This window comes from Blautia caecimuris (assembly GCF_024622975.1).
Classification (GTDB): Bacteria; Bacillota; Clostridia; order Lachnospirales; family Lachnospiraceae; genus Blautia_A; species Blautia_A caecimuris.
In genome coordinates, this window is record NZ_JANJZT010000025.1 from 1 (window position 1) to 56,708 (window position 56,708).

At 45.7% G+C, this 56,708-nt stretch carries 65 protein-coding genes and 2 pseudogenes (1 of these 67 running past the window's edge); 62 read left to right on the forward strand and 5 right to left on the reverse strand.

Going from position 1 to position 56,708, the window contains the following annotated elements; genetic code table 11:
• Window positions 1-58: 58 nt before the first annotated feature.
• The 9 genes and pseudogenes from NSA57_RS14430 to NSA57_RS14470 form a co-directional block, all read left to right on the forward strand.
• A pseudogene (locus tag NSA57_RS14430) lies at window positions 59-802 on the forward strand (MSCRAMM family protein); the annotation flags it as partial.
• 162 nt (window positions 803-964) lie between these two features.
• Window positions 965-1,270, forward strand: a complete 306-nt coding sequence (locus NSA57_RS14435; protein ID WP_257465207.1) for a hypothetical protein — start codon at window positions 965-967, stop codon at window positions 1,268-1,270.
• Window positions 1,271-1,278: 8 nt separating this feature from the next.
• The gene (locus NSA57_RS14440) at window positions 1,279-1,599 is read left to right on the forward strand and encodes a hypothetical protein (RefSeq protein ID WP_135976933.1); all 321 of its coding nucleotides are present in this window, start codon (window positions 1,279-1,281) and stop codon (window positions 1,597-1,599) included.
• Entirely contained in the window at window positions 1,589-1,864 is a 276-nt protein-coding gene (locus NSA57_RS14445) for a hypothetical protein (protein WP_257465208.1), read from the forward strand. The genes NSA57_RS14440 and NSA57_RS14445 overlap by 11 nt, the downstream gene beginning before the upstream one ends.
• A 131-nt stretch (window positions 1,865-1,995) precedes the next feature.
• Entirely contained in the window at window positions 1,996-2,601 is a 606-nt protein-coding gene (locus tag NSA57_RS14450; protein ID WP_257465209.1) for a hypothetical protein, read from the forward strand.
• A pseudogene (locus NSA57_RS19810) lies at window positions 2,601-3,299 on the forward strand (hypothetical protein). The gene NSA57_RS14450 and the pseudogene NSA57_RS19810 overlap by 1 nt, the downstream one beginning before the upstream one ends.
• A gap of 12 nt (window positions 3,300-3,311) precedes the next feature.
• On the forward strand, window positions 3,312-3,518 hold the full coding sequence (locus NSA57_RS14460; protein WP_120481501.1) for a hypothetical protein: 207 nt from the start codon (window positions 3,312-3,314) through the stop codon (window positions 3,516-3,518).
• Window positions 3,515-3,739, forward strand: coding sequence for a hypothetical protein (locus NSA57_RS14465; RefSeq protein ID WP_257465210.1), 225 nt, complete (start codon window positions 3,515-3,517; stop codon window positions 3,737-3,739). Before NSA57_RS14460 ends, NSA57_RS14465 begins: the two co-directional genes overlap by 4 nt.
• Before the next feature lie 71 nt (window positions 3,740-3,810).
• Window positions 3,811-4,269: a hypothetical protein gene (locus NSA57_RS14470; RefSeq protein ID WP_257465211.1), complete on the forward strand. Its 459-nt coding sequence runs from the start codon at window positions 3,811-3,813 to the stop codon at window positions 4,267-4,269.
• 101 nt (window positions 4,270-4,370) lie between these two features.
• On the opposite strand, the gene NSA57_RS19955 is transcribed toward NSA57_RS14470, so the two are convergent.
• On the reverse strand, window positions 4,371-4,583 hold the full coding sequence (locus tag NSA57_RS19955; RefSeq protein WP_081643976.1) for a hypothetical protein: 213 nt from the start codon (window positions 4,581-4,583) through the stop codon (window positions 4,371-4,373).
• 538 nt (window positions 4,584-5,121) lie between these two features.
• Between NSA57_RS19955 and NSA57_RS19960 the strand changes: the two genes are divergently transcribed.
• The 22 genes from NSA57_RS19960 (at window position 5,122) to NSA57_RS14585 (ending at window position 29,428) form a co-directional block, all read left to right on the forward strand.
• Window positions 5,122-5,475 carry a TnpV protein gene (locus NSA57_RS19960; RefSeq protein ID WP_257465212.1) on the forward strand — a complete coding sequence of 118 codons (354 nt, stop codon included), beginning with the start codon at window positions 5,122-5,124 and terminating at the stop codon, window positions 5,473-5,475.
• A 794-nt stretch (window positions 5,476-6,269) separates the two neighbouring features.
• The gene (locus NSA57_RS14485; protein WP_257465246.1) at window positions 6,270-13,070 is read left to right on the forward strand and encodes a helicase-like domain-containing protein; all 6,801 of its coding nucleotides are present in this window, start codon (window positions 6,270-6,272) and stop codon (window positions 13,068-13,070) included.
• 79 nt (window positions 13,071-13,149) lie between these two features.
• Complete coding sequence (locus tag NSA57_RS14490; RefSeq protein WP_257465213.1) at window positions 13,150-13,479, forward strand: DUF6664 family protein; 330 nt, start codon at window positions 13,150-13,152, stop codon at window positions 13,477-13,479.
• A 121-nt stretch (window positions 13,480-13,600) separates the two neighbouring features.
• Entirely contained in the window at window positions 13,601-14,443 is an 843-nt protein-coding gene (locus NSA57_RS14495; RefSeq protein ID WP_257465214.1) for a TIR domain-containing protein, read from the forward strand.
• Window positions 14,444-14,561: 118 nt separating this feature from the next.
• Window positions 14,562-14,909, forward strand: coding sequence for a DUF3848 domain-containing protein (locus NSA57_RS14500; RefSeq protein WP_257465215.1), 348 nt, complete (start codon window positions 14,562-14,564; stop codon window positions 14,907-14,909).
• 10 nt (window positions 14,910-14,919) lie between these two features.
• The gene (locus NSA57_RS14505; RefSeq protein ID WP_257465216.1) at window positions 14,920-15,909 is read left to right on the forward strand and encodes a DUF3991 and TOPRIM domain-containing protein; all 990 of its coding nucleotides are present in this window, start codon (window positions 14,920-14,922) and stop codon (window positions 15,907-15,909) included.
• A 73-nt stretch (window positions 15,910-15,982) separates the two neighbouring features.
• Entirely contained in the window at window positions 15,983-16,273 is a 291-nt protein-coding gene (locus tag NSA57_RS14510; RefSeq protein WP_257465217.1) for a hypothetical protein, read from the forward strand.
• Window positions 16,274-16,412: 139 nt separating this feature from the next.
• A complete protein-coding gene (locus NSA57_RS14515; RefSeq protein WP_257465218.1) occupies window positions 16,413-16,577 on the forward strand; it encodes a DUF3789 domain-containing protein in 165 nt (54 codons plus the stop codon).
• Complete coding sequence (locus NSA57_RS14520; RefSeq protein WP_257465219.1) at window positions 16,525-16,857, forward strand: plasmid mobilization protein; 333 nt, start codon at window positions 16,525-16,527, stop codon at window positions 16,855-16,857. The genes NSA57_RS14515 and NSA57_RS14520 overlap by 53 nt, the downstream gene beginning before the upstream one ends.
• Entirely contained in the window at window positions 16,857-18,269 is a 1,413-nt protein-coding gene (locus tag NSA57_RS14525; RefSeq protein ID WP_257465220.1) for a relaxase/mobilization nuclease domain-containing protein, read from the forward strand. Before NSA57_RS14520 ends, NSA57_RS14525 begins: the two co-directional genes overlap by 1 nt.
• On the forward strand, window positions 18,211-19,092 hold the full coding sequence (locus NSA57_RS14530; RefSeq protein ID WP_257465221.1) for a PcfB family protein: 882 nt from the start codon (window positions 18,211-18,213) through the stop codon (window positions 19,090-19,092). The genes NSA57_RS14525 and NSA57_RS14530 overlap by 59 nt, the downstream gene beginning before the upstream one ends.
• A 2-nt stretch (window positions 19,093-19,094) precedes the next feature.
• Window positions 19,095-19,958, forward strand: coding sequence for a hypothetical protein (locus NSA57_RS14535; protein WP_257465222.1), 864 nt, complete (start codon window positions 19,095-19,097; stop codon window positions 19,956-19,958).
• 15 nt (window positions 19,959-19,973) lie between these two features.
• A complete protein-coding gene (locus tag NSA57_RS14540) occupies window positions 19,974-20,171 on the forward strand; it encodes a hypothetical protein (RefSeq protein ID WP_135976787.1) in 198 nt (65 codons plus the stop codon).
• Window positions 20,158-21,951 carry a VirD4-like conjugal transfer protein, CD1115 family gene (locus NSA57_RS14545; RefSeq protein WP_257465223.1) on the forward strand — a complete coding sequence of 598 codons (1,794 nt, stop codon included), beginning with the start codon at window positions 20,158-20,160 and terminating at the stop codon, window positions 21,949-21,951. The genes NSA57_RS14540 and NSA57_RS14545 overlap by 14 nt, the downstream gene beginning before the upstream one ends.
• Before the next feature lie 14 nt (window positions 21,952-21,965).
• Entirely contained in the window at window positions 21,966-22,313 is a 348-nt protein-coding gene (locus NSA57_RS14550) for a glutamyl-tRNA amidotransferase (protein WP_120444509.1), read from the forward strand.
• Between the two features lie 105 nt (window positions 22,314-22,418).
• Entirely contained in the window at window positions 22,419-23,255 is an 837-nt protein-coding gene (locus NSA57_RS14555) for a VirB6/TrbL-like conjugal transfer protein, CD1112 family (RefSeq protein WP_016296645.1), read from the forward strand.
• Between the two features lie 26 nt (window positions 23,256-23,281).
• Window positions 23,282-23,518 (forward strand): hypothetical protein, encoded by a 237-nt coding sequence (locus NSA57_RS14560; protein ID WP_257465224.1) that lies wholly within the window; start codon window positions 23,282-23,284, stop codon window positions 23,516-23,518.
• Between the two features lies 1 nt (window position 23,519).
• Window positions 23,520-24,005, forward strand: a complete 486-nt coding sequence (locus tag NSA57_RS14565) for a PrgI family protein (protein ID WP_257465225.1) — start codon at window positions 23,520-23,522, stop codon at window positions 24,003-24,005.
• Entirely contained in the window at window positions 23,998-26,331 is a 2,334-nt protein-coding gene (locus NSA57_RS14570) for a VirB4-like conjugal transfer ATPase, CD1110 family (protein WP_257465226.1), read from the forward strand. Before NSA57_RS14565 ends, NSA57_RS14570 begins: the two co-directional genes overlap by 8 nt.
• A 16-nt stretch (window positions 26,332-26,347) precedes the next feature.
• Window positions 26,348-26,752: a DUF6075 family protein gene (locus NSA57_RS14575; RefSeq protein ID WP_257465227.1), complete on the forward strand. Its 405-nt coding sequence runs from the start codon at window positions 26,348-26,350 to the stop codon at window positions 26,750-26,752.
• A 25-nt stretch (window positions 26,753-26,777) separates the two neighbouring features.
• Complete coding sequence (srtB, locus tag NSA57_RS14580) at window positions 26,778-27,563, forward strand: class B sortase (RefSeq protein WP_257465228.1); 786 nt, start codon at window positions 26,778-26,780, stop codon at window positions 27,561-27,563.
• 38 nt (window positions 27,564-27,601) lie between these two features.
• Window positions 27,602-29,428, forward strand: a complete 1,827-nt coding sequence (locus NSA57_RS14585; protein WP_257465229.1) for a lysozyme family protein — start codon at window positions 27,602-27,604, stop codon at window positions 29,426-29,428.
• 30 nt (window positions 29,429-29,458) lie between these two features.
• Here NSA57_RS14585 and NSA57_RS14590 read toward each other — a convergent pair whose 3' ends face one another.
• Window positions 29,459-29,815, reverse strand: a complete 357-nt coding sequence (locus NSA57_RS14590; protein WP_257465230.1) for a helix-turn-helix transcriptional regulator — start codon at window positions 29,813-29,815, stop codon at window positions 29,459-29,461.
• A 205-nt stretch (window positions 29,816-30,020) separates the two neighbouring features.
• Between NSA57_RS14590 and NSA57_RS14595 the strand changes: the two genes are divergently transcribed.
• From NSA57_RS14595 to NSA57_RS14625, 7 genes are all read left to right on the forward strand, one after another.
• Window positions 30,021-30,218, forward strand: coding sequence for a helix-turn-helix domain-containing protein (locus tag NSA57_RS14595; RefSeq protein ID WP_257465231.1), 198 nt, complete (start codon window positions 30,021-30,023; stop codon window positions 30,216-30,218).
• Window positions 30,211-30,900: a response regulator transcription factor gene (locus NSA57_RS14600; protein ID WP_257465232.1), complete on the forward strand. Its 690-nt coding sequence runs from the start codon at window positions 30,211-30,213 to the stop codon at window positions 30,898-30,900. Before NSA57_RS14595 ends, NSA57_RS14600 begins: the two co-directional genes overlap by 8 nt.
• 4 nt (window positions 30,901-30,904) lie before the next feature.
• Entirely contained in the window at window positions 30,905-31,843 is a 939-nt protein-coding gene (locus NSA57_RS14605; RefSeq protein WP_257465233.1) for a sensor histidine kinase, read from the forward strand.
• Between the two features lie 183 nt (window positions 31,844-32,026).
• Window positions 32,027-32,950 (forward strand): ABC transporter ATP-binding protein, encoded by a 924-nt coding sequence (locus tag NSA57_RS14610; protein ID WP_257465234.1) that lies wholly within the window; start codon window positions 32,027-32,029, stop codon window positions 32,948-32,950.
• Entirely contained in the window at window positions 32,944-33,648 is a 705-nt protein-coding gene (locus NSA57_RS14615; RefSeq protein ID WP_257465235.1) for an ABC transporter permease, read from the forward strand. The genes NSA57_RS14610 and NSA57_RS14615 overlap by 7 nt, the downstream gene beginning before the upstream one ends.
• Window positions 33,649-33,659: 11 nt before the next feature.
• On the forward strand, window positions 33,660-34,520 hold the full coding sequence (locus tag NSA57_RS14620) for a DUF4097 family beta strand repeat-containing protein (protein ID WP_257465236.1): 861 nt from the start codon (window positions 33,660-33,662) through the stop codon (window positions 34,518-34,520).
• Between the two features lie 24 nt (window positions 34,521-34,544).
• Window positions 34,545-34,733 (forward strand): cysteine-rich KTR domain-containing protein, encoded by a 189-nt coding sequence (locus NSA57_RS14625; protein WP_257465237.1) that lies wholly within the window; start codon window positions 34,545-34,547, stop codon window positions 34,731-34,733.
• A gap of 55 nt (window positions 34,734-34,788) precedes the next feature.
• On the opposite strand, the gene NSA57_RS14630 is transcribed toward NSA57_RS14625, so the two are convergent.
• Window positions 34,789-36,174: an MATE family efflux transporter gene (locus NSA57_RS14630; protein WP_257465238.1), complete on the reverse strand. Its 1,386-nt coding sequence runs from the start codon at window positions 36,172-36,174 to the stop codon at window positions 34,789-34,791.
• 123 nt (window positions 36,175-36,297) lie between these two features.
• Here NSA57_RS14630 and NSA57_RS14635 point away from each other — a divergent pair, with 123 nt between their 5' ends.
• From NSA57_RS14635 to NSA57_RS14685, 11 genes are all read left to right on the forward strand, one after another.
• A complete protein-coding gene (locus NSA57_RS14635; RefSeq protein WP_257465239.1) occupies window positions 36,298-36,825 on the forward strand; it encodes a PadR family transcriptional regulator in 528 nt (175 codons plus the stop codon).
• A gap of 6 nt (window positions 36,826-36,831) precedes the next feature.
• A complete protein-coding gene (locus NSA57_RS14640) occupies window positions 36,832-37,029 on the forward strand; it encodes a cysteine-rich KTR domain-containing protein (protein ID WP_257465240.1) in 198 nt (65 codons plus the stop codon).
• Between the two features lie 442 nt (window positions 37,030-37,471).
• Window positions 37,472-37,900 (forward strand): RNA polymerase sigma factor, encoded by a 429-nt coding sequence (locus NSA57_RS14645; protein WP_257465241.1) that lies wholly within the window; start codon window positions 37,472-37,474, stop codon window positions 37,898-37,900.
• Window positions 37,901-38,482: 582 nt separating this feature from the next.
• Window positions 38,483-38,866: a type II toxin-antitoxin system PemK/MazF family toxin gene (locus NSA57_RS14650; RefSeq protein ID WP_257465242.1), complete on the forward strand. Its 384-nt coding sequence runs from the start codon at window positions 38,483-38,485 to the stop codon at window positions 38,864-38,866.
• Window positions 38,853-39,011, forward strand: a complete 159-nt coding sequence (locus tag NSA57_RS14655) for a conjugal transfer protein (RefSeq protein ID WP_257465243.1) — start codon at window positions 38,853-38,855, stop codon at window positions 39,009-39,011. Before NSA57_RS14650 ends, NSA57_RS14655 begins: the two co-directional genes overlap by 14 nt.
• A gap of 33 nt (window positions 39,012-39,044) precedes the next feature.
• Window positions 39,045-40,946 (forward strand): recombinase family protein, encoded by a 1,902-nt coding sequence (locus tag NSA57_RS14660; RefSeq protein WP_257465244.1) that lies wholly within the window; start codon window positions 39,045-39,047, stop codon window positions 40,944-40,946.
• A 133-nt stretch (window positions 40,947-41,079) separates the two neighbouring features.
• On the forward strand, window positions 41,080-42,075 hold the full coding sequence (locus NSA57_RS14665) for a ParB/RepB/Spo0J family partition protein (protein ID WP_082424670.1): 996 nt from the start codon (window positions 41,080-41,082) through the stop codon (window positions 42,073-42,075).
• Between the two features lie 20 nt (window positions 42,076-42,095).
• Window positions 42,096-42,446, forward strand: a complete 351-nt coding sequence (locus NSA57_RS14670) for a TnpV protein (protein WP_055220638.1) — start codon at window positions 42,096-42,098, stop codon at window positions 42,444-42,446.
• A gap of 80 nt (window positions 42,447-42,526) precedes the next feature.
• Complete coding sequence (locus tag NSA57_RS14675) at window positions 42,527-42,841, forward strand: helix-turn-helix domain-containing protein (protein ID WP_055220640.1); 315 nt, start codon at window positions 42,527-42,529, stop codon at window positions 42,839-42,841.
• A 261-nt stretch (window positions 42,842-43,102) separates the two neighbouring features.
• Window positions 43,103-44,047, forward strand: a complete 945-nt coding sequence (locus NSA57_RS14680) for a ParM/StbA family protein (RefSeq protein WP_055220642.1) — start codon at window positions 43,103-43,105, stop codon at window positions 44,045-44,047.
• Window positions 44,044-44,481, forward strand: coding sequence for a hypothetical protein (locus NSA57_RS14685; RefSeq protein WP_242856438.1), 438 nt, complete (start codon window positions 44,044-44,046; stop codon window positions 44,479-44,481). The genes NSA57_RS14680 and NSA57_RS14685 overlap by 4 nt, the downstream gene beginning before the upstream one ends.
• A gap of 57 nt (window positions 44,482-44,538) precedes the next feature.
• Here NSA57_RS14685 and NSA57_RS14690 read toward each other — a convergent pair whose 3' ends face one another.
• Window positions 44,539-44,772, reverse strand: a complete 234-nt coding sequence (locus tag NSA57_RS14690) for a helix-turn-helix domain-containing protein (protein ID WP_055220643.1) — start codon at window positions 44,770-44,772, stop codon at window positions 44,539-44,541.
• A 96-nt stretch (window positions 44,773-44,868) separates the two neighbouring features.
• Between NSA57_RS14690 and NSA57_RS14695 the strand changes: the two genes are divergently transcribed.
• The 13 genes from NSA57_RS14695 to NSA57_RS14755 all read left to right on the forward strand — a co-directional run bounded on the left by NSA57_RS14695 (window position 44,869) and on the right by NSA57_RS14755 (window position 56,088).
• The gene (locus NSA57_RS14695; protein ID WP_055220645.1) at window positions 44,869-45,117 is read left to right on the forward strand and encodes a hypothetical protein; all 249 of its coding nucleotides are present in this window, start codon (window positions 44,869-44,871) and stop codon (window positions 45,115-45,117) included.
• 712 nt (window positions 45,118-45,829) lie between these two features.
• Window positions 45,830-46,210 carry a plasmid mobilization protein gene (locus tag NSA57_RS14700; RefSeq protein WP_055220649.1) on the forward strand — a complete coding sequence of 127 codons (381 nt, stop codon included), beginning with the start codon at window positions 45,830-45,832 and terminating at the stop codon, window positions 46,208-46,210.
• Entirely contained in the window at window positions 46,159-47,400 is a 1,242-nt protein-coding gene (locus NSA57_RS14705; protein WP_257465245.1) for a relaxase/mobilization nuclease domain-containing protein, read from the forward strand. The genes NSA57_RS14700 and NSA57_RS14705 overlap by 52 nt, the downstream gene beginning before the upstream one ends.
• 19 nt (window positions 47,401-47,419) lie before the next feature.
• Window positions 47,420-47,668 (forward strand): hypothetical protein, encoded by a 249-nt coding sequence (locus NSA57_RS14710; protein ID WP_082424674.1) that lies wholly within the window; start codon window positions 47,420-47,422, stop codon window positions 47,666-47,668.
• A gap of 636 nt (window positions 47,669-48,304) precedes the next feature.
• Complete coding sequence (locus tag NSA57_RS14715; protein WP_055220655.1) at window positions 48,305-48,919, forward strand: anthranilate synthase component II; 615 nt, start codon at window positions 48,305-48,307, stop codon at window positions 48,917-48,919.
• Entirely contained in the window at window positions 48,900-50,267 is a 1,368-nt protein-coding gene (pabB, locus tag NSA57_RS14720) for an aminodeoxychorismate synthase component I (RefSeq protein ID WP_055220657.1), read from the forward strand. The genes NSA57_RS14715 and pabB overlap by 20 nt, the downstream gene beginning before the upstream one ends.
• Complete coding sequence (locus NSA57_RS14725) at window positions 50,258-50,980, forward strand: aminotransferase class IV (RefSeq protein WP_055220658.1); 723 nt, start codon at window positions 50,258-50,260, stop codon at window positions 50,978-50,980. Before pabB ends, NSA57_RS14725 begins: the two co-directional genes overlap by 10 nt.
• 130 nt (window positions 50,981-51,110) lie before the next feature.
• Complete coding sequence (locus NSA57_RS14730) at window positions 51,111-52,373, forward strand: bifunctional folylpolyglutamate synthase/dihydrofolate synthase (protein WP_257465247.1); 1,263 nt, start codon at window positions 51,111-51,113, stop codon at window positions 52,371-52,373.
• The gene (gene folE, locus NSA57_RS14735; RefSeq protein ID WP_055220662.1) at window positions 52,366-52,923 is read left to right on the forward strand and encodes a GTP cyclohydrolase I FolE; all 558 of its coding nucleotides are present in this window, start codon (window positions 52,366-52,368) and stop codon (window positions 52,921-52,923) included. The genes NSA57_RS14730 and folE overlap by 8 nt, the downstream gene beginning before the upstream one ends.
• Before the next feature lies 1 nt (window position 52,924).
• Entirely contained in the window at window positions 52,925-53,407 is a 483-nt protein-coding gene (locus NSA57_RS14740; protein ID WP_055220664.1) for an HD domain-containing protein, read from the forward strand.
• A 21-nt stretch (window positions 53,408-53,428) separates the two neighbouring features.
• On the forward strand, window positions 53,429-54,235 hold the full coding sequence (gene folP / locus NSA57_RS14745) for a dihydropteroate synthase (RefSeq protein ID WP_055220666.1): 807 nt from the start codon (window positions 53,429-53,431) through the stop codon (window positions 54,233-54,235).
• Between the two features lie 5 nt (window positions 54,236-54,240).
• On the forward strand, window positions 54,241-55,062 hold the full coding sequence (gene folK, locus NSA57_RS14750) for a 2-amino-4-hydroxy-6-hydroxymethyldihydropteridine diphosphokinase (RefSeq protein WP_055220669.1): 822 nt from the start codon (window positions 54,241-54,243) through the stop codon (window positions 55,060-55,062).
• Window positions 55,063-55,806: 744 nt separating this feature from the next.
• On the forward strand, window positions 55,807-56,088 hold the full coding sequence (locus tag NSA57_RS14755; RefSeq protein ID WP_172704688.1) for a hypothetical protein: 282 nt from the start codon (window positions 55,807-55,809) through the stop codon (window positions 56,086-56,088).
• Window positions 56,089-56,543: 455 nt separating this feature from the next.
• On the opposite strand, the gene NSA57_RS14760 is transcribed toward NSA57_RS14755, so the two are convergent.
• A protein-coding gene (locus NSA57_RS14760; RefSeq protein ID WP_055220671.1) for a helix-turn-helix domain-containing protein crosses the window boundary here: on the reverse strand, window positions 56,544-56,708 show its 3' portion. 411 nt of this gene lie beyond the right edge of the window; 165 of the gene's 576 nt are visible here — the last part of the coding sequence; its start codon lies off the right edge, out of view — the gene reads right to left on this strand; its stop codon occupies window positions 56,544-56,546.

Genomic DNA, 56,708 nt, shown 5'->3' on the forward strand with positions numbered 1-56,708 from the left:
ATATAAAATGGATGAAATCAGTGAAGAGGAAGCGGCATCCGTTTGATATAGCAATTATTTAATATTCGTTATACTAGTCAATTACTTTATTACGGGAAATATCGCTCTGACTAAGGTAGACAAGGACTATCCAGACAACAAGCTCACGGGTGCGGTATTTGAGGTTTACTCTGATACGGACGGCAACGGAAAACTGGATAAAAAGGATGAACTTCTCGGCGAGATGGGCGAGGTGGAGAAAGGCGTTTACCAGATGAACGACCTTAGATACGGCAAGTACCTTGTCCGTGAGAAAACCGCCCCGACAGGCTTCGTACTGGATGAGAACGTCTATCCCGTATCCATCGAGGAAAACGGCAAGACCTACAACGTGGAAAATGAAGCGGGCAAAGGCTTCTTGAATGAAGCCCAGAAAGGCTCTCTTAAAATCGTCAAGACATCCTCTGACGGCAGGGTGGAGGGCTTCTCTTTCCGTGTCATCGGCAAGGATTACGACCAGACATTCAAGACGGACAAAAACGGCGAAATCATCATTGACGGCTTGCGTATCGGCGAATACACCGTGTCCGAGGTCAGTGACAAGGCATCCTATTGCTATATCCTGCCCGCCGACCAGAAAGTGACCATCAAGACGGACGAAACGGCAACCGTAACCATGCACAACGAGCTGCGTGACACACCGAAAACAGGCGATGATTTTAATCTCGGCTTGTGGGTGAGCCTTGCGGCGGCATTTACAGCCGGTGCGGGAATCTTCGGGTTTGCAGGCTACCAGTGCGGAAGAAAGAAAAAGGAGGACTAAGCAGGATGAGGGGAAAGACAATCATTGCCATTGTACTTGTGGCGTTTATCGGCGGTGCGGCTGCGTGGCTGCATCTCCGCAGGAAGAAATAAATCAAAGCAGATATTATGTGGATTGGGGCGGTTCAGAATAACCGTCCTCTTTCCATGTATGGAGGTAATTATGGACAGTCTGAAAACCATTGAGGGCAAAGTCAGAGCCGTCCTGCAAGAGAATGAGGACGCCAGAAATGACGACATGGTGCTGTATCTTGCCCTCTGCAACCTTTATTTGAAAGATGCGGGGGCTATGCCGCTTGCCCAGATACTTTTGAACCATAAGGAGCTTGGCTTGCCGAGCTTTGAGAGCGTGGGCAGGACACGCCGAAAGTTGCAGGAGAAATGCCCAGAGCTTTTAGGGAGCGTGCGGATGCAGAAAATCAGAGCCAAAGGGGAAAAGGCATACCGCAGATATGCCAAAGAATCGTGAGGTGAAAGATGCAGGATAAGTCTTTTGAATACGGCGGGCATCATTTTATCCCAGAGCGGCAGTTTACAAAGCGGGAAGATGATTTTTTTAAGATTACCCGCAGATTAAAGACAGATAGGGAACTTGGCTTTTTTGCCGCCGACTATTACGGCAGGGGAAGCCAGAAATTCCCTTACTCTTACGATGATTTTTACGCTGCGTCCACGGACAGGAAGTGCGATATTTTCCGCTGCGTGGAGAACGGCAGGCTGTACGTCCCCTGCCAGTATGAATTGCAGCAATATATGGACGAAAAACAAAAAGAGAGGAGGAACGCCTATGAACGGTGAAACACGCTCCAATCAGGGCTATGAAATCATAGAAAGCTGCACTATCGGGAACACGGAGCTTGTCATCGGGCATCACCCGAAAGCCCCGAACCCTTATGTATGCTGGTACTGCAAGGGCGGCGACAACTACTATTGGGGCTGCTACTGCAACACCCTTGAAGCGGCGAGGGATAAGCTGAACGAACGCTACCAGTCGGAGTGCCAGATGCCATATAACCAACAGCACGATAAAAAGGCGAAGCAGCACGATGGGCGAGAGCGGTAAGGAAAAGAAATATGACTGCACGGACTGTCCTTACCCCCGATATAAGGACAGCCGTGTTATCTTCTGCGACGTCTGCATCCGAAAGGTTTTGGACTGGCAGAGGGAGAAAAAGCAAAGAAAGGAGAAGCCCGATGGAGAATGAAGAAAAACGGATGATTAGCTCCTACGAGGTCACGCAGAGCATCCACATCGGCAAAAAGGAAGTCGTGTTCGGCATAGATGAGAAAGAGGAATACCCGTATCTTGTCTGCTGCTGCACTTACGACAACCCGCTGTCCGCAGAATGGGTGACGGATGCGGTCGGCTCTGACGACTATCTGGAAGCCATGCAGATGTTTACCGACAGGGTGCAGGAACAGATAGGGAGTGTAAGAGCCGAGCAGGAACAGTTCAAGTTTGACATGACCCCGTTTACCATAGACGACTGCATCCCAGACGACAAATGCGGCAGCATTGTGGGAAAGGTCGTCGTCATCAATGCGGAGGTCAACCGCCATGAGTACAGGCATTCTGCCTACCAGCTTGTACTGGCAGACGGCGGTCATGGTGCTTTGGGCGGCAGGGGGCAGGCGGTGTTCGGCACTTCCCTTGCGGACGGCAAGCACGCCCGATGGGAAAGGTATGATGTGCTTGGGGAAATCAAGCCAGAGAAGATGCCCGACTGGGCAAAGGAAGCACTCGCAAAAATCCAGTCACAGGAAAAGGCGAAAAAATCAAAGAGCAGGGAGGAACGCTGATGGAGATACGGGCTTTGACACAATCCGAACAGAAATACACCTATGCCCAGAGTATGCAGCTTGAGGGGTAGACGGGGTGCATTGGGCATCTCCGTGGGGACTTTGGCGGCTCTGGGAACGAGTTTCATACCGATTGGTCTGACACAAGGGAACAGTGGAAAACCGATGAATTTAAGGCAGGGCTTGACGATGTAATCAACGCCCTGCGTGAAGATAAGGGGCTTCTGCACAGCCGCCGTGATATGTCGTCGGCTGCAAGGCAATCCCCCGATGCCGCCTTTATGGGGAACTACTGTACTGAGTACGGTTTCCGTGTGGACACCGACAAGCACGCTTTCCTGCTCCGCTGCAACCCCACAAAGGGCGATTACAATTTTTACTGCTACTGCTATGTGAAAGAATGGCTCGACAGGCATATATCCAGAGCAGAACAGGGAATCCGCTTTATTGACCCCCATTACAAAGAGCTGTTCCGCATCCCAGACGGCGGGAAAATCATTATCACTTATGATTGGGGAGAAAAGGCGGAAAAAAGCTGCCGTTTCATTGACGAATACCATACCGAGGTGGGCAGCAACCTCTACCACATCTGCGAGTTTGCCGAGCGTATGGAAAGGAACGGGCATAGCTGCGAACCGAAGCCGCAAGAGCCGCCGTCCGCACAGAAAGCCCCGAAGCACAAAGACCATGAGCGATAGGAGGTATGGGATATGGCAGTCAACCAGAAAGCCGTTAAGGTTCTAAATAAGATATTTGAAGCGGGCTTTACCGAAGAAAAAGCTATCGCCGCCATGACGATGGACGACATTCTCTCCATGCAGGGAATCACGGTGGCGGACATCACGCTCATCAACGAGCTGCAAAAAAGCATCAAGGGGAACAGGGTCATCTCATTTCTGGGAGGTGGCACGGAGTGAACGCAGCAAGGCAGGTCTGCATGACGGACAGCAAAGGCAGGACGCTTTTTTCTGTCCCCGATGGCGACATCATCCGTATGTTTTATGGGAACGGGGAGGATTATTTTGCCGTCTGCCGCTATCTGGACGAAACCCATGCAGAGATTGACGGCGTAAGGTACGCCGTTCGGGAGTTCGCAAGGCGAATGGAAAGAAATAAAATCAGCTATGCCCCTGCTTAAATGTGGGGCATGGACAACAGGAGGATTGATATTTTTATGGAACAGGTTGTTTTGTCGGGCGGTGATAAAGAGTGAGTACCGAGTTAATCAACCGCATCACGGTAAAGAAAGACGGCGTGTATGTATCTTCCCACAGCTCCAACGACACTTCTCCGTACCATTCATGGAGGTGCAGGGGATTGTCGGAAATCTATGACGCCGAGGGGCAGAAAGGGCTTGACCGTGAGGTCATCCGTATGCTCTATGAGTATGCCGAGCTACGTGGCTCCCATAAGAGCCTTGCCCGTTACCGCTACGCAAAGGACGCCCCCGCAGCCCATGCCATTTACAAGAAGTATATGGACAAAATAGACGACCGCTACGGGCAGATGGACGAAGCCGACCAGAACAGCGTCTGGTACAAGCCCACGGAAAAGGCAAAGGAGTACCGAGCCTATGAGCAGGACATGCGGGAAAAGATGTATTCCGAAATCGCTGAAAGATGCGGGGAATACGACAGGAAGCAGAAAAACAAAGATTTGGAACGATAAGGAGGTGTGAGCCTATGGCTGCAAAGTACCAGCTTATTACGGAGCTGTACCGCCGCACGGGGATGGCGGTCGCAAAGAACCCGCAGGCTTGGCAGGGCTTTTTATCCTCTGCCTGCCACAATTACAAGTGCCGCTTTGACGAGCAGCTCCTGATTTACGCCCAACGCCCCGATGCCACCGCCGTAGCCGAGATTGGCACATGGAACAGGCTCTTTAAGCGTTGGGTGAACAAGGACAGCAAGGGGATTGCGGTCTTTGACCCGAAAGGGCGCAGGAACACGCTGAAATACTATTTTGACGTTTCCGACACCCATGAGGGCTACTACGGCAGCCGAGCCGTCCCGATATGGCAGATGGATAAGCGGTATGAGCAGCCCGTCATGGAACGGCTTGCGGACAGGTTCGGCGGCACGGAGGGCGGCGACCTTGCCACGTTTTTAATTCAGACAGCGGAGAACGCCGTGGAGGACAATTTACCCGATTACCTCTCACAGCTAAAGGGCTGCACGAAAGACAGCTTTTTAGAGGAACTGGACGACTATAATATAGAAGTGATTTACAAACGGCTTGCCGCAAACAGCGTCGCCTATATGCTGTTAAGCCGCTGCGGTCTGGATGCGGGAGGATATTTTGAGCGTGAGGACTTTGCGGAGATTATAAATTTCAACACGCCCCAGACGCTGAACGCCATCGGCATCGCCACAAGCGACATTTCCGAGATGGCGTTGCGGGAAATCTCTGCGGCAGTACGAAATGTGCAAATCGAAGCTAGAGGTCAGAACCGCACATTTGCAAGGAATATCACAAGCCAGTATGATAAAGGCAGGAAACAACCCGAAAGGAGCGAAAATAATGAGCGAAATCACTTACACGAAGCAGGCGGATTACCTTATACCCGACCTGACATTACCGACAGAGCCAGAGCTTCCGCTTGGCAGGTACGCTTTGATGCACAGGGATTATCTGGAAAACCACAAAAGGGTGACGTACCTCAACCTGCTGACAGAGGGCAGGCTGAACGAACACTTACACCAGACCGAGCAGACGGCGTTGCAGCGGCTGGAGCTTCTGACGAAGCAGTTAGCAGCCGAGCAGGGAGTGACGGAGGAGCTGAAAGAAAAAGCCCCGATGCAGTGGCTCGGCATGATGAACAGCATCCGCAGCCGGGCGGAGGAAGTGATACTGGACGAGCTGATTTTCAGTTAGAAACACCAGAACCGCAGTCGGACGGTGGCAGGTGGGAAGAAGAAAAAGCCACGGCACAGACCGCAGAGCCAGAGAAACAGACAGAAAAAGAAAAAGGCAGCGTTGCCAATGAGGAAGAAGTTGCCGTCAATCTCCCGACCGTAGATGAACAGATTGAAATGATTGTTGAAGCAGAGGACGAAAAAGCCTCTGCTTTTGCCGTTTCACAGGAGGACATTGATGCCGTCCTCATAAAAGGGAACAGCGTTGCCAACGGGAAATATCGCATTTACCACCAGTTTCAGAAGCAGGAAGATAAAAAGAAGAACATTGATTTTCTGAAAAGGGAATACGGCACGGGCGGCTTCTTTGTTAATTTTTTAGACGGCACGGAGGGGTATGTGTGGTACAGCGGCAAGGGAATATCCATAGACCGTGACAGCATTTCCACCGAACACGACCTTGTTCTGAGCTGGTCAAAAGCGGAAAAACGGCTGCGGGAGCTGGTTAAGGATAACCGTTACCTCAATCCCAAAGAAAAAGACCATTACGCCGACTATCTGGAAAGCGTGTCTGCCCCGCAGTATGAAATCGACACCCAGAGGAAACTGGCAAGGCAGCGTTTTATTGAGGAAAAAAGGGAGCTGCCCCCTGCGGACAAGCGGGACACGCTTGCCTTGCGTCTTTCTAATTTTATCCTAGACTTGGACGGTTACGAGAAAGACTTGTTGGGCGTGATTGGATGCAGGGATTTTGCGGATATGCCCGCCGACCTTATGGAACAGACATTGCAGCATCCCGACAACGTGCAGGAGATGTTAGACTTTCTCTCCCTTGTGCAGAAAAAGACAACCAGTGTTTACAGCCGCAGCAATGCGTGGCGTTTCTCGCAGGAGCTTACGGAGTTGTACCCTCTCCGCTACCTCTACCATGAGGGCGACGTGGTGTATATCGGGGCGGACAAATATGAGGTCATCGCCTTTGATGAGAACGCTGTTTCTCTGCGAAATGCGGAGTTCCCATTGTTCGGAAAGGAGTTTAGCAGGGAGGATTTTGAGGAAAAGTTAGAAGAAAACCCTGCAAACGACCATTTAAAAACAGTCATTACCGAGAGTCAGAAAACAGAAACACTTGCCGAGGAAAAGCCCGACAGCATCACACTCGCTATCGGATTTTCCGAGCATCCCGCCTTTTATGACAAGGAGCTGAACGACCGATTTACGGATTTGAGTTTCGCTCTTGGGAATAAGCTGCTCGGCGTTCTGGACGAAAAGCAGCATCGGGAAAGGGAAAATGAGGATAACCATGTCGGCTGGTATCACAAGACCGATTTTGAAATCCATGCCGTCATCGGCGGCGAGAAATTTAACTACGAGGGACGGTTTGACATCGGCGACGGCGAGGGGGATTTAACCGCCCATATCCGAAATTTTTATGAATATTCCCTCTCCCCCGACTGCCCGTTTATCCCAGAATGGAAACGGCAGGGCGAAGATTACTACCGAGAGAAAATGGAATCCCTGCGTCTGGGGCATGACGTGTTTATCCCGTTCTTGGAACAGAACACGGAGCTGACCCCAGAGGATGAAAAGCGGCTTGGAGAGATAATGGCTACCGAGGAGGACTGGTTTCACAGGAGAAAAGAGCCTGCCGAGGAAGAACTTTTGGAACAGGCGAAAGGCTGCATCGACGCATACTGCGATGCGGAGTTTGGCGGCGACGCCGAAGTGGACTATACGGATTTGTCCAACGTCAAGATTGCATTTAAAAATACCGAGGACGGCTTGCACGGGATACAGGCATCCGCCAACCTCTTGCAGTACCGCATGGAAACGTATGTGGACGGCGTTCTTGCGGAATATACGCAGTACAGCGACCTTGCCGACCTTATCCAGAACGCACTTTCCAATCTGTATTACCATGATTTAGTGTCCTTGACGGAGGAACAGCTTGAGCCGTTCTATCGGGAGGAAAACACAAAGGCGGCTGAAAACCCAAGCCCAGATATTAGTTCTGATGCCATAGAGCAAACCCCGCACTACACGGTAGAGCAGACTTCCGATGCCTTTGCCGACCCGTTTATCATACGGAATAACCAAGCCCCAGAGGAAGGTGCCGACCGATACTATGACATGGGCGGTATCTACCAGACGTTTGAAACCGAGGAAGAAGCGCAGGAATACGCCGACACTTTAAATCATGCGGAGCGTGAGGGACAGCAGAAATCAGAGCCTGCCCCGTCTGGGACAGACAGACCGCAGGATAATTCTGACCTTATCGGCAAAGAGCTTATGATTGACAACCGCCGTTATCTTATCGAGAGTGTCGGAAAAATCAGCGGCGATGTTTCCATGCGTGACATTACGTTTCAGAACAGCGTGGGCTTTCCGATAAACCGTGTGGAGAAAGTTGGCTATGTCCGCAGGCTTTTGGAGCAGGCAGAGAAAGAATCACAGCCCGAAGAAAAATCAGAATCCCCCGCAGTGCCAACCACGGAAACCGTAGCGGAATACCCCGCCGTGGAGAACGGGCTTCCTTATGACATTGTGGTGGAGAAGATACGCTTTGACGAGCCAGAGCAGAAAACCCAGAGCCAGAATCTGGCAGACACGCTCCGCTCCAGACTGGAAACGGCGGAAGATAGTGCGGGACATGCCGCATTGCAAGAGGATATAAACACCCTTTTCATGGATAAGAACGGCGACAGCCTTGTGGGGATTGCTTCGGATGAGTGGCTGAAACGGCTTGCGGCAATGCCAGATGATGAGTTCCGCAAATATGCGGACAGTTACCAGAAAGGCAATCTGAACGCCTATAAGCTGCTCCCCCTCTCCGCTGAACGCCATAACTACCGCATTACCGATGATAATTTAGGCGTTGGCGGAGCAAAAGAGAAGTTCCGCAACAATATGTCCGCAATCCGACTTCTCCATGACCTTCAGATAGAAAACCGCCTTGCCACGCCCGAAGAACAGGAAACTCTTGCAAAATACGTCGGTTGGGGCGGTCTGTCAATGGCGTTTGACAGCAACAATACGGCTTGGGCAAATGAATATAAGGAATTAAAAGCGGCACTCTCCGACGAGGAATACCATGCCGCTATGGAATCCACGCTGACCGCTTTTTATACGCCGCCTGTTGTCATCAAGGCAATGTATGAAGCCCTTGACCGTCTGGGATTTTCACAGGGGAATATTTTAGAGCCGTCCTGCGGTACGGGGAATTTCTTAGGATTGCTGCCCGACAGCATGGAGAAATCAAAGCTGCACGGCATTGAGATTGACCCGTTATCGGGCAGGATTGCGAAGCAGCTCTACCAGAAAGCCAGCATCGCCATCGAGGGGTTTGAGGAAACGAAGCTCCCAGACAGCCATTTTGACGTGGTGCTTGGAAACATCCCGTTCGGGGAGTTCAAGGTCAACGACAGCCGCTACAATGCCCAGAAGTTCCTAATCCACGACTATTTTATCGCAAAGGCTCTGGACAAGGTGCGCTCAGGCGGCGTTGTGATGTTCATCACCTCTAAGGGTACGATGGACAAGGCAAGCCCAGAGGTGCGGAAATATATCGCACGGAGAGCCGAGCTTTTAGGGGCGGTAAGGCTTCCCGACAATACGTTTCGGGCAAACGCAGGCACGGAGGTCACGAGCGACATCCTTATTTTACAGAAACGTGACCGCATGATAGAGATAGAGCCAGAGTGGGTACACCTCGACACAGACGAAAACGGCGTCACGATGAACAGTTACTTTGTCCAGCATCCAGAGATGGTGCTTGGCGAGATGAAGATGGAAAGCACAAGGTTCGGCATGGACAGCGTTTGCGAAGCCTACCAAGACGTGCCGCTTGCGGGGCTTCTCCATGAAGCCATGCAGCGGATAGACGGTGAAATCCCAGAGATAGAAAATGAGGTTGACCGTATCTCTGACGAGCAGGAGAAAGACATCCCCGCTGACCCAAACGTGCGGAACTTCTCTTTTACCCTTGTGGGAGGAAAGGTCTACTTCCGAGAGAATAACGGGATGACCCCCGCCAACGTATCCATGACGGCGGAGAACCGCATCAGGGGGCTGTTGGAAATCCGTGACTGCGTGAGGAAGCTCATCCAGTACCAGACCGACGACTGCCCAGAGGAAATGATACAGACCGAGCAGGAAAACCTAAACCGATTATACGATGCCTTTACCAAAAAGTACGGCTTAATCAACAGCAGGGGGAACTATCTTGCTTTTGCGGCGGACGAGAGCTACTTCCTTTTATGTTCTCTGGAAGTGCTTGACGACGAGGGGAAATTCAAACGCAAGGCGGATATGTTCACGAAACGGACGATAAAGCCCCACCGTGAAGTGACCTTTGTGGAAACCGCCAGCGAAGCCCTCGCACTCTCCATCGGGGAGAAAGCCCGTGTCGATTTGGAGTATATGGCACGGCTCACTTGCAGGTCGGAGGAAGAAATTATCAAGGAATTGCAGGGAGTTATTTATAAAGTTCCATCTTCCGAGCCTGCAAGGTATGTGACCGCAGACGAGTATTTGTCGGGCAATGTGCGGGAGAAACTGAAAGTTGCAGAGGTAGCGGCAAAGTCAGACCCAGAGCTTGCAGCCAACGTGGCAGCACTGGAAAAGGTCATTCCGAAAGACCTGCCCGCAAGCGAAATCTCCGTCCGTCTGGGTACGACGTGGATACCGCAGGAGGATATACAGCAGTTCATGGTGGAGCTTCTAACGCCGTCAAGCTATGCGGCGGGCAGGCTGCAAGTGCGCTACACGGCGTATAACGGCGACTGGTTCATTGAGAATAAGAGTTCCGACGTGGGGAATGTCAAAGCGGACAGCACTTACGGCACGAAGCGGGCAAGTGCATACCGCATCATGGAGGACACTTTGAATCTCCGTGACACCCGTATCTTTGATTATGTTTATGATGAACACAACAATAAAAAAGCGGTGCTGAACCATAAGGAAACCACGGCGGCGCAGGCAAAGCAGGAGGTGATAAAGCAGGCGTTTCAGGACTGGATATGGAAAGACCCAGAACGCAGAAATCGCCTTGTACGCTACTACAATGACACATTCAATTCCATCCGTCCCCGTGAATATGACGGAAGCCATATCACGTTCGGCGGCATCAGCCCAGAAATCCAGCTAAGACCCCACCAAGTCAATGCGATTGCCCATATCCTTTACGGCGGCAACACGCTCCTTGCCCACAAGGTAGGGGCGGGGAAAACCTTTGAAATGGTCGCCGCCGCACAGGAAAGCAAACGGTTAGGGCTATGCCAGAAATCCATGTTTGTCGTCCCGAACTACCTTGTCGGGCAGTGGGCGTCGGAGTATTTACGGCTCTACCCATCTGCCAATATCCTTGTCACGACCAAGCGGGATTTTGAAACGGGAAACCGCAAAAAGTTCTGCGGCAGGATTGCGACAGGGGCTTATGATGCGGTGATTATCGGTCACTCGCAGTTCGAGAAAATCCCCATCAGCGAGGAACGCCAGAGGGAACAGCTCATGCGTCAGCTTGACGATATTGAGCGTGGCATTGACGACGTGCAGGCATCCCACGGGGAGCAGTTCACGGTCAAGCAGCTCATGAAAACGAGGAAAGCAATCAAGGCGAAGCTCGACAAACTCAACGACACCAAGCGGAAAGACAGCGTGATAAACTTCGAGGAATTGGGCATAGACAGGCTCTTTATAGACGAAAGTCATTTTTACAAGAACCTCTATTTATTTACCAAGATGCGGAACGTCGGCGGTATCGCCCAGACCGAAGCCCAGAAATCCAGCGATTTGTTTATGAAATGCCGCTATCTGGACGAAATCACGGGCAACCGTGGCGTGGTTTTCGCAACGGGGACGCCTATCAGTAACTCGATGGTCGAGATGTATTCCGTGCAGCGGTACTTGCAGTATGACACCCTCGCAAGGAACGGGTTGCAGCATTTTGACAGTTGGGCTTCCACGTTCGGCGAAACAGTCACAGCTCTGGAACTCGCCCCAGAGGGGACGAATTACCGAGCAAAGACAAGGTTTGCGAAGTTCTACAACCTGCCAGAGCTTATGCAGATGTTCCGTGAGGTTGCGGACATCCAGACCGCCGATATGCTAAAGCTGCCCGTGCCAAAGGTCAATTACCACAACATCAAGACAAAGCCGAGCCAAATCCAGACGGAAATGGTGGCGGGGCTTGCGAAGCGGGCAGAGAAAATCCGTGCAAGACTCGTAAAACCACAATTCGATAATATGCTCAAAGTGACAAACGACGGGCGGCAGCTTGCCCTAGACCAGAGATTGATTGACCCGATGCTGCCAGACGACCCGAACAGCAAAGTCAACGCCTGCGTGGAAAATATGTACCGCATCTGGGAGGGACACGCCGACACAAAGGCTGCACAGCTCTTGTTTTGCGACCTCAGCACACCGAAAAATGACGGCATGTTTAATGTCTACGATGACATGAGGGAAAAGTTGATACGGCGTGGAATCCCTGCGGAGCAAGTGCGTTTCATCCATGAAGCGAATACCGACGCACAGAAAAAGGAGCTGTTCGCAAAGGTAAGGAGCGGCGAAGTGCGTATATTGTTCGGCTCTACCCAGAAGATGGGCGCAGGTACAAACGTGCAGGACAGGCTGATTGCCATTCATAACCTCGACTGCCCGTGGAAGCCGTCATGCTTGGAACAGCGTCAAGGTCGTCTGGAACGTCAGGGCAATATGTTTCCAGAGGTTGAAGTCTACCGCTATGTGACGGAACAGACATTTGATGCGTACCTCTATCAGCTCGTCGAGGGAAAGCAGAAATTCATCTCCCAGATAATGACGAGCAAAAGCCCCGTGCGTTCTGCCGAGGACGTGGACGAAGTCGCCCTCTCCTTTGCAGAGGTAAAAATGCTGGCTACGGGCGACGAGCGTTTCAAGGAAAAAATGGATTTGGACATGCAGGTGGCGAAGCTGAAAGTCTTGAAACAGAGCTACCTTTCCGAGCATTACGACCTTGAGGACAGGATACTGAAGCACTACCCGCAGGAGATTAAGGAGTATGGGGAACGCATTGTAGGATATGGGAATGATGCCAAAATTGCCAGCCAGCATATGCCGCAGGGCGAGGACAAGTTCTGCCCGATGACCTTAAACGGCGTGACCTACAAAGAAAAAGCGGACGCAGGCGGGATGCTGCTTGCCATCTGCAAGGAAAACCCGCTGTCACAGCCGATACAAATCGGCAGCTACCGTGGCTTCCAGATGGAGGTTTTCTATGATACCGTCAATGCACACTATTGTCTGAACCTCTGCGGGATGAGGAAATATAAGGTGGATTTAGGGACGGATGCCCTCGGCAATCTGACCCGAATCGAGAATGAGATTGCCAAGCTCCCCGCAAGGCTGGAAGCCGCCAAGACCAGAAAGGAGGAAACCACCGCACAGCTTGAAACCGCAAAAGAGGAAGTGAAGAAGCCGTTTGCCTTTGAAAACGAGCTGAAAGAAAAGACGGAGCGGCTGAACGCCCTCAATATCGAACTGAATCTGAATGAAAAAGACAGCTCTGTTATTGACGATGAGCCAGAGCAGAACGATGAGCAGCCAGAGAAGAAATGCACGAACAGGGAGCGTTAAATCCAGTTTGCATATTTGTACTGCTGATTTTGGGGTATTATAATAAGGACGATTAGAAAAAAATCGGAGGTGAGGAAGAATGTCTGATGCGTTCAGATTTGGAACTTTTGTAGACGTCCACAGCAATGTATTTAATGAATACCTCGGCTCTGTCGTGGCAAAGCTGTCCAGAGAAAACGAGGAATACAGTGCCGTGAGAGCCGAGATTGAGAGCCTTTATGAAAAATATCCGAAAGTCTTAGGCGTGTTTGACACGGAAACGGCAACGGAACTGACCGAGGAAGAATGTGCCTTACTGATTAAAGTGATGGAGCTTAGGAACAAACTTACGGACATGGAGATGCAGTCGGTCTACTTCCGTGGCTGCTATGACAGCGTGGGGTATCTGAAAAAGGCAGGGATTTTATAATGGACTGACCGAGAAAAGGGCGGTGTCGGCGTAAAGCTGATGCCGTCTTTTACATATCATAGCAGTGGAAAAATTTACAATTATATGATATAATCAAAAAAATTGAAGAGGAGGAAAAATAATGTATTATCATATTCTGATAGAAACTAATGAAAAAGTGGGCAAGTCAAAACAAAATAAAATTATAACAGAGATCGACATTGAGAATAAGGATGAAATTATAAATGATATTTTAATGCCCTACTTAGTGGGCACAGAAATTGTTTTTAATGGATATTTTTTGAACAAAAAAGATATTATGCGGTTAAAGATTGTTACAACAGAACAATCAGGGAAAAAGATATTAGAAGATAAATCGAGACGTATGTCAGCGAGTGGAATACTTTATTGTGCATCGTCTACAGATATTTTTACTTCTGATGATTATATAACAGATGTGACAAAAACATTGTTATTAGAAGCGAGAGAAAAGGTAGATAATCCTATTTCAATAACGGAACATCAAGAAGAAAAACAAGATAAAACAAAAGTTTTTATAGTTCATGGTAGAGATAGCGAAGCAAAACTCGAAGTAGCACGTTTTATAGAAAGAATGGGATTTGAACCTATCATTTTACACGAGCAAGCTAGTGAAGGCATGACTATTATAGAAAAGATTGAAAAATATTCGGATGTTGGTTTTGGAATTATTTTATATACCCCATGTGATGTTGGTTATGAAAGGGATGATGAAAATTCAAAAATGTTTAGGGCAAGGCAGAACGTGGTTTTTGAGCATGGATATTTGATTGCTAAATTAGGAAGAGGCAATGTTTGTGCATTAGTGAAGCAAGACGTTGAAAGACCGAACGATATATCGGGGATAGTATATATTCCGTTTGATTCTAATGATGGGTGGAAAATCCCTTTAGCAAAAGAAATGAAAAATTCTGGATTTGAGGTAGATTTTAATTTGTTCTTATAAATGTTACACTTGTGTCTATTTGGAGATTAAAAATCAAAGTTAAAAATCTTTTTACATAGCCGAGAGGTTTTCACAACGAAAATCCCTCGGCTTATTTTATTTTCAAGGAGGTGTGTGATTGGATTACCAAAAGTACAGACAGTCCCTTAACCAAAAACTGGCTAAAAAAGTACAGTGTGAGCTTGCCGATTTCCGTGAGGATATTCTAAGCAAAAGCCCGCAGGAGATTTACGATGCCGCATATCAAATCATCCTAAAAAGCGATATTGCAGAGTGCCTTTTCGAAGCGGATTATTCCCCGCAGGCGGCAAAAGCCCTTATGAAATCCCCGAATCTTTTGCAGGATATTTATGAGGAATGGCTTGGACGGGAGGACTCCCACATGGATGAACTGCGCCAGACCATCGCAGATTTTAAGTCCTATATGGTTAAGACGGAAAAGATTTTGTCTGGGAAAGAGAGGTGAGCTTGTTTGGATGAGAAGTAACAGACCCTATGTGCAGATTGACCCAGACGTACTTGAGCAGGCAAGGCAGATAGATTTGTTGTCTTATCTTAGAGCCTACGAACCGAGCAACCTTGTCAAAGTCAAAGGCACGACGAACGTCTACTGTACCGCTGAGCATGACAGCTTGAAGATTTCCAACGGCAAATGGTACTGGTGGTCGAGGGGCTTCGGCGGCTATTCCGCCCTTGATTATCTGATGAAAGTCAAGGAATACGGCTTTGTGGAAGCCGTGGAAACCCTCACGGGACAGACGATGGCGGACTGGAAGCCGCCGCTCCCTGCCGTGAAAAAAGACGAGCCAAAGGTGCTGCTCCTGCCGCCGAAGAACAAAAACTGCGACAGGGTGACGGAGTATCTTTTCGGGCGTGGCATTGACTACCAGCTTATCCAAGAGTGTATTGCCGAGGGGATTATATTTGAAAGTGCCGACTACCACAACGCTGTTTTCATCGGGAAAGATGAAAGTGGGACGCCAAAGTACGCCGCCTGCCGTGGCACGATGCGGAGCTTCAAGCGTGACGCATCGGGCAGCGACAAGCGGTATTCGTTCCGCTTGCTGGCAAAAGAGCCGACCGATGCCGTGCATTTATTTGAAGCCGCCATTGATTTACTCTCCTACGCCACCTATTTAAAATGTGAGGGAAAAGATTATAAAGCGGAGAATCTTCTCTCCCTGTCGGGCGTGTACCAGCCGAAGAAAGAGCTGAAAGAAAGCAAATTCCCTGTTGCCCTCACGACTTTTTTGAAAGCAAACCCGCAAATCAAGACCATATTTCTGCATCTGGATAAGGACAAAGCAGGTCGTTTATGTACCGCCGCCTTGAAAGAATTGTTGCAGAAAGACTACCGAATTGTTGATGAACCGCCGCCAATCGGCAAGGACTTCAACGATTTTTTAATGTCCTATCTGGGGATTGCAAGGCAGAAACCGAGCCGTGAAAGGAGGGATGCCCGCTGACTGAATGAAGATTTTCAGTAAGAAATGACCGTAACTATCAAAAAATTTTAGACAGAAAGGGAGGAAAGAACGATTGAAAAATTATGAGGTGACACTTGTTGCCCACTATGCAAAGACCATTTCCATCTATGCCGACAGCCCCGAACAGGCGGCGGAGAAGTTAAAGACCGTCCTGTTTGACACCGACCTTGTGAGGTTTTCCGACGAGGATTTTGTCTGCGGCGAAGCCGAGATTAGCGACCCTTTGGAGGACGCAGGGGAAGAAAGAGAAGCAGAGGGAGAGGATTTTGAGGACGATTGTTGTTCGGGCTGTCCGTGCTTCAGAACGGTATGTAAAGGATGCTGTCACGAGGGCGGGGATTAAAGACATGTCTTACCAAGCACTGAATTTGGTTATCCATCTGCCGATGGAAACAAAATTCGCTTGTTAGGGGAAAGCTCCCCTAATACCCCGTGGAAAAGACCGCCGCCAGAGTGCGGCAGGAAGAAAGGAGTTTTTAAGGATGAGAGATTTATTGTTCTTCACTCTCGGCACAACGCTCGGAGGTATGTGCGGCGTGGCATGTATGTGCGTGCTGCAGATTAACAGGCTCTCCGAGGGAAAGGGGGATTTGGATGCGGAAACGAAACGTGCAGATACTGTTCCGACTGACCGAGGAAGAAGCTGAATACCTCTGCTCACTTGCGGAGCGGGCGGGGCATTCCAGACAAGCCCTGCTCCAGTCGATGGTCATGGGCTACCGCCTATGCGAGAAGCCAGACCCAGAGTTCTATAAAATCATGCGGGAGCTGTCCGCCATCGGCAACCGCATCAACCAGCTTGCGGCAAAGGCGAACGCCTTGAACTTTGTGGACACGCCGATGCTCTACGACGAAGCAAGGCGGTGGCGGGACTTCCGTCTGGACGTGGGCAGGTGCTACCTTGTTCCGAGGAAGATGTCTGGCTGATGGCGGTCTGCGAGATATGGGATGTAAAAGGCAGGCTCGACCACCCCATCGACTACGCCGAGAACCCAGAAAAGACCGCCAACCCCAAATACACTGAAGCGGACTTGCAGGCGATGGGCGATGTGATGAAGTACGCTACCAACGGCGACAAGACCGAGCGGCAGTTTTTCGTCACGGGCGTAAACTGCGACCCGACTACCGCAAGGGATGAGATGATGATGGCGAAAGCCCAATGGAACGACCAGAGCGAGATTGTCTGCTACCACGGCTTCCAGAGTTTTAAAGCGGGCGAGGTCACGCCAGAGCAGGCACATGAGGTCGGCGTGAAGCTGGCGGAGAAGATGTGGGGAGAAAGGTTTCAAGTGATTGTGGCGACGCATCTGAATACGGAATGCCTGCACAACCACTTTGTCGTCAACTCCGTTTCCTATATTGACGGCAGGCACTACCACGACAACAAGAAGAACCTGCGGCTGCTCCGCCAGCGTTCGGATGAATTATGCCGTGAGTATTCCTTATCGGTCATTGAACACCCAAGCGGCAGGAAGAAGCCCTATGTCCTCTGCCAAGCCGAGAAGAACGGTCTGCCTACAAGGGACAGCGTGGCACGGCAGGCGGTGGACGAAGCAATCTCAAAATCGTTCACGCTGAAAGACTTCGACCGCCAGTTATCGGAAATGGGATACCGCATCAATTTTGACCCCAACCGAAAATACTGGACGATAATCGGGAAAGGATGGCAAAGACCGAAGCGGCTCTACAAGCTCGGCGAGGATTACACCAATGAGCGGATAACGGAACGCATAAGGGAAAATTCCTATGCGGTCAAATTCCAGAACTTTTCCAAAGAACAGCCGCAGGTCAGAGTGCTAAAGGTAAAAGGCACGTTAAAGGACGCCAAGAAAATCGGCGGCTTGCGTGGGCTGTATCTCCACTACTGCTACAAGCTCGGCATCCTGCCGAAGAAGAAGCAACAGAACTATGCACGGCTTCACTATCTTCTGAAAGACGACTTGCTGAAGATGGAAGCCATCACCAATGAAACAAGGCTGCTCTGCCGCTGCCATATTGACACGGCGGAGCAGCTTTTGTCTTATAAAGGCTCTCTGGAATCCGAGATGAATGAGCTGACCGAACAGCGTAAGGGGCTTTATTCCCAATCCCGAAAATCTGTCGGGGAAGAAAAAGAAGCGGTCAAAGCTCGCATCTCTGAAATCACGGGGCGGCTGAAAACAATCCGAAAGGAGGTCAGATTGTGCGAGGGAATCGAAGCCCGCAGCGACACCCTCAAAGAGAAGTTGCAGACCATACGGGCAGACGAGAACAAAGAAAAAGGAAAGGAGCTGATGAAGCATGAACACAGGCGGCGAAGCGGCGGAGCAAATCGTAAGGATGAGCTTGGAGGGATTTGAGGTCGCAGCCAGAATCACGGGGGCGGGTGCGAAGAACATCGCCATCCTCTTATATTCCATCTTAAAGGAAGAACAGAAAACCAAAGGAAAGGCAAGGCTCACAAACATGCTCCGCTCTGGGAAAGAGTTAAAAGTCTTTACCGTAAAGAGCGGCGACTTGAAGAAGTTCACGCAGGAAGCGAAGAAATACGGCGTACTCTACTGCGTCCTCGCAGACCGTAAGAACAAAGACCCCGATGCGGAGGTGGACGTGATTGCGAGAGCCGAGGACGCATCGAAAATCAGCCGCATCGTGGAGCGGTTCAGCCTTGCGTCCGTAGATACCGCTTCCATCGTGACCGAAGCGGAGAAATCGAAAGGGGCAAAGGGCAAAACGAAAGGAGAAAAGAGCAAGCTGAAAGATGCCAAGAACACAGATGCGAAAGACGCAGGGGCAAAGGACGGTCAGCCAGAGCCAGACATCGGCGTGGAGGAAAAGGCGGAGAAAGACAGGCTCATGGACGCCCTTATGGGCAAGCCGCTCCAAAAGGAGGAAAACGCCCCAAACCCCTCGGTGGCAAAGACAGAAAAATCCCCTCTGTCCGAGCCTACCTCAAAGCAGCAAAGGAAGCCCGCAGAGGGGGCTACTATGGCTAAGGCACAGAAGCCGTCAGTCAGGGAGGAACTGCGGAAAATCAAGGAGAGCCGCAAGGGGCAGGAAGCAGACGTTTCTCCTGCAAGAGAGAAATCTCCCGACAGGGCGGAGAAGCCGCCCGCAGGAAAGACGGAGCATAAGCAGCCCCAGAAGCGGAAACGGAAACCAAAATCGAAAGGAGCAAGATAAGCATGAGCATTTATGACGTATTTAGTGGCGGCGGCAGACCTTTTAACAAAGAGGAATGGGCGGCGCAGAAGCAGGAGCAGCGGAAAGCAGCCTATGAGCTGATAGACACGACCTGCGAGAAAATGATGGCGGACGGGGGTGCGTTTCAGCAGTACCTTGACGTGCAGGGGCATTTTGACCGCTACTCCGTCAACAACGCAATCTTGGTTTCGACGCAGATGCCCGAAGCGACGCAGCTTAAGGATTACGGCAGTTGGAAACAGAGCCGTGCCTATGTGGACAAGGACGCACAGAAAATCACTATCCTTGAGCCTGGGAAAGAATACGAGCGGGAGGACGGCTCAAAGGCGGTCGGCTACAACGCCAAGATAGTTTATGACATTTCCCAGACCTCGGCAAAGGACAGGCAGCAGCCGCAGGAAGCCAAAACCATGCGGGAGCTTGTGTCGGCGATGATTGACGCAAGCCCCGTTTCCTTTGTGCCAGTGGACGACCTTGAGCTGCCTGCGTTCTATGACAGCGCACAGCAGACCATCTTCATCAAGACGGGGCTGAATGAAGAACAGCTCTTTGTCAGCATGGCAAAGGAAGTATCGGCGGCGGTCTTTGACTTCAAGCATAAGGAGAGCCGTGACGCTTCGGACTTCAAGTCGTTCTGCGTCGCCTATATGGTAAGCTCCCGCTACGGCGTGGACACCAAAGGCTTCCGCTTCGACAATCTCCCGAAAGAGTTTGCGGGCATGGAAACGCAGGAATTTAAAGGGCAGCTTGGCTCGATGCGTGACGTTCTGGGCGAAATCCAGTCGGACATGTATAAGAGCCTTGAGAAGAACAAGCCGCCCAAATCCAAAGGGCAGGAACGCTAATCGGAGGTGCAGCCCATGAAAGAAGAACGATACCATCTGGCATTGGACAAATACGATAAGAACATCGTCCTCAACGCCCTCAACACCCTGCGGACGCAGCAGATACAGGAGGAACGCCCCACCGAGCCTGTTGACGAGCTGATAAGCAGGGTGGCATTCGCCCCGACCAGGAAAGTAAAGGTCGCCCCATGCAAGTGCCATGAAGAACGGTGATGATTACAAGGCGGGCTTAATCCTTTCTTTATGCGGGATTGTCCCTGTCGTGTGGCTTGCACTGCTGACTGCCCCTTATGTCAGCGGCGGCATCGTGGAGATAATCAGTAATTTATCCGTGGCAATGGAGAACCCGTTTTCCATAACGGTATGTGGGGACAGCGTAAGGACTGTCCTTATTTTCCTGCTTGCCTACGGCATGGGAATCGGCGTTTATTTCTCCACACGCAGGAACTACCGCAAAGGGGAGGAACACGGCTCTGCCAAATGGGGCAACGCAGGTACGCTTAATAAAAAGTATCGAGATAAAAACGCATCGGAGAACAAGCTGCTGACCCAGAGCGTCCGTATTGGGCTTGACGGGAAGAAACACCGCAGGAATCTGAATATCCTCGTGGTGGGCGGCTCTGGTGCGGGAAAGACCAGATTTTTTTGCAAACCGAACGTGATGCAATGTAACACATCAATGGTAATCTTAGACCCAAAGGGCGAGATTGTCCGTGACACGGGAGGGCTGCTTGAGAAGAAAGGCTATGAGGTGCGGGTGCTTGACCTTATCAATATGCACAAGAGCCACTGCTACAACCCGTTTGTATATTTAAGGAACGACAACGATGTGCAGAGGTTGGTAACAAATTTATTTAAGGCGACCACGCCGAAAGGAAGCCAGTCGCAAGACCCGTTCTGGGACACGGCGGCGAGTATGCTGCTGCTGTCCCTTGTATTCTATCTGAAATACGAAGCCCCGCCAGATGAGCAGAATTTCCCGATGGTGATGGAGCTTTTAAGGGCGGGTGAGGTAAGGGAGGATGACGACGGCTATGTAAGCCCGCTTGACGAACTGTTTGACCGCTTGGAGATGGTGAACCCAGAGCATATCGCTTTGAAATACTACCGTGACTATCATTCTGGTTCAGCAAAAACGCTAAAGAGCATCCAGATAACCCTTGCCGCAAGGCTTGAGAAGTTCAATCTGGAAAGCCTTGCATCTCTGACCGCTACGGACGAATTGGATTTGCCGTCTTTAGGCGAGAAGAAAGTTGCATTGTTCGCTCTGATACCAGACAACGACACCAGTTTTAATTTTCTAGTGTCACTATTATACACGCAGCTATTCCAACAATTATTTTATCTTGCCGACCATAAGTACGGCGGGAGCCTGCCCATCCACTGCCAGTTCATCATGGATGAATTTGCGAACGTCAGTTTGCCAGATGACTTTGACAAGATACTGTCAGTTATGAGGTCAAGGGGCGTGTCCGTTTCGATTATCCTGCAAAATCTGGCACAGCTTAAAGCCCTGTTTGAGAAACAATGGGAAAGCATCGTAGGGAACGCCGATGAGTTCCTCTATCTCGGCGGCAACGAGCAGAGTACCCATAAGTTTGTGAGTGAGCTTCTTGGAAAAGCCACGATAGACACGAACACCTACGGGAAAAGCTCTGGGCGGAGCGGCAACTATTCCACCAACTACCAGATTTCGGGGCGTGAGCTTTTAACCCCAGACGAGGTGCGTATGCTTGACAACCGCTACGCACTTCTTTTTGTGCGTGGGGAGCGTCCCGTCATGGATTTGAAGTATGACATCCTGAAACACCCGAATGTGAAACTGACCGCCGATGGTGGGAAGCCGCCGTATATCCACAGCGAGCCGACGCAGGCGGTCGCAACCCTTGTGTTTGACGATGCTTTGCTGATGGACGCAAAGAGCATGGAAACGGTCAGCACATCCTACGAGCTTCTGTCCGACGAGGACTTGGAAGAAATATTCAATTTATAAGGAGGATTTACCCTATGAAACTTTTTCAGAAAAACGAGAAGAAAGCAACCCAGAAACTGCCGATGGGCAGAAAGGCAAAAAAGGCGTTCGCCGTATATGCAGCCCTTGTACTCTGCATGGTTTTCGGAACGACTACCGCCTTTGCCGCCAATGACCCGATTGCCGTTGTCAACAACCTCTCCAATTTCATCTTCGGTCTGATACGGGCGGTCGGGATGATTATGCTCGGTTTCGGCATCGTGCAGGTCGGCTTGTCGCTGAAATCCCACGACCCGTCCCAGAGGGCGAACGGCTTCCTCACGCTGGCGGGCGGCGTTGTGATTACCTTTGCAAAGGAGATTTTGACCCTCATCACAGGCTAATCCAAAACAGACTGAAATAACAGACTGACACAAGACAGGATAACGGGGCAGATCCGCTCTTCGGGACTTGCCCCGCTATCAAATTTTAAGAACGGAGGTGGTCGAATGTCAGACAACTGGGTAGTCCAGAACTTGGAGAACGCCCTTGACACATGGAATGAAAAGTTAGCCGAGATATGGCAGCTCATCACCCAATCCCCCGAAACCTTTAAGGGCGGTGCGATATGGAAAGTCATCGTTGACATCCACGGGGCGTTGCAGGCTATCGGGCTTGCCCTGCTCGTGCTGTTCTTTGTCGTGGGCGTGATGCGTACCTGCGGCGACTTCGCAAGCGTGAAGAAGCCCGAACACGCCTTGAAGCTGTTCATCCGCTTCGCCCTTGCGAAAGGTGCGGTCACTTACGGCTTGGAGCTGATGATGGCTCTGTTTAAAATCGTGCAGGGCGTGATTTCCGCCATTATGAAAGCCGCAGGCTTTGGCTCGGCGCAAAAGACCGTCTTGCCGCAGGAGATTGTGACAGCCGTGGAGGACTGCGGCTTTTTCGAGAGCATCCCCTTATGGGCAGTCACGCTGATAGGCGGGCTGTTTATCACGGTATTGTCGTTCATTATGATAATGTCGGTGTATGGGAGATTTTTCAAGCTATATTTATATACCGCCATCGCCCCCGTGCCGCTGTCCTCGTTTGCAGGAGAGCCGAGCCAGAGCGTGGGAAAGAGCTTCATCAAGAGCTACTCCGCCGTGTGCCTTGAGGGGGCAATCATCGTGCTTGCCTGCATCATCTTCTCGGTGTTTGCGGCGTCCCCGCCCGCAGTCAACCCCGATGCGGCGGCGGTCACGATGGTATGGGGCTATATCGGGGAATTGGTGTTCAATATGCTCGTCCTTGTCGGTGCGGTCAAGATGGCAGACCGTGTGGTAAGGGAAATGATGGGCTTGTAATTATCCAACAGGAAAGGAAAATTGAAATGAAAAAAGAAACGAAGTATTGCCAGAATTATGATATCCATTTGTTAAATGGAGAAGTCATCGGGGCTTCTGAAGCCTATGACCTGCCTGCGGAAAAAGGGCTGGTCGGAAAATTTGAAAAAGCTGACGATAACGAGATATTTGAAATCGGGGATGCCATTTCTGGATTTGCATATATCCCAAAACGCAGCATCCTCTTTATTTCGACGGGGGATGTCGGGGAGGAGGGGTGCTGATATGGAAGTCAAGATAAATAAGGAAATCCGCAACTACACGGAATCCATGTTCTTCGGGCTGTCGATGCGGCAGTTCCTGTTTTCCGTGCTTGCCTGCGGCGTGGCGGTCGGCTTGTTCTTCCTGCTCCGTGGCAGGTTCGGGACGGAAACATTGAGCTGGATGTGCATCTTGGGGGCTTCCCCTTTTGCGGTCATGGGCTTTGTAAGGTACAACGGCATGACCGCCGAGCAGTTTGTGTGGGCATGGATAAAGTCGCAGTTTCTGATGCCGAAGAAGATTTTGTTTGTTCCAGAGAATTTATATTACGAAGCGGTGAAGCAGGCACTGGACGCACATGAAAAAGGCTTGCCCGCCGTGCAGGATAAGAAAAAGAAAAAATGCAGGAGGGCAAGGCGCAATGCGGCAAAGGAGCGGAGAAAACAGGCTGAAAAATCCAGAAAGAAAAATAAGAAATTAAGAAAGCGTAAGGAGGTAGACTATGATTAAGACGCTGAAAACGCTGTTCAAGCAGGACAGGGAGAAATTCATTGTGCCAAAGTCGGTGCAGACGGTCATCCCGTTAAAGACCATGTGGGAGGACGGCATCTTCCTTGTGGGCAGGAACAAATACGCAAAGACATTCAAGTTTGAGGACATCAACTACGCCGTGGCGAGCCGTGAGGACAAGGAAGCGATGTTCCTCGAATACTCGGAGCTTCTTAACGCCCTCGACAGCGGGGCGACCACGAAAATCACGATAAACAACCGCAGGCTCAATAAGGCGGATTTTGAGCAGACCATCTTAATCCCGATGGCGGAGGACGATTTGGATAAATACCGTAAGGAATACAACAAGATGCTGCTTGACAAGGCGACGGGGGCAAACTCCACCGTGCAGGACAAATATGTAACCGTTTCCGTCTGCAAGAAGAACATCGAGGAAGCGAGGAATTATTTTGCCCGTGTCGGGGCTGACCTTATCGGGCATTTCAACCGCTTAGGTTCGAAGTGTACGGAACTGGATGCAAACGACAAGCTGCGTATCTTCCATGATTTTTACCGCACGGGCGAGGAAACGGCGTTCTCCTTTGACATGGCACAGACCATGCGGAAAGGTCACGATTTCAAGGACTATATCTGCCCCGACTCCTTTGAGTTCGAGAAAGATTATTTTAAGATGGGAAACCGCTACGGGCGTGTGATATTCCTCAGAGAGTACGCCGCCTATATCAAGGACAGTATGGTGGCGGAGCTTTGCGAATTAAACCGTAACATGATGCTCTCCGTGGATGTTGTTCCTGTCCCGACGGACGAAGCCGTGCGGGAGGTGGAAAACCGCCTGCTCGGTGTGGAAACCAACATCACGAACTGGCAGAGGAAACAGAACCAGAACAACAACTTTTCCGCCGTCATCCCCTACGACTTGGAGCAGCAGAGAAAGGAAAGCAAGGAGTTCCTCGACGATTTGACGACCCGTGACCAGAGGATGATGTTTGCGGTGCTTACGATGGTGCATACCGCAGACACCAAAGAGCAGCTTGACAATGACACGGAAGCCCTGCTGACGACGGCAAGGAAGCATCTCTGCCAGTTTGCCGTGCTGAAGTACCAGCAGATGGACGGACTGAACACCGCCCTGCCGTTCGGCGTGAGGAAGATTGATGCGTTAAGAACGCTGACGACGGAGAGCCTTGCGGTGTTTATCCCTTTCCGTGTACAGGAAATCTACCATAAGGACGGCGTGTATTACGGGCAGAACGTCATATCAAAGAACATGATAATCGCCAACCGCCGCCACCTTTTGAACGGAAATTCCTTTATCCTCGGCGTGTCTGGTGCGGGCAAGTCGTTCACGGCAAAGGAGGAAATGACGAACATCATCCTCACCGACCCCAACGCCGATGTCTTGGTAATAGACCCCGAACGAGAGTACGCCCCTCTTGTAAAGGCGATGCAGGGCGAGGTTATCCATATCTCGGCGACAAGCGACAACCACATCAATGCGATGGACATGAACTCTGATTACGGCGACGGTGCGAACCCCGTCATCTTGAAATCAGAGTTTATTTTATCTTTGTGCGAACAGCTTATCGGCGGGGCAAGCCTTGGGGCAAAGCAGAAATCCATCATCGACCGCTGCACGGCGGGCGTCTACCGCTACTACCAGCAGGGCAACTATATGGGTACGCCGCCCACTTTGCAGGACTTCCGTGAGGAGCTGTTAAAGCAGGACGAGCCAGAAGCGCAGGAAATCGCCCTTGCGATTGAGCTTTTCACGGACGGCTCTCTCAACACCTTTGCCAAGCATACGAACGTGGACACCCACAGCCGCCTTATCTGCTATGATATTCTGGATTTGGGCAAGCAGTTACAGCCAATCGGTATGCTCGTCGTCCTTGACAGCATCTTAAACCGCATCACCCAGAACAGGGCGAAAGGCAGGAACACGTTTATTTTCATTGACGAGATTTATCTGCTGTTCCAGCACGAGTATTCCGCTAACTTCCTCTTTACCCTCTGGAAGCGTGTGCGTAAGTACGGGGCGTACTGCACGGGCATCACGCAGAACGTGGACGACCTTTTGCAAAGCCATACGGCGAGGACGATGCTTGCCAACTCTGAATTTATCATCATGCTGAACCAAGCGTCCACAGACCGCATCGAGCTTGCGAAGCTCCTTAACATTTCCGACCTTCAGATGAGCTATATCACAAATGTTGGTGCGGGGCAGGGGCTTTTGAAAGTGGGCAGTTCCCTCGTGCCGTTCGTCAACAAGTTTCCACGCAATACGGAATTGTATAAGCTGATGACGACTAAATTTGGGGAGTGCTAAGATTGGGGGGATTTTTATGTCAGAGATAAGGTTTCGCAACGCAGCCCACCGTGATTTTTTTCTGGAAAGCATGATGAAGTGCAGGGTAAACGACTGTTACCACAGGGCATTTTTCTATGTGATGGGGATTGCGGGGGAAACAAGGCGGAACATCAACGCCATGTTCGATTTTAAGACGGACTGCATCAAGCCAGAGGGGATGCACGCAGGATGGCAGACGAGCGGCACGGTCAAGGTCTGCCACCTTGCCTTTAACCTCTGGAACGGTTACGCCGAGGAAGGGCGTGAGAAACTCTTTACGCCAGAGGAATTGTTCTGCTGCGAGTTCGCTCCGTATTTCATGGAGGACATCAAGGCACGGTATCCCGAATATTGCAGGGACTTACCCACGCCCAAGAAGCAGGCGGAGCATACACGTTAAAATTTTCAAATGAAAGGAAAAGCCTATGAATTTTAAGAACTATAAAACCATTCTCTGTACCGCCGCTGCCGCCGCCCTTTTGGGAGCAGCGGTTTTTTGCGGCTATAAGATTTACAGCCATTACCAGCAGATAGACGAGCAGACGGAAGCCTTTGCGGAGATTGCCGAGGTTGTGGAAAATGCCGAGCCAGAGGAAGAACCGCCAAAAGATAAGGATACACCCGTCAGCGAGGGCGAGGATATATTGGCAAAATACAAGGAATTGTATTTGCAGAATGAGGATATGGTCGGGTGGATTGCCATAGACGGAACAAGCATCAACTACCCCGTCATGCAGAGCAGGAACAGCCCGAATTTCTATCTGAAGCACAGCTTTGAAAAGGAATACAGCGATTTGGGAGTGCCGTATATCCAAGAGGACTGCGACATTTTCACAAGCGACAATCTGGTTATCTACGGACACCACATCAAGGGCGGCAGGATGTTCGGGGCATTGGAAGATTACAAATCCAAGAGTTTTTATGAGAAGCATAAGACTATCCAGTTTGACACCCTCACGGAGCAGGCAGAGTATGAAATCATCGCCGTTTTTAAGACGGTTGCGTACAGCTCGGAAGGCTACCGCTACTATGATTTTGTCAATGCGGAAAACGAAAAAGAATTTGATGATTATGTCGGGAAGTGCAAAGAGCTTGCCTTGTATGATACGGGCGTGACCGCCCAATACGGCGACAGGCTCATTACCCTCTCCACCTGCGAATACTCCGCACAGAACGGCAGGCTTGTCGTGGTGGCAAAAAAGGTAAATTGACATGACCGCAAATCTTCTGGGAAAGGAGGTCGGATTTTATGGCTGATATAAAGACCAGAGATGCGGTCAAAGGGACGATTAAGACTTTAGACAAAGCCGCCATAGCAGGCAGACGAATGAAATCTGCTTACGCAAAGACAAAGGACAAGGCGGAGCAGGGATATTATGCGGAGGAAAATTCCCCCACGGAATATGCCGCCGACAAGGTTTCCCATGCTTCGGGGCGTATCAGGGATGAGGGCATCCACCAGTTTAATAAGCAGGGGCAGAAAAACGCCCAGATTACAAGGGAGAATATCGGTAAGGCAAAGGACAAAATCGCCGACTTTAAGGCAAAGCGGGCGAAGAAAGACGCCGAGCAGAAAACAATGCGGAATAAGGCAGGACAAAACGCCATGCGTACAATAAGGCAGGACGGCTTGCAGGAAATACAAGGGACTGCAAGCCGTCCCGCTGTTTCTGCTACTCCTGCTACTTCTGCCAAGACCGAAACACCCCAGACAGCGGCAAACTCATTGATAAAGACCAGACAGCAGGGAAAGCGGACGATAAAGACAACCGCCAGAAATGCCGAAAAAACCGTCAAGACCACAGCCAAAGGCACGGTCAAGGCGACGGAAAAAGGCGTGAAAACCGCAAAGGCGACATCCAAGACAGCGATTAAGACCACGGAGCAGACCGCAAAGGCGGCGCAGAAAACGGCGAAAGCATCCGCCAAAGCCGCCCAGAAAGCGGCACAGACGGCAAAAGCCACCGCAAAGGCGACAGCCGAAGCAACGAAAGCCACGGTCAAAGCGACCATTGCGGCAGTCAAAGCGATTATCGCAGGGACAAAGGCGTTGATTTCCGCCCTTATCGCAGGCGGCTGGATTGCCGTCATGATAATCCTTATCGTCGTCCTGCTTGGGTGTGCCGTGTCCCTGTTCGGGGGCGGCAGCGACAGCATATCCTATACCCCTGTCAGTGCGGAGGTTAAAGCCTACACGCCGCTGATACAGAAGTATGCAAAGCAGTACGGCATCCCCGAATATGTGGAGCTTATCAAGGCGGTAATGATGCAGGAAAGCGGTGGACGTGGACTTGACCCGATGCAGGCGGCGGAGGGGAGCTTCAACAAGAAATACCCCCATGAGCCGAACGGCATCAAAGACCCCGAATATTCCATCGAGTGCGGCGTGCAGGAACTGAAAGCTGCCCTTGTTTCAGCCGAGGTGGAGAACCCGATTGACATGGAGCGCATCAAGCTCGCCTTGCAGGGCTACAACTTCGGCAACGGGTATATTTCATGGGCAAAGACCAACTACGGCGGCTATTCCTATGCAAATGCGGTGGAGTTTTCCGCAATGCAAGCACAGCGGCTCGGTTGGGAGAAATACGGCGACACGCAGTACCCCGCCCATGTGCTGCGCTACTACCCATACGGGCGGGCGTTCACAAGCGGAGGAAACCAAGCCATTGTGGAGGTTGCCTTAACGCAGCTCGGCAACGAGGGCGGTCAGCCTTATTGGAGCTGGTACGGCTTTGAGGGGCGTGTGGAATGGTGCGCCTGCTTCGTATCGTGGTGTGCCGACCAGTGCGGCTATCTGGAAAGCGGCATCATCCCGAAATTCTCCCTCTGCTCGGACGGTGTGAACTGGTTCAAGGGCAAAGGACAATGGCAGGATAAGAACTATGAGCCGAAGGCAGGCGACCTAATTTTCTTTGATTGGGGGAGCGACGGCTCAATCGACCATGTGGGAATCGTGGAGAAGTGCGAGAATGGAACGGTCTACACCGTGGAGGGCAACTCTGGGGATGCCTGCAAACAGCAGAGCTATCCAGTCGGGAGCGGCTCTATCTACGGGTACGGATGCCCTGCGTATTGATGGCAGAACGGGTGAAAGAAAAACCAGAGGTCAATCCTCTGGCTGCTCTTTTGCCGTACATATCCCCTGCGCCGTCCCTGCTATGATAGTCAGTTTCGCATCATCAAAAGTATCAAGAAGCACATCTAACCGCCGACGTAAAGTTGTTTTCCCTATTGGACTGTCTGGGTGTATGTACTGGTCTACGGATATATGGAACATTGTAACAAGCTGAATAAACAGCCGAAAGCTCGGATACTGCCCCTCTTTCTCCACAGATTGCAAATGCCTTGCCGAAATGCCAAGCTCCTCGGCTAATTCCTCTCTTGTAATTCGCTGCTTCTCACGGGCTTTTTGGATAGCCTGCCCCAATTCCATAAAGTCAAGGTTTCCTACGGCTTCGTTCATTTTTTCACCACCTGTTCATTAATTTTTCCCTTATATTTTACAGAAGTGAAAGTTCTGCTTAAACGATGTGAAATTTCCATACATAAGAAACTGTACTTCTTATTTTAGGAAAAATTATCTCTTGCTTTTCTCAATAACACTTTTTCTATAATTGTATTATTCGTTTTGACGCATTATAATATCAGTTATGAAGGAGGTTATTTCAATGTTTGATTACATGAATGTAAAAGAAGCGGCTGAAAAATGGGGATTGTCCGAACGGAGGATACAGGTATTATGCGCTACAAACCGAATCCCCGATGTAATGCGAATCAGCAATGTGTGGCTGATTCCAAAGACTGCATCAAAGCCTATAGACGGGCGTTTTAAAAAAAGAGATAAGGAGGAATCAGACAATGAGTAAGATTTTATTGGTTGAAGATGATATGGAAATCAGTACCATGCTAAAGAATTTTTTGCACACAGAAAAATTTGAGGTAATTACAGCGTATGATGGCAAAAATGCCCTCGACAGGTTCTTTTCGGATAGTTTCAGTCTGGTTTTGCTTGATTTGATGATTCCTCAAATAAGCGGAATTGAAGTCATGGAAAAAATCAGAGAAAACAGCACTGTCCCGATTATTATTATATCGGCAAAAGATACCGATTCTGATAAAACGCTTGGTTTAGGTTTGGGAGCAGATGATTATATAACGAAACCGTTTTCTGTCACAGAAGTATTGGCAAGGATAAAAGCAAATATCCGAAGAACTACACAGTATGCTGCAAGTGCAACAGAACAGCAGCCAATACTTCAAACGGGAAACCTTGTCATGCATCTGAATGAGTATTCTGTAACAAAAAACGGCTGTAAAATAGAGCTTACATCAAAAGAATTTGAAATTTTAAAGCTGTTATTGCAGAATCCAAAGAAAGTATATACGAAAGAACAGATTTACTCCCTTGTCTGGAATGATACCTATTATGGTGATGAAAATGCCGTCAATGTCCATATCAGCAGATTGAGGAATAAAATAGAGGATAATCCCCGTGAACCGCAGTATGTGATTACGGTATGGGGAATCGGATACAAATTGGGGGAGTGAAAGGATGAGCGATAAAACAATCATATTCTTTTTGGCAGTTGTTGTCTGCTTATTATTCCTTGTGGTTTTATACCAGCGTTTTATTTTTGGCAGGGGAATACAGGCAAAGATAAAACGGATGAATAAAAAGTTGGAGGAAATTTTAGAAACTGGTAGCGACGAGAAAGTAATGGTATTTACGGACAACCCTGTTTTGATGGAATTAGGGGGACAAATCAACCGCCTGCTGATAGACCGACAGAAAATAAGGGCAGATTTTAAAAGGGAAGAAATTTCTTCTAAAAAGATGCTGGCGAATATCTCCCATGACATAAAAACACCGCTAACGGTCATATTGGGTTATCTGGAAATTATGAGCTTGAACCATGCAGATAATGAGATGTTGAAAAAAGTAGAAACAAAAGCGAATCAAGTTATGAACCTTATCAATCAGTTTTTTACATTGGCAAAACTGGAATCTGGCGATACAAATATAAATCTTGGCAAAGTCAATATCAACGAGATATGCAGGGAGAATATTTTGGAGTTTTACGATATTTTATTGCAGAAAGATTTTGATGTTGATTTGTTTATTCCAGAAACAGCTATTTTTGTGCAGGGGGAGAAAGAAGCCCTGCAAAGAATTTTATACAATTTATTGTCAAATGTAATACGCTACGGCTCCGACGGCAAATATTTAGGAGTTTTTTTGCGTCAAGACAAGGGTAATGTATATATTGATGTGGTTGATAAAGGGAAAGGGATTGAACAGGAATTTGCATCGAATGTGTTTGACAGGCTTTATACAATGGAAGATTCCAGAAACAGGGAAATACAAGGGAACGGATTAGGTTTAACGATTGCTAAGAACCTTGCAAAGCAGTTAGAGGGCGATATATTTTTAAACAGCATACCGAATGTCAAAACAACTTTTACAGTAAGCCTCAAAAAAATAACTTATTAAATTCCCTGCGAAAGAAATTCGTAAGAATTAGTCAAGAGTTTTGAAAATCTATATCGCTATAATGATATTCATAAAACACCTTTGGGCGTATTGCTATGTCCGAAAAAGGCGTTACTAAGGAAACACCCTACGGGTATCCCTCTATGCCAAAAAGCTGGCAACATTAAGGAAAGGAGGCAAAAAATGTCTTATATTTTGCAAACAAGCCATCTAAGCAAAACGATAGATGGGAAACAGTTAGTTACAGATGTGAATATCCATGTAAAGAAAGGTGAGGTATATGGATTTTTAGGACCGAACGGGGCAGGAAAAACCACGGTGATGAAGATGCTTACAAATCTATGGAAACCGACAAGCGGCACGGTTGCGCTGTTCGGGAAAGCATTGGAAAAAAACTCTTACGAGGTGCTGAAGCGTATGGGAAGCATCATTGAATTTCCTACATTTTATGACCATATGAGCGGAAAGGACAACTTACAGCTTCATTGTGAGTATATGGGATATTATAACAAAGGCAGCGTGGAGGAAGCACTCGGGATGCTTGGGCTTTCGGATGCGGCGGATAAGCCTGCGGGCAGCTATTCTTTAGGAATGAAGCAGCGTCTGGGGATTGCCCGTGCCATATTGTGCAAGCCAGAGTTAGTTATCCTTGACGAGCCGACAAATGGTTTAGACCCCGCAGGAATGAAGCAAATCAGAGATTTGTTTCGGATGCTATGTACCGAGTATGGAATGACGTTTATGATATCCAGTCATCTTCTCCCAGAAATAGAAAGTATTGCCGATACGGTTGGCGTTATCCATCATGGAAAGATGATGAAAGAAATATCCATGAAAGAAATTGCGGAAACAAATACGGCGTATATCGAGCTTGCCGTAGAGGATACAAAGAAAGCGGCGTATGTTTTAGCTGAAAAAATGCAGTTAAGTAATTTTAAAATCGTAAACGATTCGGCGATTCGTATTTATGAGCAGGGTATCACCACACAAAAGATTTCGAGGGAATTGATGGCAAATGATGTAGAGATTGCTTCCATCAGCCAACATACCGAAACATTGGAGGACTATTTCTTAAAAATTACATCGGAGGTGGGAAAATCATGTTAAAGCTTGTCAGACTTGAATGGAAAAAGAATAATATCGGGAAATATATCAAAGGCGTAATCATTATGGCGGCTCTGCTTGGCTTATTTGTTTTTGCGTTAGCGTTTTTGGGTATTGCCAACGACCCCGACGGAACACTGGATGCTGCGCCTGGGACAGATGTAATCTCCGCTCCCATTGAATTATTTACCAGCATGGCTTTTCTTATTTACACCAGTGTAATGTTGGCGACCTTTATTGTAAGCGCATACAAAAACAAGACCATGAATCTGATGTTTTCCTACCCTATTAAGCGGCAGAAAATCTTAGCTTCCCAAATGATTGCGGTCTGGACTTTTAATTTTGCCGCACTCATTTTAACAAAACTGGCAATTTATATGTGTGTGTTCTTTGGGGCAAAATTTATGCAGTCATCCTTTGTCGTTGATTTTTCAATAGGCAGTCTGTCATTTTATATACAACTGATACTAAAATCAGTGGTAATCGTCAGCATGAGCTTTATTGCCTTGTTTGTCGGGATGGCTTTAAAATCTTCAAAGGCAACGATTGTCACTTCATTTTTGTTGATTTTTCTCACGCAGGCGAACATTGGCGATTTCACAATGGCAGGCAACGCAGTATTTCCTATTATTTTGACGGCTATTTCTTTGCTTTTTGCCGCTTTGTCAATCATAAATGTGGAAAGCAAAGATTTAATGTAGGAGGCGGGGTTATGAATGTGAAAAAAATACTGTTAGCGGGGATTTTAGTGATAGCTTTTGGCATATGCGGATGTGGAAACAAGGAAAAAATAGATTCTAACGAGGAATTTTCGGCGGAAGGCATTTCAGAAATTGTATTGGATATTTCCTCTTGGAATTTAAAAGTGATGGCTTCCAGTGATGACAAAGTACACATAGCCTGCGAAGGAAAAGTCGAAAATGACCGTGATATGCAGGTTGTGCAGAAAGATGGAAAACTAATGGTACAGCAGGATGATGATACGGACAAAAATCTGGCGGAGCAATTTTCGTTTGGTGAAGCAGGGAAGATAATACTGTATATTCCTAAAGATAATGCTGTTTCATTATCCATGAACAATGGTTCGGGAGAGATGGAGTTGGAAGCGGTCAGCATTTCCGCTTTGTCCTTGAACAACCAGTCTGGCTATGTAACGATGTCTGATTTCATAGCTGAAAGCGTAAAAATAAAATCTCTTTCAGGCGATATTAAAATAACAGATGCTTCATGTACGGATTCTAATATCAATACAGAATCTGCATATGTTACTATGAAAAATGCAGTTATTGGAAAGGCTGCTGTTTCGACAGATTCTGGCGAAGTGAATATAAGCAACATAAACAGCTATGATTCCCTATCTGTAGAAACGGGTTCGGGAGATATAACATTGTCCCATGAAACGATGCCAGATAATTTATCCTGCCATATATCCAGTGGTTCGGACGATGTAACCGTACAGCTTAAGAATGCGGAATTCAGTACCGATACAGACGGATGTAAGGATGGGAGCATCGGAAAGGGCGAAAACAGTTTATCTATCATGAGCAACAGCGGAACAGTAATTGTAAAATAGTTTTGTTTTGGAGTGTAGAAAGATATGGAACGGTATCATTGGATATATTGCCCTGTATGCGAAAATAAGACACGCATGAAAATAAGGGAAGATACAGAAATAAGGAACTTCCCTCTGTATTGCCCGAAATGCAGGCAAGAAAGTTTAATCAATGTAAAATCATTAAAAGTAGTTGTTATGAAAGAGCCAGACGCACAGACGCAGAGCCGATGAACTTGTGGAAAAACCTCACAGCTCATCGGCTCTATTTGTCAGAAAGAATAAATATTTAGTCGTTGTCTTTCGTGCTTATTGCGGTAGTTTGTTTCTGCATATCATTCAGCTTTTTGTGGAGCGGTATCGCCATGAATACCGTTATGACTGCGGAAAGCACATCGGCAATCGGCTGGGCGTACATAATTCCATTTAGCCCCCAGACAATCGGAAGAAGCAGGATAACGGGGATAAAGCAAATCCCCTGCCTGCAAGCTCCGAGGATAAAACCCTCTCTGCCTTTTCCCAAAGCAAGGAACAGGGAAGAATACACCGTATAAAATCCAAAGAGCATAATGGAAATGCCGTTTGCCCTCAAAGACGCTGCTCCGATGCGAATCATCTCGGCGTCGCCCTTTGTGAATTGGGAAACAATAGACGTAGGGAACAGAACCAGTATCACACCGAAAATTACACAGAAAGCCGTAGACCATAGGATGGAAGTCTTGATTGCTTCACGCAGACGGTCAAACTTCTTCGCCCCGTAACTGTACCCTGCAATGGGCTGAAAGCCTTTGATGAACCCGAATACGGACAAGCTGCCCATTGAAATAAGGCGGGTAACAACGCCCATGCCTGCAATGGCAGAGTCCCCGTAATCGCCAGCGGCATTGTTGATTAAGGAAATGGACACACTCGTTAAAATCTGGAATACCAATGTCGGGATGCCGATTTTGAAAATTTCAGACATGGTTTCTTTTGCGTATGTGCAGTCCTTAACCCGAAAATGGAATACGCTCTTTTTCCGAAAAATATAGGTCAGATATACGCAGGTTGAAACGATTTGTGAGATTGCGGTCGCTATCGCCGCTCCTGCCACGCCTAAATCAAACACATAAATAAACAGCGGGTCTAGGGCGATATTGAGTACCGCTCCCGTCAGCAAGGCACACATGGTTGTTTTAGCTGCTCCTTCGCTAGTCACAATGTTATTCATCGTGACATTGAACACATTGAAGATGCAGGAAACAATGTAAATTCCTGCGTATGTGGCGGCATAAGGCAGGATGCTGTCGGTTGCCCCCAAGAGCTTCAGTATGGGATGCAGGAACACCATAGAAATGAGAATGATGACCGCCCCTACGGATACGCTGCTGTATAAAGCGGTACTTGCCACTTTATCTGCATTTTCCTTATCCCCACGACCTAACAATCGGGAAATGTAAGAAGCCGCACCGTTTCCGAACAGCAGACCAAGACCGACAACAACCTGTCCGAGCGGATAGACCACGGAGATTGCCCCCATCTGGCTCTCCCCTAGCCCGCCGACAAAATAAGCGTCAACAAGGTTGTAGAAAGCATTTACCAACATGCCAATCATTGTTGGAATGCCCATTGCTAAAAGTGCTTTTGGTATGGATGTGCTGCCGAGCAGCTCCATCTTTTTGCTTTGACTGTTCATTTTGAATTCCTTTCTCTTGACAAATAATACTGTTTATACTACTATAAAATATAGTAGTTGCGTTGCAGAAATTATAATACTATAATTTATAGTAGTTGTCAATAGAAAAAGGAGGGATTTTAAATGGCGACCATTGACTTGATTGTATTGGGAATGTTGAAGCGGGAATCCTTGAGTGCATACGATATTCAGAAACTGGTGGAGTACCGCAACATTTCAAAATGGGTAAAAATCAGCACACCATCTATATACAAAAAGGTTATCCAGTTGGAAGAAAAGGGGCTTATCACAAGCCGCACCAAGAAAGAGGGAAAAATGCCCGAAAAGGCGGTATATTCCTTGACGGATGCAGGAAATGAGGAATTTGAGAAGCTGATGCTCGAAATATCCTGCAAGCCGATTAACATATTCTTGGATTTTAATGCGGTCATTGTTAATTTAGAAAGCATGGAAAAGGAACAGCAGAGGGAATGTCTGGATAACATTGAGAGCAATATCAATGTGCTGAAATCCTATCTTGAGGAGAACATAGATTTAAAAGAAAATGCCCCCGATGTTCCTGCCACGGGTATGGCGGTTTTACAGCAACAGTTTTTGTTGGTGCAGGCAATCGAAGAATGGATTGCAACGCTAAAAAAGGAATTGGGATAATTTGATATGGATAAGACAGAATGGATATTATGCCCTCTCTGCGGGAATAAAACCCGTAACAAGGTTCGGGAGGATACTGTTCTGAAAAACTATCCTCTCTACTGCCCGAAATGCAGGCAGGAAACATTGATTGAAGCAAAAAATTTACAAGTAACAGTCATCACAGAGCCAGACACATTAGATGCAGAGCCGATGAACGTGTGAGAAATCACAGTTTGTCGGCTTTTCTTTTTACATAACTAAAGGTAGACACGTCCACCAAATAAAAAAAACGGCGATTTGGTGGGCGGTATTGCTATGCCCGAAAGACTTAACAAACACTCTCCAAACCTGTTTCAAGTTTGGAGGGATTTTTATTGCCTGCAAATAGCAATTTCCATTTACATATATCATATCGGAGATGGGTGGACAGCCTGTTAAAAAAATCCTTGTCAGTGCAAGGGGGCTTTCTACCCAAGAAGTAGAAGTCAAATCTCTACATATAAGAACAATAATTTCTATAAACCGTAAAGGTACGACAGCCTTTACGGTTTTTCTTTTGTCGTTTTTTGTAATATCACGCCGTAAGGCTGTTTCTGGCGTGGGATGCCGTTCACCGCCTGCCAATTTGGATTTTCAAAAAAATTCAGATTGGAGGTAACGGATTATGGCGTACAACAAAGCCAGAGAAGAAAGAAAATGGCGTATATGGAAAGAAGCCGAGGAAAAGCAGCTTAGGAACTTGGGTGTCAGCGAGGACGATATTGAAAAGCTCCGTGTCCATGATTGGGCGATATTCAATTCCGACAGACGGTACTATGAGAAATTGCAGGATGCGGGTACATATCTTGAGGAAGTCGCAGAGGACACGGCACAACCCGAAGTAAAAACGGTTGAGGAATTTTTGGACAGCATTGAAAATGCAGTGCTGTACCAAGAGCTGCATCAGTTGGACAAGCTCACGCTCCAAGCGTTGCTGATGAGGACGCAGGGCTTTTCGGTCACTGAAATTTCAGTGGAATTAAGTTTAAACAAGGAAGTCATTTACAAGCGTCTGAACAGGTTTAAGAAAAAAATTAAAAAACTTTTGGGATAGTGTCCAAAATCGCACTTTCCCATCGGCTACTGGGTGAGAGGGCAAAAACCTCTTGCCCAGTTTTCTTTATATCGGAAACGGGACGGCTCTTTGACAACCGAATATCCCATTCACCAAATACATTCTCTTTGTGGCTGTAATAAGCGTAAGCGTGTGCAGCGGTACGCCATGACCCGCCGAAAGACGGCAAGCGAAAAATACCGACTGAAAATATCGGGCAGCTCCCGATTCCGCCAAGACCCACAAAGAGGACAATGATACTCCCGTCCAGCCACAGTCCGAGCGGTAACCAGTCCGCCGCAGGCAATGGGGGCGGCTCTGTCAGACCGACAGTTGGGGTGCAATTCCCGTGGCGTCAGTTCGCTGCTGACCATTTGGTGACTTCCCTTGCGTTATCACGCATCAGCATTTTCGGGGTGTCGGGGACAAATAGAAAATGCCTTTTATCATTAAGCCAGATGCAGGGCGGTCAATGGAAACAGGGCTTGTTTTATGCTTTTCCGACCTTAAATACTCCATTGTATCTGGCTACTACATAGGCAGGGTATTCCTGCCTAAATCCAGATGGAGGTTATAAAGAATATGGAAAGAACAATCAGGCGTGGCGACATTTACTACGCAGAGCTTAATCCCGTTGTCGGTTCAGAGCAGGGCGGCACACGACCCGTACTTATCATTTCCAATAATATAGGAAACAGGCACAGCCCGACAGTCATAATCGCTGCCATTACGAGCCGAGTGCAGACAAAAGCGAAACTGCCGACACATACTGCCGTGAAAGATTACAAAGGGCTTGATAAGGACTCCATTATCCTGCTTGAGCAGATAAGGACGATTGACAAACAGAGATTAAAACAGCATATGGGGTCAATGCCCACGGACATAATGGCAAGGGTTGACAAGGCTCTTGCCATTAGCTTATCCATGAAGCAGCAGAAAGCGGGGTGTGGCGATGGAGCAGAATAGGGAGCAGAATTTTGTACATTACAGCATCCAATTCGCATGTTTGCAGAAGCTGAAAAAAAGAAGTTTAATTACGGTAGATGAATATGAAGCCATCAAGAAGCGGCTTATGAGAGATTACAATGTCGTTACGAACCTTGCGGCATGACATTCATCAATAAATATTTTGGAGGTAAATCATATGAGCGATGTGCAGGTAATCAAAGCAAACCGTAGTGAAAACCGTATCCGTGGCAGAAAGGTCGAAGTGTTAAGGGTAGCCGCTTATTGCCGTGTCAGCACGGACAGTGAAGACCAGCTCAACAGTTATAAGTCACAGGTCACATATTACACGGATTTGATTAAGAAGAAACATGAATGGACACTGGCGGACATATACGCTGACGAAGCCATAACAGGCACGCAGGTAGCGAAGCGAGAGGATTTCCAGAGAATGATTAACGACTGTATGAATGGGGATATTGATATGGTAATTACAAAATCCATTTCAAGATTTGCCAGAAACACACTGGACACTCTGAAATATGTCCGTATGCTGAAAGAGAAAGGCATTGCCGTTTTCTTTGAAGATGAAAATATCAATACCTTAACGATGGACGGCGAACTGCTGTTGGTGGTACTTAGCTCCGTTGCACAGCAGGAAGTGGAGAATATATCTTCCAATGTCAAAAAGGGATTGAAAATGAAGATGCAGAGGGGCGAGCTTGTAGGGTTTCAAGGCTGTCTGGGATATGACTACCATAAGGATACAAAAAGCATATCCGTAAATGAAAAGGAAGCCGAAATTGTAAGGTATATTTTCAATCGGTATATTGAGGGGGCAGGCTGCACGGTCATCGGGAATGAACTGGAAAACTTGGGATACAAGACAAAGTACGGCAGTTCAAAATGGGTACAGTCTACAGTCATCGGAATTATCAAAAACGAGAAATACAAAGGCGACCTGCTTTTAGGAAAGACATTCACGGTTGACCCGATTTCAAAAAGGCGGCTGGAAAACTTCGGGGAAGAAGATAAGTTTTATATCCGTGACCATCACGAACCGATAATCAGTGAGGAAATTTTTGAGGAAGCACAGAAGATACTGGCGAAGCGGAACACAAACCGCAACGTGCATCAAGAGGGGCAGAAAAGGAACAAGTTCAGCAGGAAATATGCGTTTAGCTGCATGATAAAATGCGGATTTTGCGGCGGCACTCTGACACGGAGGAACTGGCACAGCAGTTCCGCATACACTAAGACAATCTGGCAGTGCGTCACCGCCACAAAAAACGGGAAAAGGCATTGCCCACATTGTAAGGGAATCCCCGAAGAAGTGATTGAGAACGCTTTTGTAAAGAGCTATCAGCTTTTATGTACAGACCAGCAGGAGATTGTCGATGAGTTCCTGCAAAAAGTTGAGGGAATCCTTAATGACGATACTTCTCTGAAGCGTCTGCCTAAGATTGAAAAGGAAATGGCTGACTTACACAGGCGTAAGGAAAAGCTGCTTGATTTAAGGCTTGATAACAATATCGACAGGGATATTTACGAAAAGAAAAACCAAGAGCTGTCCGAGCAGTTGAAGAAGCTCCAAGAGGAACAGGAGCGGTTGATGGAATTGAGCAGGAATCAGGATAACACCAGAATACGGTTAAGGGAGTTCAGAAAAGTGTTAGGTTCTGGGGAGATACTGGAGAGCTTCGACAGGGTGGTTTTTGAAAGCGTGGTTGAAAAAATAGTCATCGGAGGTTATAATGATGAGGGAGTGGAGGAGCCTTTGAAGATAACCTTTGTGTATAAAACTGGTATCCACTCCAATTTTAATGGAAAGGATTTTAAGCCAAAGCGTAAAAACGCTGCGGCTGTACATAATGACGCAGAATTGTGTTCCTATACGAGTGACGAGGCTGAAAAATTGTGTTTACATAGTAGTTCCGACACATGTGGAGACCGTCTGTTGTCTACATCGGGTGAATTCGTAGAAGTGCTGAATTTCAGGCACTTTGCGAGGTATATGAGTTTCGCACCGACAGGCAAACAGGGACGAAAAAAACAGATTATGGATGGTATAGAGGTGTCTGTAGTTTTGCATGTGGTATGAGTAGACACATAAAAGTTGATGTAACATTTCAATCTGAATATCGAGGATAAGAGTGAAAAGGACGCTTGTTTTCAGAGTTTTTCTGGAAGGTAAGAGTCCTTTCTCTTTTGCACGGAACAGGAGGAAAAATCAAATGGTAAAAAAGAAAGCGATGTGTTCATTACAGACTGACGTGCCGGGTGCAGACATTGGAATGATTAAAATAAGGGAATTGCATGACTTCAAAGAACATCCATTTAAAGTAGAACGAAATCAGGAACTCTTTGAGTTGCGCAGAAGTATTCAGCAGGAAGGTATACTGGTGCCGCTGCTGGTCCGTAAAAATCCGGATGGAGAAGGATTTGAAATCATTGCAGGGCATCGAAGAAAAGAAGCTGCCCTCTGGGCAGGAATCAAAGAAGTTCCGGCTATCATCTGTACGATGGATGATGATCAGGCAGTCATCGCAATGATAGACAGTAACTTACAGAGAGAAAAAATTCTGCCGAGTGAAAAAGCCTTTGCTTATAAGATGAGGTTACAGGCAATGAACCGGCAGGGAAAAAGAAAGGAATTATCTTCGGACCCATTGGAACCGAAGTGTATTAAGGAAATGGTTGAGATATCTTTATTAGAAGCGGATGTCTCTGAAAATGGCAAGGTAAATATTAAAAAGACGGATTCTGCAGGCGGTTATCGGAGCAATGAACAGCTTGCCCGGATGGTGGGGGAAAGTGTGACCCAGATTAAGCGTTATATTCGTCTCACAAACCTGATACCGAAGATTTTGGATATGGTTGACCGGGAATTGCTGGCAATCCGTTCTGCAGTGGAAATTTCATTCCTGACAGAAGAAGAACAGTATGAGCTTCATGCTGTAATGGAACTGGAACAGTGTATTCCGAATATTTCACAGGCCAACCGGTTAAAGAGGATGAGCCAGCAGAAACAGCTTGATATGGACATGATTTATGATATTCTTCAGGAACTCAAGCCTAACCAGAGGGAACAGGTAAAAATTCCTTTTGACCGGATTGGAAAGTATTTTCCACCAGATTATACACCGGCTCAACAGGCAGATCTGATCGAAAAACTACTGAAAGGATGGGCACATCAGAATAAGAAAAAAGATGTTCAACAGGAAATATAATGGAAAGAGAGGGTAGAGTTATGGAACTGAATTATAAAAATGTGAATGGGTATTTGCTGCCGGAACTGGAATATAAATCTGGAGAACAGATGTTGCATATCGGAAAATACGGATTCTTGCGCAGGGATTACCTGAAAAACTGCAAACGGGCAAAATATCAGGTGATGCTTTTAAAAGATACGCTTGGCGAGCATTTGTTGGAAATTGACCGGGTAGCAAAGGAGCGGGAAGAAATTATACTGAAACAGCTGGAAAAGAGCGATCCTTTGCCTGATAAGGAGGATGACCAGATGGCATGGGTAAGAGCAGGCAATCGGCATAGGGCAATTGCAGAGGAAATGATTTTGGCGGAACTGATTTACGTTTCCTAAAAGAAAAGATAAACAAAATAAATAGGAGATACGGCACAGGTCATGAAAGGCTTTGTGCCTTTTTTATTGGAGGTGAAGCTATGTCACAGGTGTTCCGGGTGGAGCGGACGAAGAATTTTACAGTTATGAGCAATCATCATTTCAAGAATAAGAAACTCTCTTTAAAGGCAAAAGGCCTTCTTTCTCTGATGCTGAGTTTGCCAGATGACTGGAATTATAATATGAAGGGGCTGGCATCTTTAAGCAGGGATGGGATTGATTCTGTAAGATCAGCGATAAAAGAATTAGAACATCATGGATATGTGGAGAGACACAGGATCAGGTATTGTGACGGCTGTTATGGGGATACGGAATATATTGTCCGTGAAGTACCTTCGGGGAAGGGAAATGAATGAGCAGATATGAAAATATGCAATACAGGTTTTACAATCTGGATACATCAGACCATAGGAAATCACTGTATGGGTTATTCCCATCTGGGAATGTCAGGCCATAGGAGAAGCCTATGTGGGAAAAACCTGTGCAGGATCATGGGACACTATTAAGTATGTAAAAAACTTAATATTAAAGAATTAATGAAAGAGATAATAAAATATTTATCTTATCAAAGAGCGTAAGTATTAATTTGGTTCAAAAAAATAAAGGAGAAAGATAATATGAGAATGATGAAAAATAAGGAAAATCAGATAATTACAGTGATTGGTGTGGATCACGGATATGGAAACCTGAAAACAGCCTGCAGATGTTTTCAGGCAGGTGTAACCAGATATGAAAAGGAGCCTACATTCCAGAATAACCTTCTGGTTTATCAAGGAGTGTATTACCAGATTGGAGAAGAACACAAGGAGTTTCGGGCAGAAAAAACGGAGGATGAGGACTATTACATCCTTACACTTGCGGCCATTGCCAGTGAGTTGGAAAGTAAAGGGGTGGATCAGGCGAAAGTACATCTGGCTGCCGGACTTCCGCTGACATGGGTGAGCAGTCAGAAAGAAACTTTCCGTGATTATCTGCTTCAGAATGCAGTGGTGGATTTTGTGTTTCGTGGAAAAGCTTATCATGTAGAGTTTATCGGGGCAGATATTTTTCCACAGGGATTTGCAGCTGTCGCATATCATCTGCAGGAATTTATGGGAATCAATATGCTAGTGGACATCGGAAATGGGACAATGAATATCATGTATATCAATAATTCACGACCGGTAGAAAAGAAATGTTTTACTGAAAAATACGGGACACATCAATGTGTGCTGGCTGTCAGGGAACAGTTATTAAGGAGGATGGGAGCAGTAGTGGACGATCTGGTCATTGAACAGGTGATCCGAAAAGGAACAGCAGATATCGGGGAAAATTATCTGGATGTTATGAAAGCGGCTGCAAGAGATTATACAGCAGAAATCTTTCGAAAACTGAGGGAACACGAATATAATCCGGAATTAATGCGGCTGTATGTAGTCGGAGGCGGTGGCTGTATGATCGAAAACTTTGGAGATTATGTCAGGAACCGGGTAACCATTATCCATGATATCTGTGCAGCGGCAAAAGGTTACGAGATGCTGGCAGTCAGAAAAATTCAGAAGAATGGAGGCAGACTGATATGAGTATGAGAAAGGAACGGAAAATCATCAATACAAATATCCGCCTGAATCTGCTGGACGAGGCAGACCGTCAGGCTTGGGAGTATTTACAGACCATGAACAGGAAAAAGTATAAATCCTATACACGGGCGGTAGTAGCTGCTGTGAATGATTATTTTGGTCGGGAATATGAGAAGGAAGAAGATCCTTACCTGGAGACTCGGGAAAAGGAAGATGCGTTTCTGAGACAGGTGCAGAACGCTATCAAAGAAGGGGTAAAAGAATCGGTTCCTATGTTACTTGCGAAAAATCTCATGGAGCTGCTGCATCCGTATATGAATGGTGTCGGAAAGCCGTTTGTGCAAGAAAAAGAAGAGACTGTTTTTGCTGTTGATTCAATGGATAGGGAACAGGAAGAAAATGCAGATGCGGCATTAGATTTTGCAGACAATTTTTAAAAGAAAATAAAAAGAGCAGGAAAAAATGCCCGGCATGAGAAGCCGGGCAGAAAGAATCTATTGATTTCCATCCTTTTTACGGGGGTAGGGGCGTTTGTCATCTGTCAGTTCAAGCAGATAATCAACGCTGGTTTTATGAAATTTGGCCAGTTTGATCAGGATTTGTGTGGGAATGTCTACATCGCCGCATTCATAATTACTGTAAATACGCTGGCTGCAATTTAAGATCTCGCCCATTTGTTTTTGTGTGAGATCACGATCCTCTCTTAGATTTCGGATTCTACTATACATTATTTTCACCTCATGGATTCATAATATCTTAGCGAAATATTCACTATTGATATTTAGCGAAAAAATCGCTAAACTTATTTTTGAGGAGGTGTAAAGATGGGAACTAAAATGTGGAAATTTTTAAAAGGGATGTTTTGTACCGCTTTATTTTGCGGATATTTTTATGTCCTATTCGTTAATCTTGTGTGTGGATTTTCCATGAGTGGAATAGAATCCAGATGGGATGCTTTGAAGGTGTTGGTTTGTGCCTTTCTTATGGCTGCAGGTTTGCCAGGGGTGATCTGGTATCAGCACCATCGTATTGAGAAATTGGAGAAAGAGTTGGAAGAGCTTCAGCACTTTTGAAAAGTGGATCTGTTTGGATGGAAGTTTAACAGAATTTGATGAATGGACAATTGAATAATAGCAGTAAAAGATCATAGCAGTTGAAACAATTTTCCGGGGAAAAAACGGTTATTGTTTTTAACTGCTATTTTTGTCCTTCGGTAGTGGAAAAGAGTGCGGTGAACAGTAGAGACTGGCAGGATGTACAAAAAGTACAGGCAGATATATCTGGTTAGGTGCCGGATACGGCACATGATTGTCCGGTACTGCGCACCGGAGTGGGATGCCCAAAAGACATTCCGGAAATAGAAATTCTCTGGAAAGGTGAGAACTTCTATTGCCTTTATATCCTTTTTGCATCCCACAAAACCACTGTCATCTTCCTGCCTTTCTTTTATTTGTGTGAAGAGGAGCAGAAGCAATCAGCACGTATGGAATGGCAGAAGATGACAGGCAAGTTTCGCAAAGTGGCAAGCCACTATGCACCGGAATCAGCCAAGGGGCTGTTCCTAAACTTGCCAGAGGACGCTGTCCCTTGGAACCCTGGCCGCCAATGCTATGAAGTTCTGTTCCTGAAATGTCCACCGGACATTCCATTCACAGATTCATAGATTGACTAGGGCTTTGCCCTGCACCCACCAAAGGGGAAGATTTCATTTCCCCTTATGGAATTCCCTCGTAGTTGGAAGTGCATGAAAATAACAGTGTAGATTATAGAAGGAGTGAAAGGATTATGAGAAAAAGAAACCATACCGTTACGATACGGATGAATGAGAAAGAATATGCCCTGCTTCAGCAAAAGATCAAAGCATCGGGTCAGACACAGCAGGCAGTGATACTTGCCGCAATTGAAAATGTGGATCTAATGTCAGCGGAGGTAAAAGAGGAATTGAATGTATTAAATCAAAGGCTTGGGGAAACAAACCATCTGCTGCGAGGTGCAACAACCAATATCAACCAGATCGCACATCATATGAATGCTGGCAGTTTTTATCCCAGAGCAGATGTGCTGAACAGTCTCAGTGAAAACATATCGGGGTATCGGAAGGAGTGTGAAACGATATGGCAATCAATAAGACAATTAATAAGCGGACAAATTCCCATGGGGCAATGAGAAACTGTATTGAGTATATCCTGCGGGAGGGAAAAACGGAGCAGCATCTTGTTCATATTATTGGGCCGTATCCGTATGAAAAAGTAAATTATGATCTGGTATATCAGTCATTTTTAGCGGAAAAACGATTATGGGGGAAGGATTCCGGTCGGATGTATTTCCATAATGTGATTTCCTGGCATAAAGATGAGAAAATCACACCTGAGCAGGCTTTGGAATTTGGAATAGAATTTGCTGAAAAGTGGTTTGCCGGTTTTCAGACCGTTGTCAGTGTTCACAAGGATAAAGACCATATTCACTGCTATATAGTTACTAATTCTGTAAGCTACGAAAATGGGAAAAAACTGCATAATTCCAGAAAAGATCTGGAACGTATGAAGCGGCTGACGAATCGGATGTGCCGGGAACGTGGACTCTCCATAGCGGAAAAAGGCAAGCATTTTGATGGCAGTCAGATTGAGAACGGAGAAGTGACCGCATGGAGCAAAGACAAATACAATCTGTTTCGTAACCATGCAAAGGATAGTTATGTGGCAGATTGTGCCATGGCTGTGCTGAATGTGATGGAGTATTGCACCAGCCGGGAGCAATTTATCAGAGAAATGAAGAATGCAGGATGGAGCGTGAATTGGACAGAGAAAAGAAAGCATATCACGTTTCAAAATCAGGAAGGGAAGAAGGTACGTGACAGTAACCTTTCTAAGACTTTTCATTTAAAAATCAGTAAGGGGGAATTAGAGGATGAATTTATCAGAAATGAACAAAAAGAAAACTATGGTATCCACAGATATGACACAGTTGATGCCGATCTCACACGATACTATCGACAAGTGGAAGAAGCTGTCGCAGGAACAGGCGGAGGCCCTGTCGAATGTGACTGCAGAGAGGGACGAATTATTGAAAGCCCAGACAAAAGATCGAGAATTGATACAGAAATGTATGGAACGAATCGGAGAGTTTCGAGAAGGGATTCGGAGTCTCTCATCCGAAAATCAGAAGCTGCAAGACGAGCTTCAGAAGTTAACCGAGGAAAATCAGAAACTGCAAATCGAATTGTCCAAAACGCAGAATATCAGTCAGTATCTGCAGAGAAGCAACGACGATCTGCGGAACAGGAACGGATTGCTGAGCAGGAAAGAGCAAGAGCAGCTCGAAGAAAGAATAAGAGACATTCAGAGCCAGAACTGTAAGCTGGAGAAGCTGGTCGTAATGTCTTCAGTGGAGGCTGTTGAAGTAGCACTGGAAAAGAAAAAGGAGGCGGAACAGAAAATGCGTAATGCGGAGAAACAGGAACGATTAGCAAAGAAGAATGTAGAGACTACAGTGAGAAAAATAAAAAAACAGACCCAAAAGAAAGTGGCAATGGTGAAGAAAAGGGAAGAATTCTGGAAATACAGTTTTTGGATTATGACGATGGTTGTGTTTGCAAGTTGTTGGTTTAAGTATTTCATAATTTAGGGATAGCAGTGAGCATGTTCATATAAAGGAACAGTCAGAATTGTCTTCTGAAATCTATATGTTGGCACAGGCTGTTCAGGAATATGAAAAGCCTGTTGTTATGTTCAATGAGTTTATCGGAAAAATACTTATTCATGATCGTGATTGCAAGGGAGGATGAGATAGCTAATGGATACTATTTGCTTTAACTTTGTCGGGTATTTTGTTCCACCCGAATTTGGATAAGTTGTGCCGACATGGGAAGAGGTAGAAGAAATCCGAAAGTGCGAAGAATGCAGAGAAAGATTTCGTCAAAACTATCTGAAACGAGAGAGTAAGAAGAGGTGGACGGATAAAAAAGCAAAATATGTAGTTGTTGAGTTTCAAAATCTATGATAAAATAAATATGATTTTGTTTTTGGTTTTCCCGGTCTATATGATTGTTGATAAAGTTGTATATAAAGAATGTGAGAACTAAGAATTATTTCTCATTCATTTTAGAGAATGGAAAATATAGCAGATATAATGAAAATGTGGGAAAGATTATAGAAAGTAACTGATAAATAAAATATAGAGGGTGTGCCCATAAAAAATGGAAGACTGCCAAAAAAGAATCTTTTACAGGTTCTTTTTTGGTAGTCTTTTTTGGAGGAAAATATGTATTTAATGATTGATAATTATGATTCTTTTGTACATAATCTTGTTTGTTATTTTAGAGAATATGGAGAAAATATTTATTTAGTGCGTAATGATAAAATTACCATAGAGGAAATTAATGATTTCCTGAAGCAAGGTATTCTGGAAGGAATTATTATTTCACCAGGACCCAAAAGTCCAGAAGACTGTGGGATATGCAAGGAAATTATATTAAATATGGCAGGTAAAATTCCAATTCTTGGTGTTTGCCTTGGGCATCAGATTATTGGACATGTCTTTAGAGCCAAGGTAAAAAAAGGTCCCAAACCAATGCATGGAAAGGTTACAAAAATATATCATCATCAAAAAGCTCTTTTTGACAGACTTCCGGAATCATATACCGTGACAAGATATCATTCTCTGATTGTCAGTGATGAGAATTTTCCGGACATTCTGGAAATCGATGCCCGCTCAGAAGATGGAATTATTATGGGAATACATCATAAAACTTATCATATTTATGGAGTTCAATTTCATCCCGAAGCTGTTTTGACAGAATATGGACATGAATTATTGGGAAACTTTATGAAAATATGCGAAGAATGGAAGAAAAAATATGAAGACAAAGATTTATAAACTGGATTTTTATAGAAAATCAGAAGATATTTTTGAACAGTATAAATGTGAACCTATGGCTATTTTTTTAGATTCTTCTCTGGAAAATCAGCTAGGCAGATACTCCATTATTGGCTTGAAACCCTATTTGATTTTAAAAGAGAACGATGGGATTTTTTACAAGAATGATGAGCCTCAAGAGGAAACTTTTGAACAGGGAATACAAAAATATTTGAAGCAATATAAAGAAGACAATCCCACAGATTTACCGTTGATTTCAGGGGCATTAGGTTATTTTTCCTATGATTATGGAAGAAAATTTGAGGGTATAAGAAGCCGTCATCCTAAAAAATTACAGATACCGGAAGTGCTGTTTGTCTTTTATGATGTTTTGATTATTGAAGATAAAGTTAAAAAAATACTTTATATTACAGCAAGAGGGGAAACAGAAAATGCAGAGAGTGTGGTAAAAACCTTGAAGCAGGAAATAGAAAAATGTGCATCTGTGAAAATTCCTCTTAGGCATAAGGAACAGGCGGAATTTTATCCTAATTTCACAAAAGAAGAATATAAAACAGCCATTGATAACATGATTCATTATATTATAGAAGGGGATATTTATATTGCAAATATGACGCAGCAGCTGACAGTTGACAGCAAAAAAAGTCCCTATGATGTCTATCGTTATCTAAGAACGTATAATCCGGCTCCGTTTGGCAGTTTCTTTCAGTGCGGAGACTTTCAGATCATCAGTGCATCTCCGGAACGGTTTTTAAAAATCAATAAAAATAATATAGAAACACGTCCGATCAAAGGCACCAGAAAGAGGGGAGAAACAGAGGAAGAAGATATTTCTTTACGGGAAGAACTGCGAAATTCATCAAAAGATCGCAGTGAGTTGTTGATGATCGTAGACTTGGAAAGAAATGATTTAAATCATATATGTATTCCGGGAAGTGTAAAAGTAACGGAACATTTTGCAATTGAGACGTATGCAACGGTTTTTCATTTAGTGACAACTATTGTGGGGAGATTAAAAGAGAATATAAACACACACGATTTATTAAAAGCAGTTTTCCCAGGCGGCTCTATAACCGGAGCACCTAAAATACGGGCAATGGAAATCATTGATGAATTGGAACATGACAGACGAAATTTATATACAGGATCTTTAGGTTATTTTTCCTTTGACGGCAATTGTGACTTTAATATTATTATTCGAACCGCAGTTTATCAGGACCACAGATATTATCTGGGGGTAGGCGGCGGAATCACGTGCGAATCAGATTTAGAATTTGAATATGAAGAAACTTTACAGAAAGCGAAAGCCATTCTGGAGGCCCTTTGGGAGGAAGAGTCATGCTTATAAAAGATGAGGGATATTACTTTGGAATCGGGGCATTTGAAACCATTGCTTTGGAAGAGGGGGTGCCACAATTTTTAGACCAGCATTATAAACGCTTGCTGGATACGCTTAAGTTTTTGGGGATACAAAGAGACTTGAATGAAATAAGAGAACAGGTAAATCAAGTATTAGAAGATGAAACAATAAAAAAAGGGAGAAGGGTTTTAAAAATTACTGTTTCAGAAAAAAATATAGACATTGGCATAAGAGATAACAGGTATTGCAAAGAAGATTATGAAAAAGGATTTCTGACTGAATTTTCAAAGATAAGAAGAAATGAGACATCTCCGTTTACATATCATAAAACCTTAAACTATGGGGACTGCATTACGGAAAAAAGAAATGCTCAAAAAAAAGGAATTCAGGAACCGGTCTTTTTGAATACCAAAGGTCAGATTGCAGAGGGGGCGACTACCAATGTATTCTTTATAAAAGAGAAAAAAATCGTTACACCTGCCCGAGTTTGCGGTATGCTTCCTGGTATTATCAGGGAGTATTTAATTCAAACTTTTGAAGTAGAAGAAAAAATAATTTTACCAAAAGATGTGGAACAGTATGATGAAATGTTCCTGACAAATTCTATACTGGGAATTATGCCGGTAAGAAAGCTGGGAGACTATACATTCCCTAGTATGGAATATGGAAAAAAACTGAAGAAAAAATTCATTGGATTATAAAAATATTTGTAAATAGTGTAAAATGTATTGAGTTTCAGGAAAAAGAATCCTATAATGAGACGGAAAATATCATCTCAGATAGGAGAAAATAAAAATGAATTACGAAAGAGCAAGAGTATATTTGGACGAAATGTCCAAATACGGAAGTGTACTTGGCTTGGAGAGTATGAGAGCACTGTTGGACAGACTTGATAATCCCCAGGATGAACTGAAGTTTATTCACATTTCCGGAACGAATGGCAAGGGGTCTGTGCTGGCATACCTGTCCACAATCCTGAAAAATGCAGGATATTGTACAGGAAGATATAGCTCTCCCGCACTTTTTTCTTATCGTGAGAGAATCCAGGTGAACGATGAAAAGATAGAAAAGGATTCTCTTGCCAAACATATTACAACAATTTCCCATGTGGTAGAGGACATGAGAAGGGAGAAGGAACCTATACCTACCGTGTTTGAAATTGAGACAGCGTTGGCGTTTATGTATTTTAAAGAGAAGAAGTGTGACATCGTAGTTCTTGAAACGGGAATGGGCGGAGCTTTAGATGCAACAAATGTGGTAAACACAACGATTTTAGAAGTTGTCACGCCAATAGGCATGGATCACATGAAAGAACTGGGCAATACACTGGAAAAAATAGCACGTCAAAAAGCCGGAATTATTAAAGAAAATACCAGAGTAGTAACAGCTGCACAGAAAAAAGAAGCTAGAGACGTGCTGAAACAAGTTTGTGCAGAGCGGAAATGTTTTTTCCGCGAAGTGGATCCTTCCTGTTTCGAAGATATTCATTATGGATGGGATTGTCAGAGCTTTTCCTATAAAAAGTGGAAAAACGTTCGGATATCTTTGGCTGGAAAATTTCAAATTCAAAATGCGGCGTTGGCCTTAGAAGCAGTAGAACAGCTGAGAGAAGAAGGATTTTTATTGTCAGAGAAACAGATTTATGACGGGATGTTTGATACAAAGTGGAAAGGCAGATTTACTGTGATATCCCGGGAACCGGTTATCTTGTTGGACGGTGCCCATAATCCTCAGGCAGCGCAGGCTTTGAGAGAGTCACTGGAAATGTATTTCGGTGATAGAAAAATTTATTATGTTTTTGGTATGTTTGAAGATAAAGACTATAACAAGGTTATAGAGATTACAGCTCCATTGGCACAGCATATTGTTACCGTAGAGACCCCTCATAATCCAAGAGCTTTATCTGCAGAGCAATTGAAGCAAAAGGTGGAATTAGTGAATCCATCTGTAGAAGTATCGGCAAGTATAGAAGATGCTATCGGAAAAAGTTTGGATTTAATGGGCAAAGAGGATATATTGGTAGTTTTTGGCTCGTTATCGTTTTTACAATTGGCGGAAAAAGCAGTAGAGGAAAGAGGGAAGAAAGATGAATAAAGAAAAAATACAAGAAGGCGTAAAGCTGATTTTAGAGGGAATCGGTGAGGATATTAACAGAGAAGGGCTTTTAGAAACTCCGGACAGAATTGCAAGAATGTATGAAGAATTGGCAGCCGGATATACAGACTGTGCAGCTGAGCATCTGAGAAAGCGGTTCCATGTGGATAATAATGATATGGTCATGGAAAAGGAGATTCCATTTTATTCTTTTTGTGAGCATCATATGCTGCCATTTTATGGAACTGCTGCGATTGCCTATATTCCTGATGGAGAAGTAGTGGGGCTTAGTAAAATGGCTCGTACCTTAGAGGTCTTTGCAAAACGTTTACAGCTGCAGGAGCGTCTGACAGCGCAAATAGCTGATGTATTTATGGAAGAACTGAAACCTCATGGAGTGATGGTATTGATAGAGGCGGAACATATGTGCATGACTATGCGGGGAATAAAAAAACCTGGAACAAAGACGGTTACGGTTGTTACAAGAGGCGTTTTTGACGGAGACGAAAAGCTTCAGAACCAGTTTTATCGTATGCTGGAAAGGAGATAGGATGAAACGGAACAATAAAATTTGCAGTCATCCTGTCTGGAAAAAATATATGTTGGAACTGGAGGAACTGGAAAAAAGCCGTATCTTCTGTAAACATGGCATCGAACATTTGTTAGATGTGGCAAGAATCGCGTATATTAAAAATTTGGAAAACAGTTATAATATAGAAAAAGAACTGATTTATGCGGCAGCTCTGCTTCATGATCTGGGAAGGAGCCTGCAATATACACAGGGAATCCCTCATGAGAAAGCAGTAATTCCTTTAGCAAAGGAAATTCTGGAGGACTGCAAGTTTGCTCCAGAAGAACAAGAAGAGATTCTTGCAGCTATTGCCTGTCATAGGGCTAAGGAAAATCAGGAGAACAGGGGCTTATCAGAACTACTTTATTGGGCGGACAAGCAGTCCAGAATGTGCGGATTTTGTAAAGCATCGGCAGAATGTAACTGGAGCGAAGAGAAAAAAAATCATTTGTTATTTTTATAAAGACAGAAAGAAGGCAATCATATGAAAATCGGTAATGAGTATTTTGATATAAAGAAAGAATGTTATGTTATGGGTATTTTGAATGTGACGCCGGATTCTTTTTCAGACGGAGGGAAATGGACGGATCGGGATAAGGCTCTGCAGCATGTCTCTGATATGATAAAAGAAGGTGCTGCCATTATTGATGTAGGAGGAGAATCTACACGTCCAGGACATACACAAATAACCATAGAAGAAGAAATTGAGAGAGTTGTACCTGTGATTCAAATGATAAAGGAAAACTTTTCTGTTCCGGTATCTATTGACAGTTATAAAAGCCCGGTTGTGGAGGCTGCTTTAAAAGCAGGTGCAGACCTGGTGAATGATATCTGGGGATTAAAGTATGACAGGAGAGTAGCCGATCTGATTGCAGAATATCAGGTTCCGTGCTGTCTTATGCATAACAGGGATAATACAGAATATGAAAATTTTTTAGAGGATGTCTGTCAGGAGCTGAGAGATTCTGTAAAAATAGCCAAGGAAGCAGGGATTCCTGATGAACATATCATTTTGGATCCGGGGGTGGGCTTTGGAAAAACTTACGAACAAAATCTTCAAATTATTCATCACCTGGAATGCCTCAAAACATTAGGTTATCCTATATTACTTGCAACTTCCAGAAAGTCAGTCATTGGACTTACACTGGACCTTCCCGCTGACCAGCGTGTAGAAGGAACTCTTGTTACGACAGTTATGGGAGTAGAGAAAGGCGCTTCTTTTGTACGAGTACATGATGTGAAAGAAAATATAAGAGCCATAAAAATGACACAGGGAATTTTAAGGGAGTAAAGAATATGAAATATGATGAAATACATATAGAAAATCTGGATTTTTTTGCAAATCATGGTGTATTTCCGGAGGAAACCAAACTGGGACAAAAATTTATAGTATCCTTAGTTCTTTACATGGATACACGAAGAGCCGGAAAAAGTGATGACCTTCAAATGTCTGTGGATTATGGTGCAGTGAGCCATTTTGTCACCGAATTTATGAAGAATAATACGTATCATTTAATTGAGGCAGCTGCAGAAAATCTGGTTCAGGAAATTTTGCTGAAATTCCCATTGCTGGAAGGTATTGACTTAGAATTAAAGAAGCCTTGGGCACCGATTGGACTGCCGGTGGAATATGCATCTGTCAAAATTAGCAGATTTTGGCACAGAGCATATTTGGGTCTGGGATCTAATCTAGGAGATAAGAAAGCATATTTAGATTATGCAATACAGCGTTTGAATGAGGAAAAGGACTGTAGAGTGGAAAAGGTATCAGAGTATCTGGTAACAGAACCTTACGGAGGCATTGAGCAAGATGATTTTTTAAATGCATGTCTTCTGCTAAAAACACAGATGTCTCCTGAGGAACTTCTGGAAAAGCTGCATGAAATTGAAAAGGAAGCGCACCGTGAAAGGATTGTCAGGTGGGGGCCAAGAACGTTAGACTTAGATATTCTGCTGTATGATAATCTGGTGATGGAAAATGAAGAGCTTATTATTCCGCATATAGAAATGCATATGAGGGAGTTTGTGTTAAAACCTCTCAGCGAAATTGCGCCAAATATCCGGCATCCTATCTATAAGAAAACGGTTTCTCAGCTGCTGAAGGAATTGAAAAGTTAATCCAAAGCATAATGCCTTTTGATACAGATATATCTTGAGGAAGAATGAGGGAAATTTGACACTTTGAAGGAAAAGTTGTATCTTTGAATAAAAATATGAAAACGATATCCATGAGATAATAGGAATTGTTCATTTATTTTAGGAATGAGGAATTGATTAAGAGATAGCAGATTGTGGAATATTTTCGTTTTTGGACAGTAGCCAGAAAATATGCTTTTGCAAATACATATATGGAAATAAAAGAGGAAATGGTCGAAAAGACTAGAACTGTCGGATCATTGAAGGTAAAGGCCTCGTAACCGGATATTTTTAAACTTTGCTCTGATACAATGGTTATGCTGTTGAAAGAAGTCATAGAAAATTGAATTAAATTTGAGAGCCGGAAGCTTCAGTAGTTTAGAAAAGACTACTGGAGCTTTTTTTCGTGCCTGATTTTTTCAGCCAATATCTATAGGTTTTATCTGGCAGTAATTGGTGGAGCAGGCATGAACCAGATCAGAGGACTGTCTTCTGAATTTGAAACTGGCAAACAAATTTCAAATTCAGGAGGACGGATATGTATATTGAACGTTCATATAAATCCGACGGAAAATATTATGAAAATAGAGGATAATGGAAAATAAACAGAGTATCCAATGTGGGAGCTCTGCGTGTTGGAAAAAATATTTTTTTGTTCCTTACTTGACACATGTACATATGCTCCGTTGAACCCATGCGACAAGCCTTTATCGTAAGGGTATTGCTGTGGAAGATATCACATCAGCACTGGGATATACCAGTATTCAGACAACAAAAGACCACTATGTATTTCCGTCTTTTGTTCAAAAACAAGAAGTAGTAAAGACCGGAGGCGTAATAATTACAGAAGTAGAGAATCAGGAGTGGCCAGATGACAAAGATGATGTTGCATGCATTTGCGGATTAAGATCAACTATTTTATCCGTACTTAAGAAAAGCTCCTATATAGCCAGTGAAAAGAGAAATTGCACGGATAACAAAAGTCTGCGGATAAGCCTTACCAGATGAGACCTTTGATCCAGTCAATACGTTTACCACAAAATAAAAATAATGTATTTTTATCATACGGATCGAAGTGGGACTGGAAACGTATAATCCTGGCAAATTCATCAATTACATGCGAAGCTCTATAGAACCAGCGGCTATGTATACTATTTTTAATCCTTTACCGTCATTGAATATCCATCAACATTCTCGAAAGTGTATGAAGAAATAAAGCAGATATCTGGTCTGTGATTTCTAATGTGAGGTGATTTCTGTCTCTGATAAAAGCAATGGTTTTATGATCCTGTATTGTATTTTCTGACTGGATTGCATAATGATCACAGCTTTGATTTGGAAAATAGTGAGCATCATACATGAAAGACGCTTACCAGAATGATGAAAATTCAGAAAACGAGAATTTTCAGAGAATTTTTAGTGTAATAATGATTGAAAATATAATAAAGAGTTTTTTAGTCCTGCTAAATTTTGCTAGCTTCTTCAACTGAGATTCTCCACTGCTTCATCGGTTCATGTTTCCCACAGTCATCACAGGTCTGCGGCCAGTTGATTTTCCATTCAAAATACTCGTCTTTTGTAATTTTGCCGGATTTGAGTTCTTCTTTCCGGATTACCCATTCTTTCAT

Coding starts and splice junctions, on each gene's coding strand:
- NSA57_RS14705 (WP_257465245.1), top strand. CDS start 46,159: ATGGCAATCAATAAGACAATTAATAAGCGGACAAATTCCCATGGGGCA.
- NSA57_RS14460 (WP_120481501.1), top strand. CDS start 3,312: ATGGCAGTCAACCAGAAAGCCGTTAAGGTTCTAAATAAGATATTTGAA.
- NSA57_RS14730 (WP_257465247.1), top strand. CDS start 51,111: ATGTCCAAATACGGAAGTGTACTTGGCTTGGAGAGTATGAGAGCACTG.
- NSA57_RS14725 (WP_055220658.1), top strand. CDS start 50,258: ATGCTTATAAAAGATGAGGGATATTACTTTGGAATCGGGGCATTTGAA.
- NSA57_RS14590 (WP_257465230.1), bottom strand. CDS start 29,815: ATGAACGAAGCCGTAGGAAACCTTGACTTTATGGAATTGGGGCAGGCT.
- NSA57_RS14630 (WP_257465238.1), bottom strand. CDS start 36,174: ATGAACAGTCAAAGCAAAAAGATGGAGCTGCTCGGCAGCACATCCATA.
- NSA57_RS14440 (WP_135976933.1), top strand. CDS start 1,279: ATGCAGGATAAGTCTTTTGAATACGGCGGGCATCATTTTATCCCAGAG.
- NSA57_RS14505 (WP_257465216.1), top strand. CDS start 14,920: ATGAGAAGTAACAGACCCTATGTGCAGATTGACCCAGACGTACTTGAG.
- folE (WP_055220662.1), top strand. CDS start 52,366: ATGAATAAAGAAAAAATACAAGAAGGCGTAAAGCTGATTTTAGAGGGA.
- NSA57_RS14690 (WP_055220643.1), bottom strand. CDS start 44,772: ATGTATAGTAGAATCCGAAATCTAAGAGAGGATCGTGATCTCACACAA.
- NSA57_RS14625 (WP_257465237.1), top strand. CDS start 34,545: ATGGAACGGTATCATTGGATATATTGCCCTGTATGCGAAAATAAGACA.
- NSA57_RS14700 (WP_055220649.1), top strand. CDS start 45,830: ATGAGAAAAAGAAACCATACCGTTACGATACGGATGAATGAGAAAGAA.
- NSA57_RS14605 (WP_257465233.1), top strand. CDS start 30,905: ATGAGCGATAAAACAATCATATTCTTTTTGGCAGTTGTTGTCTGCTTA.
- NSA57_RS14485 (WP_257465246.1), top strand. CDS start 6,270: ATGTTAGACTTTCTCTCCCTTGTGCAGAAAAAGACAACCAGTGTTTAC.
- NSA57_RS14620 (WP_257465236.1), top strand. CDS start 33,660: ATGAATGTGAAAAAAATACTGTTAGCGGGGATTTTAGTGATAGCTTTT.
- NSA57_RS14495 (WP_257465214.1), top strand. CDS start 13,601: ATGTATTATCATATTCTGATAGAAACTAATGAAAAAGTGGGCAAGTCA.
- NSA57_RS14595 (WP_257465231.1), top strand. CDS start 30,021: ATGTTTGATTACATGAATGTAAAAGAAGCGGCTGAAAAATGGGGATTG.
- NSA57_RS14445 (WP_257465208.1), top strand. CDS start 1,589: ATGAACGGTGAAACACGCTCCAATCAGGGCTATGAAATCATAGAAAGC.
- NSA57_RS14715 (WP_055220655.1), top strand. CDS start 48,305: ATGTATTTAATGATTGATAATTATGATTCTTTTGTACATAATCTTGTT.
- NSA57_RS14545 (WP_257465223.1), top strand. CDS start 20,158: ATGAAGAACGGTGATGATTACAAGGCGGGCTTAATCCTTTCTTTATGC.
- NSA57_RS14555 (WP_016296645.1), top strand. CDS start 22,419: ATGTCAGACAACTGGGTAGTCCAGAACTTGGAGAACGCCCTTGACACA.
- folP (WP_055220666.1), top strand. CDS start 53,429: ATGAAAATCGGTAATGAGTATTTTGATATAAAGAAAGAATGTTATGTT.
- NSA57_RS14685 (WP_242856438.1), top strand. CDS start 44,044: ATGAGTATGAGAAAGGAACGGAAAATCATCAATACAAATATCCGCCTG.
- folK (WP_055220669.1), top strand. CDS start 54,241: ATGAAATATGATGAAATACATATAGAAAATCTGGATTTTTTTGCAAAT.
- NSA57_RS14655 (WP_257465243.1), top strand. CDS start 38,853: ATGGAGCAGAATAGGGAGCAGAATTTTGTACATTACAGCATCCAATTC.
- NSA57_RS14695 (WP_055220645.1), top strand. CDS start 44,869: ATGGGAACTAAAATGTGGAAATTTTTAAAAGGGATGTTTTGTACCGCT.
- NSA57_RS14635 (WP_257465239.1), top strand. CDS start 36,298: ATGGCGACCATTGACTTGATTGTATTGGGAATGTTGAAGCGGGAATCC.
- NSA57_RS14520 (WP_257465219.1), top strand. CDS start 16,525: ATGCGGAAACGAAACGTGCAGATACTGTTCCGACTGACCGAGGAAGAA.
- srtB (WP_257465228.1), top strand. CDS start 26,778: ATGAATTTTAAGAACTATAAAACCATTCTCTGTACCGCCGCTGCCGCC.
- NSA57_RS14585 (WP_257465229.1), top strand. CDS start 27,602: ATGGCTGATATAAAGACCAGAGATGCGGTCAAAGGGACGATTAAGACT.
- NSA57_RS14540 (WP_135976787.1), top strand. CDS start 19,974: ATGAAAGAAGAACGATACCATCTGGCATTGGACAAATACGATAAGAAC.
- pabB (WP_055220657.1), top strand. CDS start 48,900: ATGAAGACAAAGATTTATAAACTGGATTTTTATAGAAAATCAGAAGAT.
- NSA57_RS14740 (WP_055220664.1), top strand. CDS start 52,925: ATGAAACGGAACAATAAAATTTGCAGTCATCCTGTCTGGAAAAAATAT.
- NSA57_RS19955 (WP_081643976.1), bottom strand. CDS start 4,583: ATGGGTGTCGGAAACGTCAAAATAGTATTTCAGCGTGTTCCTGCGCCC.
- NSA57_RS14645 (WP_257465241.1), top strand. CDS start 37,472: ATGGCGTACAACAAAGCCAGAGAAGAAAGAAAATGGCGTATATGGAAA.
- NSA57_RS14550 (WP_120444509.1), top strand. CDS start 21,966: ATGAAACTTTTTCAGAAAAACGAGAAGAAAGCAACCCAGAAACTGCCG.
- NSA57_RS14615 (WP_257465235.1), top strand. CDS start 32,944: ATGTTAAAGCTTGTCAGACTTGAATGGAAAAAGAATAATATCGGGAAA.
- NSA57_RS14570 (WP_257465226.1), top strand. CDS start 23,998: ATGATTAAGACGCTGAAAACGCTGTTCAAGCAGGACAGGGAGAAATTC.
- NSA57_RS14670 (WP_055220638.1), top strand. CDS start 42,096: ATGGAACTGAATTATAAAAATGTGAATGGGTATTTGCTGCCGGAACTG.
- NSA57_RS14525 (WP_257465220.1), top strand. CDS start 16,857: ATGGCGGTCTGCGAGATATGGGATGTAAAAGGCAGGCTCGACCACCCC.
- NSA57_RS14565 (WP_257465225.1), top strand. CDS start 23,520: ATGGAAGTCAAGATAAATAAGGAAATCCGCAACTACACGGAATCCATG.
- NSA57_RS14530 (WP_257465221.1), top strand. CDS start 18,211: ATGAACACAGGCGGCGAAGCGGCGGAGCAAATCGTAAGGATGAGCTTG.
- NSA57_RS19960 (WP_257465212.1), top strand. CDS start 5,122: ATGAGCGAAATCACTTACACGAAGCAGGCGGATTACCTTATACCCGAC.
- NSA57_RS14600 (WP_257465232.1), top strand. CDS start 30,211: ATGAGTAAGATTTTATTGGTTGAAGATGATATGGAAATCAGTACCATG.
- NSA57_RS14450 (WP_257465209.1), top strand. CDS start 1,996: ATGGAGAATGAAGAAAAACGGATGATTAGCTCCTACGAGGTCACGCAG.
- NSA57_RS14575 (WP_257465227.1), top strand. CDS start 26,348: ATGTCAGAGATAAGGTTTCGCAACGCAGCCCACCGTGATTTTTTTCTG.
- NSA57_RS14560 (WP_257465224.1), top strand. CDS start 23,282: ATGAAAAAAGAAACGAAGTATTGCCAGAATTATGATATCCATTTGTTA.
- NSA57_RS14490 (WP_257465213.1), top strand. CDS start 13,150: ATGTCTGATGCGTTCAGATTTGGAACTTTTGTAGACGTCCACAGCAAT.
- NSA57_RS14640 (WP_257465240.1), top strand. CDS start 36,832: ATGGATAAGACAGAATGGATATTATGCCCTCTCTGCGGGAATAAAACC.
- NSA57_RS14680 (WP_055220642.1), top strand. CDS start 43,103: ATGAGAATGATGAAAAATAAGGAAAATCAGATAATTACAGTGATTGGT.
- NSA57_RS14665 (WP_082424670.1), top strand. CDS start 41,080: ATGGTAAAAAAGAAAGCGATGTGTTCATTACAGACTGACGTGCCGGGT.
- NSA57_RS14535 (WP_257465222.1), top strand. CDS start 19,095: ATGAGCATTTATGACGTATTTAGTGGCGGCGGCAGACCTTTTAACAAA.
- NSA57_RS14610 (WP_257465234.1), top strand. CDS start 32,027: ATGTCTTATATTTTGCAAACAAGCCATCTAAGCAAAACGATAGATGGG.
- NSA57_RS14435 (WP_257465207.1), top strand. CDS start 965: ATGGACAGTCTGAAAACCATTGAGGGCAAAGTCAGAGCCGTCCTGCAA.
- NSA57_RS14650 (WP_257465242.1), top strand. CDS start 38,483: ATGGAAAGAACAATCAGGCGTGGCGACATTTACTACGCAGAGCTTAAT.
- NSA57_RS14710 (WP_082424674.1), top strand. CDS start 47,420: ATGTCTTCAGTGGAGGCTGTTGAAGTAGCACTGGAAAAGAAAAAGGAG.
- NSA57_RS14675 (WP_055220640.1), top strand. CDS start 42,527: ATGTCACAGGTGTTCCGGGTGGAGCGGACGAAGAATTTTACAGTTATG.
- NSA57_RS14660 (WP_257465244.1), top strand. CDS start 39,045: ATGAGCGATGTGCAGGTAATCAAAGCAAACCGTAGTGAAAACCGTATC.
- NSA57_RS14515 (WP_257465218.1), top strand. CDS start 16,413: ATGAGAGATTTATTGTTCTTCACTCTCGGCACAACGCTCGGAGGTATG.